General features: G+C 71.1%; 51 protein-coding genes and 5 tRNA genes (2 of these 56 cut by a window edge). 36 read left to right on the forward strand and 20 right to left on the reverse strand.

Features of this window, described 5'->3' with window-relative positions; translation table 11 throughout:
• The 4 genes from ABEA82_RS31310 to ABEA82_RS31325 all read left to right on the forward strand — a co-directional run.
• A protein-coding gene (locus tag ABEA82_RS31310) for an SDR family NAD(P)-dependent oxidoreductase (protein WP_345665098.1) crosses the window boundary here: on the forward strand, positions 1-183 show its end. It extends 675 nt beyond the left edge of the window; 183 of the gene's 858 nt are visible here — the last part of the coding sequence; the start codon falls outside the window, past its left edge; its stop codon occupies positions 181-183.
• Positions 184-344: 161 nt separating this feature from the next.
• Positions 345-2720 (forward strand): polysaccharide lyase 8 family protein, encoded by a 2376-nt coding sequence (locus tag ABEA82_RS31315; protein ID WP_345665099.1) that lies wholly within the window; start codon positions 345-347, stop codon positions 2718-2720.
• Positions 2721-2874: 154 nt separating this feature from the next.
• Positions 2875-4458 carry an acyl-CoA carboxylase subunit beta gene (locus ABEA82_RS31320; protein ID WP_003993181.1) on the forward strand — a complete coding sequence of 528 codons (1584 nt, stop codon included), beginning with the start codon at positions 2875-2877 and terminating at the stop codon, positions 4456-4458.
• Positions 4459-4493: 35 nt separating this feature from the next.
• The gene (locus ABEA82_RS31325; protein WP_003993182.1) at positions 4494-4688 is read left to right on the forward strand and encodes an acyl-CoA carboxylase subunit epsilon; all 195 of its coding nucleotides are present in this window, start codon (positions 4494-4496) and stop codon (positions 4686-4688) included.
• A gap of 154 nt (positions 4689-4842) precedes the next feature.
• On the opposite strand, the gene ABEA82_RS31330 is transcribed toward ABEA82_RS31325, so the two are convergent.
• The 8 genes from ABEA82_RS31330 to ABEA82_RS31365 form a co-directional block, all read right to left on the reverse strand.
• Positions 4843-5424, reverse strand: a complete 582-nt coding sequence (locus ABEA82_RS31330; RefSeq protein ID WP_014675207.1) for a GTP-binding protein — start codon at positions 5422-5424, stop codon at positions 4843-4845.
• Positions 5405-5983 (reverse strand): DUF742 domain-containing protein, encoded by a 579-nt coding sequence (locus ABEA82_RS31335; protein ID WP_003993184.1) that lies wholly within the window; start codon positions 5981-5983, stop codon positions 5405-5407. Before ABEA82_RS31335 ends, ABEA82_RS31330 begins: the two co-directional genes overlap by 20 nt.
• Before the next feature lie 94 nt (positions 5984-6077).
• On the reverse strand, positions 6078-6491 hold the full coding sequence (locus ABEA82_RS31340; protein WP_003993185.1) for a roadblock/LC7 domain-containing protein: 414 nt from the start codon (positions 6489-6491) through the stop codon (positions 6078-6080).
• Positions 6492-6501: 10 nt separating this feature from the next.
• Positions 6502-9801, reverse strand: a complete 3300-nt coding sequence (locus ABEA82_RS31345) for a sensor histidine kinase (protein ID WP_345665100.1) — start codon at positions 9799-9801, stop codon at positions 6502-6504.
• Positions 9802-10179: 378 nt separating this feature from the next.
• Complete coding sequence (locus tag ABEA82_RS31350; protein ID WP_003993187.1) at positions 10180-10755, reverse strand: GTP-binding protein; 576 nt, start codon at positions 10753-10755, stop codon at positions 10180-10182.
• Entirely contained in the window at positions 10736-11131 is a 396-nt protein-coding gene (locus ABEA82_RS31355) for a DUF742 domain-containing protein (RefSeq protein ID WP_345665101.1), read from the reverse strand. The genes ABEA82_RS31350 and ABEA82_RS31355 overlap by 20 nt, the downstream gene beginning before the upstream one ends.
• Positions 11132-11242: 111 nt before the next feature.
• Positions 11243-11656 carry a roadblock/LC7 domain-containing protein gene (locus ABEA82_RS31360; RefSeq protein WP_030611534.1) on the reverse strand — a complete coding sequence of 138 codons (414 nt, stop codon included), beginning with the start codon at positions 11654-11656 and terminating at the stop codon, positions 11243-11245.
• A gap of 9 nt (positions 11657-11665) precedes the next feature.
• Entirely contained in the window at positions 11666-15568 is a 3903-nt protein-coding gene (locus tag ABEA82_RS31365) for a sensor histidine kinase (protein ID WP_345665102.1), read from the reverse strand.
• A gap of 600 nt (positions 15569-16168) precedes the next feature.
• Here ABEA82_RS31365 and ABEA82_RS31370 point away from each other — a divergent pair.
• The 9 genes from ABEA82_RS31370 (at position 16169) to ABEA82_RS31410 (ending at position 20236) form a co-directional block, all read left to right on the forward strand.
• Positions 16169-16360: a hypothetical protein gene (locus ABEA82_RS31370; RefSeq protein ID WP_158681115.1), complete on the forward strand. Its 192-nt coding sequence runs from the start codon at positions 16169-16171 to the stop codon at positions 16358-16360.
• Between the two features lie 173 nt (positions 16361-16533).
• Positions 16534-17310: a fumarylacetoacetate hydrolase family protein gene (locus ABEA82_RS31375; protein WP_345665103.1), complete on the forward strand. Its 777-nt coding sequence runs from the start codon at positions 16534-16536 to the stop codon at positions 17308-17310.
• Positions 17303-18787, forward strand: coding sequence for a glutamate--tRNA ligase (gene gltX / locus ABEA82_RS31380; protein ID WP_345665104.1), 1485 nt, complete (start codon positions 17303-17305; stop codon positions 18785-18787). The genes ABEA82_RS31375 and gltX overlap by 8 nt, the downstream gene beginning before the upstream one ends.
• A 153-nt stretch (positions 18788-18940) precedes the next feature.
• The gene (locus ABEA82_RS31385; RefSeq protein ID WP_345665105.1) at positions 18941-19672 is read left to right on the forward strand and encodes an HAD family hydrolase; all 732 of its coding nucleotides are present in this window, start codon (positions 18941-18943) and stop codon (positions 19670-19672) included.
• A 92-nt stretch (positions 19673-19764) separates the two neighbouring features.
• Positions 19765-19836: transfer RNA gene (locus tag ABEA82_RS31390), tRNA-Gln, on the forward strand.
• Positions 19837-19857: 21 nt separating this feature from the next.
• Positions 19858-19930: transfer RNA gene (locus ABEA82_RS31395), tRNA-Glu, on the forward strand.
• Between the two features lie 40 nt (positions 19931-19970).
• Positions 19971-20043: transfer RNA gene (locus ABEA82_RS31400), tRNA-Glu, on the forward strand.
• Positions 20044-20063: 20 nt separating this feature from the next.
• Positions 20064-20135, forward strand: a tRNA-Gln gene (locus ABEA82_RS31405).
• Positions 20136-20163: 28 nt separating this feature from the next.
• Positions 20164-20236: transfer RNA gene (locus ABEA82_RS31410), tRNA-Glu, on the forward strand.
• Positions 20237-20423: 187 nt separating this feature from the next.
• Here ABEA82_RS31410 and ndgR read toward each other — a convergent pair.
• Positions 20424-21140, reverse strand: a complete 717-nt coding sequence (ndgR, locus tag ABEA82_RS31415) for an IclR family transcriptional regulator NdgR (RefSeq protein WP_003993203.1) — start codon at positions 21138-21140, stop codon at positions 20424-20426.
• 195 nt (positions 21141-21335) lie between these two features.
• Between ndgR and leuC the strand changes: the two genes are divergently transcribed.
• The 4 genes from leuC (at position 21336) to ABEA82_RS31435 (ending at position 24654) form a co-directional block, all read left to right on the forward strand.
• Positions 21336-22766 (forward strand): 3-isopropylmalate dehydratase large subunit, encoded by a 1431-nt coding sequence (leuC, locus tag ABEA82_RS31420; protein WP_345665106.1) that lies wholly within the window; start codon positions 21336-21338, stop codon positions 22764-22766.
• 5 nt (positions 22767-22771) lie between these two features.
• Entirely contained in the window at positions 22772-23365 is a 594-nt protein-coding gene (leuD, locus tag ABEA82_RS31425; protein WP_345665107.1) for a 3-isopropylmalate dehydratase small subunit, read from the forward strand.
• Between the two features lie 277 nt (positions 23366-23642).
• Positions 23643-23873, forward strand: a complete 231-nt coding sequence (locus tag ABEA82_RS31430) for an SCO5555 family protein (RefSeq protein ID WP_003993206.1) — start codon at positions 23643-23645, stop codon at positions 23871-23873.
• A gap of 136 nt (positions 23874-24009) precedes the next feature.
• Entirely contained in the window at positions 24010-24654 is a 645-nt protein-coding gene (locus ABEA82_RS31435; RefSeq protein WP_345665108.1) for an HU family DNA-binding protein, read from the forward strand.
• A 71-nt stretch (positions 24655-24725) separates the two neighbouring features.
• On the opposite strand, the gene ABEA82_RS31440 is transcribed toward ABEA82_RS31435, so the two are convergent.
• A complete protein-coding gene (locus tag ABEA82_RS31440) occupies positions 24726-24929 on the reverse strand; it encodes a hypothetical protein (protein ID WP_345665109.1) in 204 nt (67 codons plus the stop codon).
• Between the two features lie 9 nt (positions 24930-24938).
• The gene (gene cofC, locus ABEA82_RS31445) at positions 24939-25577 is read right to left on the reverse strand and encodes a 2-phospho-L-lactate guanylyltransferase (protein WP_345665110.1); all 639 of its coding nucleotides are present in this window, start codon (positions 25575-25577) and stop codon (positions 24939-24941) included.
• A 159-nt stretch (positions 25578-25736) separates the two neighbouring features.
• Between cofC and ABEA82_RS31450 the strand changes: the two genes are divergently transcribed.
• The 3 genes from ABEA82_RS31450 to ABEA82_RS31460 are packed head-to-tail and all read left to right on the forward strand — an operon-like array spanning position 25737 to position 28746.
• The gene (locus tag ABEA82_RS31450) at positions 25737-26522 is read left to right on the forward strand and encodes a lysophospholipid acyltransferase family protein (RefSeq protein ID WP_345665111.1); all 786 of its coding nucleotides are present in this window, start codon (positions 25737-25739) and stop codon (positions 26520-26522) included.
• Positions 26519-27529 carry an NAD(P)H-dependent glycerol-3-phosphate dehydrogenase gene (locus tag ABEA82_RS31455; RefSeq protein WP_345665112.1) on the forward strand — a complete coding sequence of 337 codons (1011 nt, stop codon included), beginning with the start codon at positions 26519-26521 and terminating at the stop codon, positions 27527-27529. Before ABEA82_RS31450 ends, ABEA82_RS31455 begins: the two co-directional genes overlap by 4 nt.
• A gap of 59 nt (positions 27530-27588) precedes the next feature.
• Positions 27589-28746 (forward strand): D-alanine--D-alanine ligase family protein, encoded by a 1158-nt coding sequence (locus tag ABEA82_RS31460; protein WP_345665113.1) that lies wholly within the window; start codon positions 27589-27591, stop codon positions 28744-28746.
• A gap of 24 nt (positions 28747-28770) precedes the next feature.
• On the opposite strand, the gene ABEA82_RS31465 is transcribed toward ABEA82_RS31460, so the two are convergent.
• A complete protein-coding gene (locus ABEA82_RS31465; RefSeq protein WP_345665248.1) occupies positions 28771-29289 on the reverse strand; it encodes a DUF3515 domain-containing protein in 519 nt (172 codons plus the stop codon).
• Positions 29290-29309: 20 nt separating this feature from the next.
• Positions 29310-29543, reverse strand: a complete 234-nt coding sequence (locus ABEA82_RS31470) for an Lrp/AsnC family transcriptional regulator (protein ID WP_003997603.1) — start codon at positions 29541-29543, stop codon at positions 29310-29312.
• A gap of 206 nt (positions 29544-29749) precedes the next feature.
• Here ABEA82_RS31470 and ABEA82_RS31475 point away from each other — a divergent pair, with 206 nt between their 5' ends.
• Together ABEA82_RS31475 and thiD are read left to right on the forward strand one after the other, a co-directional pair.
• On the forward strand, positions 29750-30715 hold the full coding sequence (locus ABEA82_RS31475; RefSeq protein ID WP_345665114.1) for a thiamine-phosphate kinase: 966 nt from the start codon (positions 29750-29752) through the stop codon (positions 30713-30715).
• Positions 30712-31503, forward strand: a complete 792-nt coding sequence (gene thiD, locus ABEA82_RS31480; RefSeq protein ID WP_345665115.1) for a bifunctional hydroxymethylpyrimidine kinase/phosphomethylpyrimidine kinase — start codon at positions 30712-30714, stop codon at positions 31501-31503. The genes ABEA82_RS31475 and thiD overlap by 4 nt, the downstream gene beginning before the upstream one ends.
• 116 nt (positions 31504-31619) lie before the next feature.
• Here thiD and rpmB read toward each other — a convergent pair whose 3' ends face one another.
• Entirely contained in the window at positions 31620-31805 is a 186-nt protein-coding gene (gene rpmB, locus ABEA82_RS31485) for a 50S ribosomal protein L28 (RefSeq protein WP_003993230.1), read from the reverse strand.
• Positions 31806-32052: 247 nt separating this feature from the next.
• On the opposite strand from rpmB, the gene ABEA82_RS31490 reads away from it, so the two are divergent.
• Complete coding sequence (locus ABEA82_RS31490; protein ID WP_345665116.1) at positions 32053-33921, forward strand: DAK2 domain-containing protein; 1869 nt, start codon at positions 32053-32055, stop codon at positions 33919-33921.
• Between the two features lie 13 nt (positions 33922-33934).
• Here the strand turns inward: ABEA82_RS31490 and ABEA82_RS31495 are convergent, their stop codons facing one another.
• Complete coding sequence (locus ABEA82_RS31495; RefSeq protein WP_345665117.1) at positions 33935-36871, reverse strand: tetratricopeptide repeat protein; 2937 nt, start codon at positions 36869-36871, stop codon at positions 33935-33937.
• Entirely contained in the window at positions 36868-38706 is a 1839-nt protein-coding gene (locus ABEA82_RS31500) for an HSP90 family protein (protein ID WP_345665249.1), read from the reverse strand. The genes ABEA82_RS31495 and ABEA82_RS31500 overlap by 4 nt, the downstream gene beginning before the upstream one ends.
• A gap of 188 nt (positions 38707-38894) precedes the next feature.
• Here ABEA82_RS31500 and recG point away from each other — a divergent pair, with 188 nt between their 5' ends.
• From recG to mutM, 8 genes are all read left to right on the forward strand, one after another.
• Positions 38895-41123, forward strand: coding sequence for an ATP-dependent DNA helicase RecG (recG, locus tag ABEA82_RS31505; protein ID WP_345665118.1), 2229 nt, complete (start codon positions 38895-38897; stop codon positions 41121-41123).
• On the forward strand, positions 41123-41821 hold the full coding sequence (rsmD, locus tag ABEA82_RS31510) for a 16S rRNA (guanine(966)-N(2))-methyltransferase RsmD (RefSeq protein ID WP_345665119.1): 699 nt from the start codon (positions 41123-41125) through the stop codon (positions 41819-41821). Before recG ends, rsmD begins: the two co-directional genes overlap by 1 nt.
• A gap of 26 nt (positions 41822-41847) precedes the next feature.
• On the forward strand, positions 41848-42327 hold the full coding sequence (coaD, locus tag ABEA82_RS31515) for a pantetheine-phosphate adenylyltransferase (RefSeq protein WP_345665250.1): 480 nt from the start codon (positions 41848-41850) through the stop codon (positions 42325-42327).
• A 58-nt stretch (positions 42328-42385) separates the two neighbouring features.
• Positions 42386-43501 (forward strand): F0F1 ATP synthase subunit B, encoded by a 1116-nt coding sequence (locus ABEA82_RS31520; RefSeq protein WP_345665120.1) that lies wholly within the window; start codon positions 42386-42388, stop codon positions 43499-43501.
• Positions 43502-43629: 128 nt separating this feature from the next.
• A complete protein-coding gene (locus ABEA82_RS31525; protein ID WP_345665121.1) occupies positions 43630-44274 on the forward strand; it encodes a YceD family protein in 645 nt (214 codons plus the stop codon).
• Positions 44275-44276: 2 nt separating this feature from the next.
• Positions 44277-44450: a 50S ribosomal protein L32 gene (gene rpmF / locus ABEA82_RS31530; RefSeq protein WP_003951102.1), complete on the forward strand. Its 174-nt coding sequence runs from the start codon at positions 44277-44279 to the stop codon at positions 44448-44450.
• Positions 44451-44469: 19 nt separating this feature from the next.
• A complete protein-coding gene (rnc, locus tag ABEA82_RS31535; protein ID WP_345665251.1) occupies positions 44470-45282 on the forward strand; it encodes a ribonuclease III in 813 nt (270 codons plus the stop codon).
• A 111-nt stretch (positions 45283-45393) separates the two neighbouring features.
• Positions 45394-46254 carry a bifunctional DNA-formamidopyrimidine glycosylase/DNA-(apurinic or apyrimidinic site) lyase gene (mutM, locus tag ABEA82_RS31540; protein WP_345665122.1) on the forward strand — a complete coding sequence of 287 codons (861 nt, stop codon included), beginning with the start codon at positions 45394-45396 and terminating at the stop codon, positions 46252-46254.
• Here the strand turns inward: mutM and ABEA82_RS31545 are convergent.
• Positions 46244-46642, reverse strand: a complete 399-nt coding sequence (locus tag ABEA82_RS31545; protein WP_345665123.1) for a winged helix-turn-helix transcriptional regulator — start codon at positions 46640-46642, stop codon at positions 46244-46246. The genes mutM and ABEA82_RS31545 overlap by 11 nt on opposite strands.
• Positions 46643-46736: 94 nt before the next feature.
• On the reverse strand, positions 46737-47891 hold the full coding sequence (locus tag ABEA82_RS31550) for a CAP domain-containing protein (protein ID WP_345665124.1): 1155 nt from the start codon (positions 47889-47891) through the stop codon (positions 46737-46739).
• Between the two features lie 161 nt (positions 47892-48052).
• Here ABEA82_RS31550 and ABEA82_RS31555 point away from each other — a divergent pair, with 161 nt between their 5' ends.
• The 4 genes from ABEA82_RS31555 to ABEA82_RS31570 all read left to right on the forward strand — a co-directional run bounded on the left by ABEA82_RS31555 (position 48053) and on the right by ABEA82_RS31570 (position 54374).
• Positions 48053-48334: an acylphosphatase gene (locus ABEA82_RS31555; protein WP_345665125.1), complete on the forward strand. Its 282-nt coding sequence runs from the start codon at positions 48053-48055 to the stop codon at positions 48332-48334.
• Positions 48335-48713: 379 nt separating this feature from the next.
• The gene (locus ABEA82_RS31560; protein ID WP_003993245.1) at positions 48714-48917 is read left to right on the forward strand and encodes a hypothetical protein; all 204 of its coding nucleotides are present in this window, start codon (positions 48714-48716) and stop codon (positions 48915-48917) included.
• 210 nt (positions 48918-49127) lie between these two features.
• A complete protein-coding gene (gene smc / locus ABEA82_RS31565) occupies positions 49128-52733 on the forward strand; it encodes a chromosome segregation protein SMC (protein WP_345665126.1) in 3606 nt (1201 codons plus the stop codon).
• 222 nt (positions 52734-52955) lie between these two features.
• Positions 52956-54374, forward strand: coding sequence for a sugar porter family MFS transporter (locus ABEA82_RS31570; protein WP_345665127.1), 1419 nt, complete (start codon positions 52956-52958; stop codon positions 54372-54374).
• A gap of 112 nt (positions 54375-54486) precedes the next feature.
• On the opposite strand, the gene ABEA82_RS31575 is transcribed toward ABEA82_RS31570, so the two are convergent.
• Positions 54487-55458: an LLM class flavin-dependent oxidoreductase gene (locus ABEA82_RS31575; RefSeq protein ID WP_345665128.1), complete on the reverse strand. Its 972-nt coding sequence runs from the start codon at positions 55456-55458 to the stop codon at positions 54487-54489.
• Between the two features lie 150 nt (positions 55459-55608).
• On the opposite strand from ABEA82_RS31575, the gene ftsY reads away from it, so the two are divergent.
• The gene (gene ftsY / locus ABEA82_RS31580; RefSeq protein WP_345665129.1) at positions 55609-56808 is read left to right on the forward strand and encodes a signal recognition particle-docking protein FtsY; all 1200 of its coding nucleotides are present in this window, start codon (positions 55609-55611) and stop codon (positions 56806-56808) included.
• Between the two features lie 105 nt (positions 56809-56913).
• Here the strand turns inward: ftsY and ABEA82_RS31585 are convergent, their stop codons facing one another.
• Positions 56914-57485 carry the 3' portion of a bifunctional DNA primase/polymerase gene (locus ABEA82_RS31585; RefSeq protein WP_345665130.1) on the reverse strand. The gene runs 94 nt beyond the window's last position, so only the last 572 of its 666 coding nucleotides appear in the window; its start codon lies off the right edge, out of view — the gene reads right to left on this strand; the stop codon is at positions 56914-56916.

The raw sequence follows: 57485 nt of genomic DNA on the forward strand, positions 1-57485 counted from the left end.
GGCAGGCCCTGCGACCGCTCCCGGCCCCGGCAGATCTCGCCCGGCTCCGTCGCCGGCGTGGTCTGGGAGGCCGTGCGCCAAGGCCGCGACGACGCCTACGTCCCCGGCTGGCTGACCCTCCCGTCCCGCGTCCGCGCCCTGGCCCCGGGGCTGTACCGGCGCCTGCTCGACCGCTTCGGCTGACCCGGCACCTGGCGCCTGTAGCCCGGCACCCGGCGCCCGGCACCTCTCCCCGGTCACTCCGGTCTTCCCGGTCACCCGGTCTCCCAGGTCACGCCGGTCTTCCTCTCACTCCGTCCGAATCGTCCGTTCAGATGGGCCGCTCCCCGTGGTAGGGCATGGACATGACTCACCAGCGTCGCGTCGTCTCCCGCCTCACGGCCCGGGCCGCCGCCGCCCTGCCCGGGCCCAGCCGCCGTGCCCTGCTGCTGGCGGCCGCGGCCCTGGCGGCGACCGGCGGTGCGACGCCCGCGTTCCCCGCCCCGGGCGCCTGTGACGCGGACCCTTACGACACCCTCCGACGGCGTTGGCTCGACATCGCCCTCGGCACCGGCTACGACCCGGCCGTACCGCCGTACGCCGCCCGCCTCGCCGAGACCGGCCGGCTCGCCCGCGACCTGCGCGCCGGCATGGCCCCGACGGCGAACTCCCTCTGGCCCGGCCACCCCTTCGACCCGCCGGCCGGCATCACCCTCAGCTACGGCCGCCTGTGGACCATGACCCAGGCCTACGTACAGCAGGGCACCGGCTCGACCGGGGACCCCGGGCTGCTCGCCGATGTCCTGCGCGGCCTCGACCACCTCTCCGCCACCGTCTACAACCCCTCCACCACCCGCTACGGCAACTGGTGGGAGTGGCAGATCGGCAGCCCACGCCTGCTCACCGACATCACGGCCGCCCTGTACGACCGGCTGGGCGAGAGCCGCGTCGCCGCGGCCTGCGCCGCCGTCGACCACTTCGTCCCCGACTCCGCCCTCGGCGACTACTCCGGCACGTCCACCGGCGCCAACCGTGTCGACCTGTGCCGCTCCGTCGCCCTGCGCGGCATCCTCGGCCGCGCACCGGCCAAGATCGCCCTCGCCCGCGACGCGCTCTCCCCGGTCTTCCCGTACGTCACCCGGGGCGACGGCCTCTACGCCGACGGCTCCTTCGTCCAGCACACCTGGGTCGCCTACTCGGGCACGTACGGGCAGGTCGTGCTCGACGGCCTGGGCCGGCTGTTCACCCTGCTCGCGGGGTCCGACTGGGAGGTCACCGACCCGCACCGGCAGATCGTCCTCGACAGCGTCGAACAGGCCTACGCACCGCTCATCCACGACGGGCTCGTCATGGACAGCGTCAACGGCCGGGCCATCAGCCGCGGCTACCTCACCACCGACGACCGCCGGGTCATGCGCGGCGACCACTTCCACGGCCACCAGCTCATCGCGGCCATCGCCCTGCTCGCGGCCGGCGCGAGCCCGGCGGAACGCGACCGCTGGCACGCCCGGATCAAGGGCTGGATCGAACGCGACACGGTCACCCCCGTCCTGACGGCACGCCAGTTCGGCGTGGCCGACCTGGCACGGCTGCACGCGATCGCCGCCTCGCCCGTCCCGGCCGCCCCCGAACCCACCGGACACCGCCTCTTCGCCGCCATGGACCGCGCCGTCCACCGCCGCCCCGGCTTCACCGTGAACATCGCCATGGCCAGCGACCGCATCGCCCACTACGAGTGCGGAAACGGCGAGAACCCACGCGGCTGGCACACCGGCGCCGGGATGGTGAGCTGGTGGGCCGGCGCGAGCGACCAGTACACGGACTGGTTCTGGCCGACCGTCGACTGGTACCGCCTGCCCGGCACCACCGTCTCCACCAAGCGCCTCGCCGACCGGGAAGGCGGCGAGTGGGGCGAGGCCCGCCCGGACGCGCGCTGGGTCGGCGGCACCACCGACGGCACGTACGCCGCCCTCGGCCAGCACCTCAAGGGCCTCGGCTCCACCCTCCAGGCCCGCAAGTCCTGGTTCTGCGTGGCGGACGTGGTGATCTGCCTGGGCGCCGGGATCTGCTGCTCCGACGGCGTCCCGGTCGAGACGGTCGTCGACAACCGCAACCTCGGCGAGTCGGGCACCCAGCGCTTCGTACGAGCCGGGAACTGGGCCCACCTGGAGGACCACGGCGGCTGGGTCCTGCTCGACGGCGAGCCGCGGGCGCTGCGCGAGGACCGCACCGGAGCCTGGTCCGACATCAACACCGGCAGCACACCGGAGCGGCGCACCCGCCGCTGGCAGACCCTCTGGCTCGACCACGGCACCGACCCGGCCGACGCCACGTACGCCTACCTGCTGATGCCGGGAGCGTCCCGCCGCGCGGTCGCCCGCCGCGCCGCCGACCGCGGCTGGCTGTCGGTCCTCGCCAACGACGCCGGCCGCCAGGCGGTCACCGTTCCCTCCCTCGGCTGCACGGCCGCGAACTTCTGGCGGGCCGGCACGGCGGGCCCGCTCACCGCCTCCGCCGGCGCGAGCGTGCTGACCGTCAGCCGACGCCGGACCGCTACCCTCTGTGTGAGCGAACCGCCCCGCACGGGCCGGCCACTGGAGATCATCTGGCACCGCCCGGTTCGCGGGGTCGTCCGCGCCGACGCATCGGTCGACGTACTCTCCACGGGCCGTCGGCTGCGGGTGCGCGTCACCCCGGGGGAGGCATGCGCCACGCATCTTTGTGAGGTGACTCTCGGCTGACCGCCTTGTGCGACCCCTACAAGCCGCACACCCTCTGAACAGTCGAAAAGGCTGTACCCCGGCATGGTTCTGTTCAGGGGTACCAGGAAAACACGCCGGAGACTGTGAGGAGTCGACGGCTCGCATTCCGCGGTTGACTTCGTAAGGTCACTACATGACCGTTTTGGATGAGGCGCCGGGTGAGCCGACCGACGCGCGTGGACGCGTGGCCGAACTGCACGAGATCCGTGCGCAGGCGGTGGCCGGCCCGAGCGAGAAGGCGACCGAGGCGCAGCACGCCAAGGGCAAGCTGACCGCGCGGGAGCGCATCGAGCTGCTCCTCGACCCGGAGTCCTTCCGTGAGGTCGAACAGCTGCGCCGGCACCGGGCCCAGGGCTTCGGCCTGGAGACCAAGAAGCCGTACACCGACGGTGTGATCACCGGCTGGGGCACGGTGGAGGGCCGTACGGTCTTCGTCTACGCCCATGACTTCCGCATCTTCGGCGGCGCGCTGGGCGAGGCCCACGCCACCAAGATCCACAAGATCATGGACATGGCCATCGCGGCCGGTGCCCCGCTGGTCTCCCTGAACGACGGCGCGGGTGCCCGCATCCAGGAGGGCGTCTCGGCGCTCGCCGGCTACGGCGGCATCTTCCAGCGCAACACCAAGGCCTCGGGTGTCATCCCGCAGATCTCGGTGATGCTCGGCCCGTGCGCGGGCGGCGCCGCCTACAGCCCGGCGCTCACGGACTTCGTGTTCATGGTCCGCGACACCTCGCAGATGTTCATCACCGGACCGGACGTGGTCAAGGCCGTCACCGGTGAGGAGATCACCCAGAACGGCCTGGGCGGCGCCGACGTCCACGCCGAGACCAGCGGTGTCTGCCACTTCGCCTACGACGACGAGGAGACGTGCATCGCCGAGGTGCGCTACCTCCTGTCCCTGCTCCCGCAGAACAACCGTGAGAACCCGCCCCGCGCGGAGTCGTCCGACGCCGTCGACCGCCGCTCGGACGTCCTGCTGGACCTGGTCCCGGCCGACGGCAACCGGCCCTACGACATGGCCAAGGTCATCGAGGAGATCGTCGACGACGGCGAGTACCTCGAGGTCCACGAGCGCTGGGCGCGGAACATCATCTGCGCGCTGGGCCGCATGGACGGCCAGGTCGTCGGCATCGTCGCCAACCAGCCCCAGTCGCTCGCCGGTGTCCTGGACATCGAGGCCTCCGAGAAGGCGGCCCGCTTCGTCCAGATGTGCGACGCCTTCAACATCCCGATCATCACCCTTCTGGACGTCCCCGGCTTCCTGCCGGGCGTCGACCAGGAGCACGGTGGAATCATCCGCCACGGCGCGAAGCTGCTGTACGCCTACTGCAACGCGACCGTGCCCCGGATCTCGCTGATCCTGCGCAAGGCCTACGGAGGTGCGTACATCGTCATGGACAGCCAGTCCATCGGCGCGGACCTCACCTACGCCTGGCCGACCAACGAGATCGCCGTCATGGGCGCCGAGGGTGCCGCCAACGTCATCTTCCGCCGCCAGATCGCCGACGCCGAGGACCCCGAGGCCATGCGGGCCCGCATGGTCAAGGAGTACAAGTCCGAGCTGATGCACCCGTACTACGCGGCCGAGCGCGGACTCGTCGACGACGTGATCGACCCTTCGGAAACCCGCGAGGTACTGATCAAGTCCCTGGCGATGCTCCAGACCAAGCACGCCGACCTGCCCTCCCGCAAGCACGGCAACCCGCCGCAGTAACCCGGCGGACATCTTCCTCACGGAGACTGACACCCATGGACACCCCTGATATCCGCGTCGAGAAGGGCCACGCCGAGCCCGAGGAAGTCGCCGCCATCACGGCGATCCTCCTGGCCCGCGCCGCCGCCCGCCCCACCGACCCGACCCCGTCGCACCGCGGCCGCGTGAAGGCCGGCTGGCGCCGCCTCGAGCGCGAGCCCGGCTTCCGCGCCCCGCACAGCTGGCGCTGAGTCCCAGAACCTGAAAGAAGGCCCCTCATGGAGGGGCCTTCTTTTTTTGGGGGCGCGGGGAACTGCGCGATCAACCACACACGACCCGCACCCGGCAACGCAACAGCCCCCGGCGGCCCAGAAGGCCGCCAGGGGCTGTCCCACAGCGAGAGAACTACCGAAGCCGCGCCATCAGCGCATGCTCCACCAGCGTGATCAGCGCCGACTTCGCGTCGGCCCGGTGCCGCGCGTCGGTGGTGATGATCGGTGTGTCAGGACCGATCTGGAGAGCTTCCCGGACCTCGTCCGGGGTGTACGGCTGCTGCCCGTCGAAGCCGTTCAGGGCGATGACGAACGGCAGGCCGCTGTTCTCGAAGTAGTCGACGGCCGGGAAGCAGTCGGCCAGGCGGCGCGTGTCCACCAGGACGATCGCGCCGATGGCGCCGCGTACCAGGTCGTCCCACATGAACCAGAAGCGGTCCTGGCCCGGCGTACCGAACAGGTACAGGATCAGGTCCTGGTCCAGGGTGATACGGCCGAAGTCCATCGCGACCGTGGTGGTCGTCTTGTCTCCGGTGTGGGTGAGGTCGTCGATGCCGGCCGAAGCTGACGTCATGACGGCCTCGGTACGCAGCGGGTTGATCTCCGAGACGGCCCCGACGAACGTGGTCTTGCCCACGCCGAAGCCACCCGCCACCACGATCTTCGCCGAGGTGGTGGAGCGGGAAGGACCGCCGCTAGAGCTTGCGAAGTCCACTGAGCACCCTTTCGAGCAGTGTCACGTCTGGCTGGCCGCCGGCGTTCTCGTCGCCGCCGGGCTGATGGATGGCGACCAGTCCCGCCTCCGCCAAGTCGGCGACGAGGATCCTGGCCACGCCGAGAGGGATCGTGAGGAGCGCCGAGATCTCGGCGACCGACTTGATTTCCCGGCAGAGGTTGCAGATCCGCTGATGCTCGGGCAACTGGCCCTGCATCTGGTGCGGCTGCGCAGTGGTGTGCACCAGCGCCTCGATGGCGAGCTGGTAACGCGGGCGGGTCCGGCCACCGGTCATGGCGTACGGACGCACCAACGGGTTGTTCGACGCCCCGGCGGGCGCCGGCTCGGGGCTGCGGCGCTGCGGCTGCACAGGCTGGATACGCGGGGCCGGCGGCTGGTCGTACGGCGACGGGCCGGGGCCCTGCGGCGCGTACGGCTGCCGGTGGCTCGGTGCGGAGGGGAAGTTGTAACGGTTCGGGTTCTGCCCACCGTCGCCCTGGCCCTGGGCAGGGCCGTACGACCAGTTGCCCGAAGACGAACCGCCTGGGGGTGTTGCCACTTTCTCCTCCTCCGACTGTGCCTGGCACCCATCGCTGTGGAGCCGCGTCCCGAAACCTTACGGCCACGGGACGCCAAAAAGCACCGTCCGTCGATTAGTTGAGCAGGCTCCCCTGGAGCTCCGCACGAAGGTCCGGTGTCAGGACCGTACCGGCTCGGTCAACCAGCAGCGCCATCTCGTATCCGATGAGGCCGATGTCCGCCTCCGGATGTGCGAGAACCGCGAGCGAAGAGCCGTCGGATACGGACATGATGAAGAGGAATCCCCGCTCCATCTCCACAACCGTCTGGTTCACGGCGCCGCCCTCGAAGATCCGGGAAGCGCCGGCCGTCAGTGACGTCAGACCGGATGCGACGGCCGCGAGCTGGTCGGCGCGGTCGCGGGGGAAGCCTTCGGACATCGCCAGAAGGAGTCCGTCGGCGGAGACCACCACCGTGTGGGACACCCCCGGGGTGTTGTCCACGAAGTTGGTGATCAACCAGTTCAGGTTCTGTGCCGCCTGGCTCATCGGGCTCACACTAACGCTCCTGGTTGTAGGTGCTGTCAGGACCGAAGCCCTGGCCGTTCGTTTCACTGCCTGCGTTACGTCCGCGCTGTACGCCGCGACGCAGGTTGCTCAGCCTGCCCCGGACGTCCTCCGGGGCGCGGGAGACCTGTGGGCCTCCCTGGGGGGTGCTTTCGGCGGAACCCTCGATCAGATTGGCCTTGGGTACCCGCCTCGGCAGGCCGGAGGAGGTGACCCCGCCCGCCCTGGGCTTCCGGAGCTGCGAGGCCTGCTGCCAGCGCTCGTCGTTCGCCGAGCGCCAGTCGCTGTCGCCGTCGCTCTCCGGGGTGGAGGCCGGAGGCTCCTGGCGCGCCTGCCGGGCGCCGCCCGTGCCGTTCGCACCGCTCGCGGCGGAACCGCGGCGGGGAAGCCCCGAGTCGGTCAGCGAGTGGGCGGCGGAGTGGGCCGGTCCCGGACGGTCGAAGCCTACGCGGTCCTGCTCGTTCGCGTCAGCGGCCTGCGCAGATTCCGTTTCCGGGGCCTGAGAAGGGTACTGGTTCTGGTAGCCGTTCTGGTAGCCGTCCTGCTGCGGCCAGTCGTCCTGGTAACGCCGCTGCTCGAAGGCGGGGAAGCTGTCGGGCACGCCCGCACCCGGCGCCGAGGGCTCTTCCTGGGCCGGCTCCGCATAGGAGGGGTCCGGGTAGCCGCCGTTCGGCGAGAAGGTGTCGTTCTGCGGCAGGCCGCCGTTCGGCGCGTAGTACTGCTCGTCGTACGCAGGCCGCTGCTGCTCCTCGTACGCCGTCTGCCGCTGCTCCTCGTACGGCGCCTGCTGCTCCTCGTAGGGGGCCTGACGGTCGTACTGCTGCTCCGGGTAGCCGGTCCGGCCGGTGTCGTAGCCCTGGCCGGTGTCGTAGCCCTGCTGCCCGTTGTACTCGTCGCGGTACCCGGTCGCCTCGGTGGGCTCCTGGGAGTTCTGCCGGGGCAGGGCGGGCTGCTCGTGCGACTGGGCCTCCAGGGCCGCCCTGCGCTCCTCGCGCATCAGGGAGCGGCCGACCGGGTCCAGCTCGCGTATGTCGTCGGGGACGTCCGCGTAACGGGTGTCGTCGAAGCCGAGCTCCGCCGCCGTGCGCATCGGCTGGCCGAAGTTCTCGCCGCCGAAGTTCTGCTCGGGGATGATCTGCGAGACGGTGAACTCGTCGCGCTCCACGTGCTGCTCGCCGCCACCGCCGTGGGTGATCGCGTCGGGCAGCATGACCAGCGACGTCGTACCGGCCTGCTCGCCCGAGGGGCGCAGCTGGACGCGGATGCCGTGCCGGTCGGACAGCCGGCCGACCACGAACAGGCCCATGCGCTGCGAGATCGCGGCGTCCACGGTCGGCGGGTTGGCCAGCTTGTGGTTGATGTCCGCGAAGTCCTCGGCGGTGAGGCCGATGCCCTTGTCGTGGATCTCGATCATGACCCGACCGTCGGGGAGACGGGTGGCGGTCACGCGCACCTTGGTCTGCGGGGAGGAGAACGTCGTGGCGTTCTCCAGCAACTCGGCGAGCAGGTGCACGAGGTCGGTCACGGCGCGACCGTGGATCTCGGCCTCCGGGACGCCGGAGAGCTCGATGCGCTCGTACTGCTCCACCTCGGAGGAGGCCGCGCGGAGCACGTCGACCAGCGGCACCGGCTGGTCCCAGCGGCGGCCGGGCTCCTCGCCGGCGAGGACGAGGAGGTTCTCGCCGTTGCGGCGCATACGCGTCGCGAGGTGGTCCAGCTTGAAGAGGTTCTCCAGCTGGTCCGGGTCGGCCTCGTTGTTCTCCAGGTCGGTGATGAGGGTCAGCTGGCCCTCGATCAGGGACTGGTTGCGGCGCGACAGGTTGGTGAAGATCGCGTTGATGTTGCCCCGCAGCAGGGCCTGCTCGGCGGCGAGCCGGACGGCCTCGCGGTGGACCTGGTCGAAGGCGCGGGCGACCTCGCCGATCTCGTCCGTGGTGGAGATCGGGATGGCTTGGACGCGGGTGTCGACGCGGCCGGGGTCGGTGCGCGAGAGCTGGTCGACCAGCATCGGCAGACGCTGCTCGGCGATACCGAAGGCGGCGTTGCGCAGCTGGCGCATCGAGCGGCTCATCTGGCGGGCCACCGCGCCGGCCAGGATGAAGGCGAGGAGCAGGGCGACCACGACGGCGGCACCGGTGATGTAGGCGTCCTGCTGGGCGCCGTCGGCGATGTCGGAGGCTTCGCTCACGGCCTTGTCGGCCATGTCCGTCTCGATCTTTTCGTACGCGTTGAACTTGAGCGTGTTGACCGCCCACCAGTTCTCCGCGGTGACGCCCTTCTCGGCGAGCGCGGCACGGGCACTCGGGTCCGTGCTCTGCAGCGTCGCGACGGCCGAGACCATCGTCGTGGGGTTGGACGGCGGCGGAACGTAGTCCGGGTTCTTGGCCTTGGCCTCGCGGGCCATCGCGGCGCCGTCGGCCTTGATCTGGGCCTCGGCCGTCGTGAGCTTGTCCGCGTCCTGCTCGGTGCCGCCACCGATGTACTCGCCGATGGCGATGCGCTCGAGGTAGGCGTACGAGGACAGGGCGATGCGCTGGCTGGCCAGGTTGCCTTCGTCCGGGCCCGGCTTGACCAGGATGTGCATGCCGATGGAGCGCTGCAGCGACAGGGCCGCCTTGGTGAGCTCCATGGCGTACACGGTCCGGCCGTAGCTGGTGATGTTGCCGGTGCCGAGGCCCAGCTCGTTGGCGAACTCCGTCAGCGGGTGGGCTACCTCGACGTAGCCCTCCTCGGTCTGCACGCCCTTGAGCTTGGAGGTGTAGGCGACCGCGCGGAGCGTCTGCAGCTTGGGCTCCGCCTTGCGGAAGAGGTCCAGCCGGCGCTCCAGGCCGGGCTTGGCCGGCATGTTCTGGGCCGCGGCGTCGAAGGCGTCGGCCGCCTGGTCGGTGGCCTTGCGGACCTGGGTGACCGTCGCCTTGTCCTGGGCGGTCTGGGCGCTGCCCTTCAGCAGCGGCGCCGCCGAGGCGTCACGTTCGTTGTAGAGGGCGTTGGCGTAGAGGAGGGAGGCCCGCACCAGGCGTGCGGTGTTCTCCGCGTCCTCGGCCTCCTGCCAGGTGTCGATCGAGCTCTTCACCTGGAAGCCGCCCATGACGAGGCCGACCAGCACGGGTATGAGCAGGATCGCGTTGAGCCTGGTCGCCACGCGCCAGTTGCGCGGGGAGAGACGGCCACCGCTCTGGGCGGGCGCGGCCGTCGGCTCCGAACCGGGCACGGGGGCGGGCGCCGCTGTGCGCGGCGGCGGGGTGAAGTTGCCCCGGGCCGACGGCTCGGGACTGTTCTTGCTTCGCCTCACTCGACCAACAACCTCTCGGCGGTCGGCACCAACGTTGTGCCGCAGTGTCTCAGAGCCCAACACGCCATCGACTGACGAGTACGTCGTTGACTATTGGGCAGTTCAGGCATTCCAGCACGACGACCTGCGCTCTTCCAAACAGTCCGGGGGGCGGATTCCCGGCGATGTAAGCCGCAGATAAAACGGTCATAAAGAGCGAGCCCCGCCAAAAGGCGGGGCGATTGTGAGCGCAGCGAGACCGGATGTGCGCGACGCGTGGCCGTACCACCCGATTCCTCTGCCGAAACGTTATGAACACCTTGGCCGACCGTGTCAAAGGACACAGTCGGCTCCGGTGTATCTACGACAACTGCCGTATGGCGCTTCTGAATTGCTGTGCTACCTGAGCCGTGCCATCAGCGCGTGCTCGACCAGCGTGATCAGCGCACTCTTGGCGTCGGCCCGGTGCCGGGCGTCCGTCGTGATGATCGGGGCGTCCGGCCCGATCTGGAGCGCCTCGCGTACCTCGTCCGGCGTGTACGGCTGCTGGCCGTCGAAGCCGTTCAGGGCGATGACGAACGGCAGGCCGCTGTTCTCGAAGTAGTCGACGGCCGGGAAGCAGTCGGCCAGGCGCCGGGTGTCCACGAGCACCACCGCGCCGATCGCGCCGCGCACCAGGTCGTCCCACATGAACCAGAAGCGGTCCTGGCCCGGCGTACCGAACAGGTACAGGATCAGGTCCTGGTCCAGGGTGATACGGCCGAAGTCCATGGCCACCGTGGTGGTGGTCTTGTCCCCGGTGTGGGTGAGGTCGTCGATGCCCGCGCTGGCGGAGGTCATCACGGCCTCCGTGCGCAGCGGGTTGATCTCCGAGACGGCGCCGACGAACGTGGTCTTGCCCACGCCGAAGCCGCCCGCCACCACGATCTTCGCGGACGTGGTGGAACGACCCGCGTCAGAGCTTGCGAAGTCCACTGAGCACCCTTTCGAGCAGTGTCACGTCCGGCGCGCCGGTGGCTTCGTCGCCGCCCGGCTGGTGGATCGCGACGAGACCGGCCTCGGCGAGGTCCGCGACCAGGATCCGGGCCACCCCCAGCGGCATGTTGAGCAGCGCCGAGACCTCGGCCACCGACTTCACCTCGCGGCACAGGTGGCAGATGCGCTGGTGCTCCGGGAGGAGCGCCATGAGCGCGGCCGGGTCGGCGGTGGTGCTGATCAGTGCCTCGATGGCCAGTTGGTAGCGCGGCCGCGTCCGGCCACCGGTCATGGCATAAGGCCGTACCAGCGGCTGGTCGCCCTCGTCCTCGTACGGCTCCGCGTACGGATCATGAGAGGCGGGGGGCGGGGTCATGGGTCCTCCGGGCGGGACAGCAAGTCGGTCAGTCGAGCCGTCTGACGAGGCCTGTGTGGGGTATGTGGCGGCCGGACGGTGATGTGGTGAGACGGGTGGTACCGGGGCCGATCAATGGAGCAGACTGCCTTGGAGCTCAGCTCGCAGGTCGGGGGTGAGGACCGCGCCCGCGCGGTCGACCAGGAGCGCCATCTCGTAGCCGACGAGGCCGATGTCGCAATCGGGGTGGGCGAGGACGGCCAGTGACGAGCCGTCCGAGACGGACATGAGGAACAAGAAACCCCGTTCCATCTCCACGACCGTCTGCGCGACGCTGCCCCCCTCGAAGATCCGTGAGGCGCCTGCCGTCAGGGACGTCAGGCCGGAGGCGACGGCCGCGAGCTGGTCCGCGCGGTCGCGCGGGAAGCCCTCCGACATCGCCAGGAGGAGACCGTCGGCGGACACGACGACGGTGTGGGACACCCCGGGGGTGTTGTCCACGAAGTTGGTGATCAACCAGTTGAGGTTCTGTGCCGCCTGGCTCATCGGACTCAACTAACGCTCCTGCTGGTGAGAGGGCCGAGGGTAGCTGCCGGTCTGCGTGGACCCGGCCTGACGACCCTGTGCTATACCCCGACGGAGATTGGTCAGCCGACCGCGCACGTCATCGGGGGCGCGCGAGATCTGCGGACCGCTCTGCTGCGGTTGCTGCTGAGCCGTGCCCGGAACGAGGTTCGCCCGGGGCACCCGGCGAGGCAGGCCTGAGGTGGTGACCCCACCTGCGGCGGGCTGACGGACGCGCTCGGCCTGCCGGACGAGGTCGTCGTTCGGCGAGCTGCGCCAGCCGGCGGGGGCCGTGGACCGCTGCGGACCGGTGGGTCCCTGCTGCTGCGGGGCCGCAGCGGAGCCGTTGCTCCGCGGCTGCTGCTCCCGCTGGTCCTGCTGCTCCCGCTGGTCCTGCTGGTTCTGTTGTTCCTGCTGACCGCCGTGGAACCAGTTGGTCTCCAGCGTGTCGTACAGCGGGGTGCGCCCGTCGCCCGGACCGGACGCCGGCGGCAGGGCCTCGGGCTCCTGCCGGGCCGGCCGCGCCGACGGGGCAGGCGGACGCGGGGCGCCGAAGTCGGCATTGCCCCGGGCGCCGTTGACCTGCGGCCGCTCGTACTGGCCACGGCCCGTGGGGTCGGCCGGCGTGGCCGGACCCGGGAGGGTGGGCCGCCCGGAGCCGTTGTCCTGCCGCTGTGCCGGGTACTGGCCGGTGGCGTTGCCGTCCTGCCTCTGTGCCGGGTACTGGCCGGTGGAGCCGTTGTCCTGGCGCGGCGCCGGGAACTGGCCCGTCGACCCGTTGTCGTACGACTGCGGTGCCGGGTACTGGCCCGTCGAGCCGTTGTCGTACGACTGCGGTGCCGGGTACTGGCCCGTGGAGGGCGATGGGTCGGGGCGGCCGGCCGGGGCGCCGAAGACGTCCGGGCGGACGAACTGGCCCGAACCCTGGGGCCCGTTGGCGTCCGGGCCGAACGGGTCCGCGTGCTGGGGACCACCCGTGCCGAAGTCGGCGGGAGAGCCGAAGTCGTCGTCGCGCGGCACGGCCGGGATCTCCGCCGTCGCGCCCGGGCCCTGCCGGTCGTCGATCCGCGGCATCTGAGACGTACGGGAGACGTCCGGCTCCTCGTGACCGCGCGGCGCGTCCAACGAGGCACGCGGCACCGGAGGCTGGGCGTTCTCGTCGCTCCAGCTCGGCACGCGCGGCTGCGCGTCACCGCCGGGCAGCTCGGCCCGCGGGCCGCCACGCGGCGGCAACTGCGGCCGGCGGCCCTGGTCCTGCTCGGCATTGCCGCCCGGGCGCTGCGGCTTCCGGCCACCACCGAAGGCGTCCTGGAGTCCGTTCGTACCCGCCGCCTGAAGGCCCTGCGGGGCACCCGGCGCCTGCTGACCGAACCCGGCACCGCCCGGCGCACCCGGACGGCCCTGCCCAGGAGCGGCGGGCGCACTCTGCTCGAACAGCGAGGGGGACTTCTCGGGGCCCTGCGGTCCACGCGCACCGCCCGGCGCACCCGGACGGCCACCGTCACCGTCCCGCCCGGGCAGCGCGGCCCGCGGGCCCTGACCGGCACTCAGCCGGCCACCGCCGGACGGCGCGCCGCCGCCGAACCCGCCACCGGACGGACCGGCACCGAGGGCGCCGGCGCCCTGGCCGGCACCGGCCGCACGCCGGGCCGCGGCCGCACCGGCCGCTGCCTGCGCTGCGGCCGGACCGCCACCGCCGACCGGCGGCTGGCCGGGCTGCTTGGGCTGGGGCTTCCTGCCGCCCTGGGCGACGTCGACGGGCAGCATGACCAGCGCGGTCGTACCACCGGAGTCGGACGGGCGCAGCTGGATGCGGATGCCGTGGCGCTGCGACAGCCGGCCGACCACGAACAGACCCATGCGGCGGGAGACGGAGACGTCCACCGTCGGGGGAGAGGCGAGCCGCTCGTTGATCGCCGCGAGGTCCTCCGGCGACAGGCCGATACCGGTGTCGTGGATCTCGATCAGCACCCGGCCGTCGGGCAGCGCGTGACCGGTGACCTTGACCTTGGTCTGCGGCGAGGAGAAGGAGGTCGCGTTCTCGAGCAGCTCGGCGAGCAGGTGCACGAGGTCGTTGACCACGCGGCCGGCCACTTCGGTGGTCGGCACCGAGGCCAGCTCGATGCGCTCGTACTGCTCCACCTCGGACGCGGCGGCGCGGAGCACGTCGACCAGCGGGACCGGGCGGGTCCAGCGGCGGCCGGGCTCCTCACCCGCGAGGACGAGGAGGTTCTCACCGTTACGGCGCATACGCGTCGCGAGGTGGTCGAGCTTGAACAGGGAGGACAGCTGGTCCGGGTCGGCCTCGCGGGACTCGAGTTCGGAGATGAGCGACAGCTGGCGCTGGATCAGACCCTGGGAGCGGCGCGAGAGGTTGGTGAACATCGCGTTGACGTTGCCCCGCAGCAGGGCCTGCTCGGCGGCGAGGCGGACCGCCTCGCGGTGCACGTCGTCGAAGGCCGCGGCCACCTTGCCGATCTCGTCCCGGGAGTGCACACCGACCGACTCCACGGACGTGTCGACGTCCTGCGGGTCGGACTCGGACAGCTGCTTGACCAGCTCGGGCAGACGGTCGGAGGCGACCTTCGTGGCGGTCTCCTCCAGGCGGCGCAGCGACCGGATCATGGAGCGGGCCACGACGAACGCGCCGACCAGCGACACGCCGAGCACGATCAGGATCAGCGCACCGGAGATGATCGCGTCGCGCTCGGTGGCGCTGCGCAGCTCGCGGGCCTTCTGTTCCATCTCCTCGAGCAGCGTGTGCTCGATGTTCTTCATCTGCTGGATCTTGGTGGAGCTGTCGTCCAGCCAGTCGCGGTAGGACCGCTTGTCCTGCTGTGCCAGGCCGCTCGCGGAGACCAGGGCGCGGCCCGCGTAGGTGTCGGTGGCCTTGATCGTGGAGTTGCCGCCGTCCTCGATGGGCTTCAGCAGCTCGGCGGCGGAGTCCTCGCCGTAGATGCTCTTGAAGCTGCGGATCTCGGACTTCTGGCTCTCCAGGGCCGACTCGGCGTAGAGCCGGTCGTTCGGCGAGAGCTTGCCGGTCGTGCTGTTGCTGGCGGGCAGCGCCGCCGCGAGGGCCGCACGCTGGATCGAGGAGTACTCCTTGGCGGAGGAGAAGGCCGCCAGCGCACGGGTGCGCTGGATCATGTCCGGGTTGCTGGTCGCCTCCGCCATGTCCTGGGAGAGGTCGATCAGGTTCTCGATCAGACGGTGGTACGCCTCGACGGTCTGCGTGGAGTTGCCCTCGGAGGCGTAGGCGCTCTTGCGGATCTGCTCCAGGTCGCCCAGCTCGCCGGCGAGCTGGACGAGGTACTCGCGGACGCCCTTGAGGTTGCCGTCCTTGCTGGCGCCGTCGATCTGCTCGGAACTGTCGAGGAAGTTCTTCCTCGCACGGTCGGTCTTCTCGCGCAGACCCTTGACCGTGAAGTCGGTCGCCTTGCCGCCGTGCGCGAGCGGGCCGGCCGACTGGTCGCGCTCCTCCTGGAGGGCGGCGGACAGCTCGGTGGCCTGCTTCGTCATGTCCGTCAGCAGCTTCATGTTGTCGAGCTGCTGGATGTCGTCCATGGACGAGTTGATACGCAGCGCGCCCAGCGAGGTGGCCGCGACCACCGGCAGCGCGAGCAGCGAGACCAGGCGGGTGGAGATGCGCCAGTTGCGCAGGGCTATTCGCGGTCCGGGGCCTGCCGGACCCGTCGGTGGCTTCAGGGCCGGAGCCGGGCTCGCGGGCCCCGAGGGGGCCGACGCGCCGGGGCGCCCGGAGCGCTCACCGCTGTCACCGGCCGGGCCCTGGTTCTGGGCGTGCTGGGGCGAGGGGCCGCCATTCATGGGGCCAGTCCCGCCGTGCGGCTCCGGCTCCGCCGAAGCGTTGCCATCCCTCTTGAAACGTCCCTGCACTAGCGTCGCAACCTCTGGACCAGGCACCCCGTCGGATGAACGGCGGGGCACGGTGTCGGCGTTCTGGGGACGCCCTGAGTACGCCCCCGTGGTGGTCGTGGGTAACCGGCGCTGGTCCCCCTTCTCGCCGCCACTCGGCGCGTCTGTGCGCCCCCTGTGCGCCGGCTCGATCCCTGCGGCGGTCCGTGAGATTCCAGCACAGCACAGGATCTCCAACAAGGCCCGTAGGCCAGGCCGTGACATAGGTGACACCACGTGAGCGCCGGATCACCGGACGTAGAAAGTGAGTTCGTCCATTTCGGGCGTATGCCCGCGAGTCGTCGAGCCGTGACAGGTGTCCCAGTCGCCATGATCAGGAGCGGAATGATGGCTTCAGTGAGTCAATGTCCGTTTCGGTGGGGTGGAAGGCCGGTCCGGAATGACCGATTCGCACCCTGATTCGTGAGAAAACTCACATGCCGATCATGCTCTCCTCGCGATTGCGCCGGGAATCCCATGTTTAGCCTGACGCTTTACAGCGTTGGCAAAACCGACAACCCGCGCCCGTCCGGGTCCTCCGTACCCTCCCGGCGCCCGTCACAGAACAGGGTCAAGTAAACAGTGAAGACGACGACGATGTTCCACAAGATCGCCAACCCGCGACGCACGACGCTGGCGCACCTGGACGACGCCGGCGAACTGCAGACGCCGGACCAGCCGGAGCACCGCGTCGAACTCCCCACCCAGACCGCCAACCCCAAGCGCACCGTCCTCGATGACGTCCCCGTCGCGGCCGCCGCTGCCGCGGAGTGACAGCAGCTAATACGCGCACCGGCCGCCGGATGCTCAGGGCGGCGGGCACGAAGATCGAGGGGCGCCCCCGGAAGACGGGGACGCCCCTTCTTTATGCGCGCGATGGGGACACCTCCCCGCGTTAGCCTGGAGCGTCAGACTCCAGCCGCTTCAGTCAAGGGGCCAAGCATCCCGTGCGCATCGCCAGGTTCTCCATCGACGGGAACGTCGCCTTCGGCGCCATCGAGGGCGAGAAGCAGGACGAACTCGTCCTGGACATCATCAAGGGCATCCCGTTCGCGGACTTCGAGCTGTCCGGCACGAAGGTTCCGCTGAGCAAGGTCAGGCTCCTGCCGCCGGTGCTCCCCAACAAGGTCGTGGCCTTCGGCCGCAACTACGGCGAGCACGCGCGCGAGCTGGGCCACGAGGTGCCCGACACCCCGTTCGCCTTCTTCAAGCCGTCCACCTCGGTGATCGGCCCCGGTGACGAGATCCAGTACCCCTCGTTCTCCGAGGAGGTCCACCACGAGGCCGAGCTGGCCGTCGTCATCGGCCGGATGTGCCGTGAGGTCCCGCGCGAGCGCGTGAAGGACGTGATCTTCGGCTACACCTGCGCCAACGACATCACCGCCCGCGACGTCCAGAAGCGCGAGAAGCAGTGGGCCCGGGCCAAGGGCTTCGACAGCTCCTGCCCGCTCGGCCCCTGGGTGGAGACGGACCTGGACGCGAGCGACCTCACCATCCAGCTCACGGTCAACGGCCAGCAGCGCCAGCTCGGCCGCACCAGCGAGATGATCCACTCCGTCGAGGACCTGATCGTCAACATCTCCGAGGCCATGACGCTGCTCCCCGGCGACGTGATCCTCACGGGCACCCCGGCTGGGGTCGGCCCCCTCAACGTCGGCGACGAGGTCGCCGTCACCATCGAAGGCATCGGCACTCTCACCAACAAGGTTGTCAAGCGTGGCTAGCGCACCCGGCTCCCCCGTACGCGTCCGTTTCTGTCCGTCGCCCACCGGTAACCCCCACGTGGGCCTGGTGCGCACCGCCCTGTTCAACTGGGCGTTCGCCAAGCACCACCAGGGCACGCTGGTCTTCCGCATCGAGGACACCGACGCCGCCCGCGACTCCGAGGAGTCCTACACCCAGCTGCTCGACGCGATGCGCTGGCTGGGCTTCGACTGGGACGAGGGCCCCGAGGTCGGCGGCCCGCACGCGCCGTACCGCCAGTCGCAGCGCATGGACCTCTACAAGGAGGTCGCGCAGAAGCTGCTCGACGCCGGTCACGCCTACCGCTGCTACTGCTCCCAGGACGAGCTTGACACCCGCCGTGAGGCCGCCCGCGCCGCCGGCAAGCCCTCCGGCTACGACGGCCACTGCCGTGAGCTGACCGCCGCCCAGGTCGAGGAGTACCAGGCCCAGGGCCGGGAGCCGATCGTCCGCTTCCGCATGCCCGACGAGACGATCACCTTCACCGACCTGGTCCGCGGCGAGCTGACCTTCACTCCGGAGAACGTCCCGGACTACGGCATCGTCCGCGCCAACGGCGCCCCGCTGTACACGCTGGTCAACCCGGTCGACGACGCCCTCATGGAGATCACCCACGTCCTGCGCGGCGAGGACCTGCTCTCCTCCACCCCCCGCCAGATCGCCCTCTACAAGGCGCTGATCGAGCTGGGCATCGCCCAGCAGATCCCGTCCTTCGGCCACCTGCCGTACGTGATGGGCGAGGGCAACAAGAAGCTCTCCAAGCGCGACCCGCAGGCCTCCCTCAACCTCTACCGGGAGCGCGGCTTCCTCCCCGAGGGCCTGCTCAACTACCTCTCCCTGCTCGGCTGGTCCCTCTCGGCCGACCAGGACGTGTTCACGATCGACGAGATGATCGCGGCGTTCGAGATCTCCGACGTGAACCCCAACCCGGCCCGCTTCGACCTGAAGAAGTGCGAGGCCATCAACGGCGACCACATCCGGCTCCTCGACGTGAAGGACTTCACCGAGCGCTGCCGCCCGTGGCTCCAGGCCCCGTTCGCCCCCTGGGCCCCGGAGGCCTTCGACGAGGCCAAGTGGCAGGCCATCGCCCCGCACGCGCAGACCCGCCTCAAGGTCCTGTCGGAGATCACCGACAACGTCGACTTCCTGTTCCTGCCGGAGCCGGTGGTCGACGAGGCCAGCTGGACCAAGGCCATGAAGGAGGGCTCGGACGCCCTGCTGCGCACGGCACGCGAGAAGCTGGAGGCCGCCGACTGGACCTCCGCCGAGTCGCTCAAGGAAGCCGTCCTGGCCGCCGGCGAGGCGCACGGCCTCAAGCTCGGCAAGGCGCAGGCCCCCGTCCGGGTCGCCGTCACCGGCCGCACCGTCGGCCTGCCGCTGTTCGAGTCCCTGGAGGTCCTGGGCAAGGAGACGACCCTGGCCCGGATCGACGCGGCCCTGGCGAAGCTGGCCGCGTAGCGAGACAGAGCACACACCACGAGGGCGGCGTCCGGTCCGGGCGCCGCCCTCGCCGTGTCCGCCCAGCCGTCACCCGGAGTTCACCACGGACCTCGCGCTCACCGGCACGATGACCCTGGGCTGAGCGCGGGCCGCGGTGGGTACGGTCGGACCATGAGCATCCAAGCCGTGGTCTGGGACGTCGACGACACCCTCTTCGACTACACCACCGCCGACCGCCTCGGAATGCGCGCCCACCTGACGACCGAGGGCCTGCTCGACGACTACGCCACCGTCGAGCAGGCCCTCGCCCGCTGGCGGGAGATCACCGACCTGCAGTGGGCGCGCTTCGCGGCCGGGGAGGCCACTTTCGAGGCCCAGCGGCGCGACCGCGTACGGGTGTTCCTGGGCCAGGAGCTGACCGACGACGAGGCCGACGCGTGGTTCCGGCGCTACCGCGCGCACTACGAGGAGGTCTGGACCCTCTTCCCGGACGTCCTGCCCGTGCTCGACGCCCTCGCCGCCAGCCACCGGCACGCCGTGCTGTCCAACTCCAGCATCCACGTCCAGGACCACAAGCTGCGCGTCCTCGGCGTCCATGACCGCTTCGAGGCCATCGTGTGCGCCGCCGAGCTCGGCGTCTCCAAGCCGGAGGCCGGCGCCTTCCACGCCGTCTGCGAGGCCCTCGGCCTCGCTCCGCACCAGGTCGCCTACGTCGGCGACCATCCGGAGATCGACGGACGCGGTGCGGCGGACGCGGGGTTGCTGTCCGTCTGGATCGACCGCGGCGGTGCGTACGCCACGATCGAGCCGCCCGTCGGGCCGCACCGCATCGCCTCCCTCGCCGAACTGCCCTCATTGCTCGGCACGGATAGTCGTTTTGGAGCCCCGTCCACCTTCAGGTAATGTTCTTCCTGCGCCGCGGGGAGCGGGCCGGAAGGCAGAAACCCCCAGGCGCACAACTAGAACAAGAACCCCCTCGGGGGCTTGCGTTCCAGTGGCCTATGGTGTAATTGGCAGCACGACTGATTCTGGTTCAGTTAGTCTTGGTTCGAGTCCAGGTAGGCCAGCTCGCAGAGCTTATCTGCAAGGCCCCCGTTGTGTAGCGGCCTAGCACGCCGCCCTCTCAAGGCGGTAGCGCCGGTTCGAATCCGGTCGGGGGTACTGGTTCCGAAGGATCGACGATCATCTCGGAACTGCTAGGGCCCCCGTTGTGTAGCGGCCTAGCACGCCGCCCTCTCAAGGCGGTAGCGCCGGTTCGAATCCGGTCGGGGGTACTGACTGGTCTAAACCACATTGGTCTATGGTGTAATTGGCAGCACGACTGATTCTGGTTCAGTTAGTCTTGGTTCGAGTCCAGGTAGACCAGCTCGGACCTGCGGAAACGCAGTGTCCACGCCCCCGTTGTGTAGCGGCCTAGCACGCCGCCCTCTCAAGGCGGTAGCGCCGGTTCGAATCCGGTCGGGGGTACGCACCACGAAGGCCCCTCACTTCGGTGAGGGGCCTTCTGCGTATGCCCTGAGAGGGGCGCGGGGAACTGTGGAAGCAACCACTGCCCGGCCCGCACTCGACAGTGAAACCGTCTCTGTCATGGCGCTCGGTCGGGGAAAGCCTGCCGCGGCGTTGAGGCGAGCCCTCCCCGAAGTGCCTGGTCGCTTCAGCCGGTGCGCCGCAACGCCTCGGAGAGACGCCCGGCGGCGTCGATCACCGCCTGCGCGTGCATCCGCCCCGGGTGCCGCGTCAACCGCTCGATCGGCCCGGACACCGACACGGCGGCCACCACACGGTTCGACGGCCCCCGCACCGGCGCGGAGACGGACGCGACCCCCGGCTCGCGCTCGCCGATCGACTGGGCCCAGCCCCGGCGCCGTACGCCCGACAGGGCCGTCGCCGTGAAGCGGGCGCCCTGCAGACCGCGGTGCAGCCGCTCCGGCTCCTCCCAGGCCATGAGGATCTGCGCCGAGGAGCCGGCCTTCATCGTGAGCGTCGAGCCGACCGGGACTGTGTCCCTCAGGCCGGACAGGCGCTCCGCCGCGGCGACGCAGATACGCATGTCGCCTTGGCGGCGGTAGAGCTGCGCGCTCTCGCCCGTGATGTCACGGAGGTGGGTGAGCACCGGGCCGGCGGTGGCGAGGAGGCGGTCCTCACCCGCGGCCGCGGCAAGCTCGGCCAGGCGGGGGCCGAGAATGAAACGGCCCTGCATGTCGCGCGCCACCATGCGGTGGTGTTCCAGCGCCACGGCCAGGCGGTGGGCCGTGGGTCGTGCCAGTCCGGTGGCACCGACCAAGCCCGCGAGGGTGGCCGGACCGGACTCCAGAGCGCTCAGGACGAGGGCCGCCTTGTCCAGAACGCCGACGCCGCTACTGTTGTCCATGAAACGATACTCGCGTCTCACTCTGTGAAACGCAAGTTCAATTTTGCGTGGAACCCGCCACTCTGGAAGACACGAAGTCACAACGGCCCGTGACGTACGGGCCTGGCGGCGGATGCCCGGAATCCGGGGCAGGGGCCCGCCTCCTCAAGATCTCTAGTTGGGCCGGTGGATCGTCGCCGGCCGGAGGGAACAGCGATGGGTAGGACACTCGCGGAGAAAGTCTGGGACGACCATGTCGTCCGGCGCGCGGAGGGCGAGCCCGACCTTCTCTTCATCGATCTGCACCTGCTGCACGAGGTGACCAGCCCGCAGGCCTTCGACGGTCTGCGCAAGAGCGGCCGCAAGGTCCGGCGCCTCGACCTCACCATCGCCACCGAGGACCACAACACCCCCACCCTCGACATCGACAAGCCCATCGCCGACCCGGTCTCCCGGGTCCAGCTGGAGACGCTGCGCAAGAACGCCGCCGACTTCGGCGTGCGCCTGCACCCGCTGGGCGACGTCGAGCAGGGCGTCGTGCACGTGGTCGGCCCGCAGCTGGGTCTGACCCAGCCCGGCACCACCGTCGTCTGCGGCGACTCGCACACCTCCACGCACGGTGCCTTCGGCGCGCTGGCGTTCGGCATCGGAACCTCCCAGGTGGAGCACGTACTGGCCACCCAGACGCTGCCGATGTCCCGCCCGAAGACCATGGCGATCACGGTCGACGGCGAACTGCCCGAGGGCGTCACCGCCAAGGACCTGATCCTCGCGATCATCGCGAGGATCGGCACCGGCGGCGGCCAGGGCTACGTCCTGGAGTACCGCGGCGAGGCCATCGAGAAGCTCTCGATGGAGGCCCGCATGACCATCTGCAACATGTCGATCGAGGCCGGCGCCCGCGCGGGCATGATCGCCCCGGACGAGACCACCTTCGCGTACCTCAAGGGCCGCCCGCACGCCCCCGAGGGCGCGGACTGGGACGCGGCCGTCGAGTACTGGAAGACGCTCAGGACGGACGAGGACGCCGAGTTCGACGCCGAGGTCGTCATCGACGCCGCCGAACTGGCGCCGTTCGTCACCTGGGGCACCAACCCGGGCCAGGGCGCACCCCTTTCGGCGTCCGTCCCCGACCCCGCTTCGTACGAAGACGCATCGGAGCGCTACGCCGCCGAAAAGGCCCTGGAGTACATGGGGTTGGAGGCCGGGCAGCCGCTGCGCTCCATCAAGGTGGACACCGTCTTCGTAGGCTCGTGCACCAACGGCCGTATCGAGGACCTGCGTGCCGCCGCCGAGCTGCTGCAGGGCCGCAAAGTCGCCGACGGGGTACGGATGCTGGTCGTCCCGGGCTCCGCGCGGGTCGGTCTGCAGGCCGTCTCCGAGGGCCTGGACGTCGTCTTCAAGGAGGCCGGCGCCGAATGGCGGCACGCGGGCTGCTCGATGTGTCTGGGCATGAACCCCGACCAGCTGGCACCGGGTGAGCGCTCCGCGTCCACCTCCAACCGCAACTTCGAGGGCCGGCAGGGCAAGGGCGGTCGTACGCACCTGGTGTCCCCGCAGGTCGCGGCCGCTACCGCGGTCCTGGGGCACCTGGCCTCCCCGGCCGACCTGTCCGCCGCCGACACCCGTACGCCCGCTGGAGTCTGAGAATCATGGAAGCCTTCACCACCCACACCGGCCGGGCCGTTCCGCTGCGCCGCAGCAACGTGGACACCGACCAGATCATCCCCGCCCACTGGCTCAAGAAGGTCACGCGGGACGGGTTCGAGGACGGGCTGTTCGAGGCCTGGCGCAAGGACGCTTCGTTCGTGCTCAACCAGCCCGAGCGGGAGGGTGCGACCGTCCTGGTCGCCGGCCCCGACTTCGGCACCGGCTCCTCCCGTGAGCACGCCGTCTGGGCGCTGCAGAACTACGGGTTCAAGGCCGTGATCTCGTCCCGCTTCGCCGACATCTTCCGCGGCAACTCGCTCAAGAACGGCCTGCTCACGGTCGTCCTGGAGCAGCAGACCGTGGACGCGCTGTGGGAGCTCACCGAGAAGGACCCGCAGGCCGAGATCACCGTCGACCTGGAGAGCCGCGAGGTGCGCGCCGAGGGCATCACCGCCTCCTTCGAGCTGGACGAGAACTCCCGCTGGCGGCTGCTGAACGGCCTCGACGACATCTCGATCACCCTCCAGAACGAGGCGGACATCGCCGCGTACGAGGCGAAGCGCCCCGCCTTCAAGCCGCAGACGCTCCAGATCTGATCCGAAGCACGGCCCGCCGCCTCTGAACAAGGCGACTTTCGGCCACCGCAACACCCCCTCTGTACCCCCGATCGGCCCGATCGGGGGTACAGCTTTGTCTGCACCCGAACGGCCCTGCCCGAGCCGAGTACGGCTGTCAACTTCCCGCGTTATGCCGGTGGTTGTCGGGGTACGCGAGATGTACAGCCGTGACTTCCGCGTGTGCCTGGAAGGCCGTTGGAGGCGGCAGTTGTCCCCTGCGCAGGCGACAACTCGCCCCAGATGGCACAATCTGTGCATGGAACACGACGGCCAACTCGAGCTCTATGCGGCAGTCGCGGGCCAACTCAAGGAAGCGCATGCAAGGGTGCGCGCACTGCAAGTCCCGGAGGGCGTACGGATGGCGCTGACCCGGAAGCTGCTGGTCATTACGGCCGCGGCCAAGCACGATCTCGCCGACGCGGCAAGGCGGCTGGAGCGGTTCACCGCGGACCTCGACGAGGGACGTATCCCCGACGAGGAACGCTGAACCGGACGACACCGCCGAGTTCGTTGCGGCACAAGGGTGAGAAGCCCGTTTCGTGTTTGATTTGCGGTATATATCTGCCTAACGTGCGAAAAAGCTTGAACACTTTCGTTCTGGCGATGTCTCCGAAGGGGAAGACGTGAACAAGGCGCAGCTCGTAGAAGCGATTGCCGACAAGATGGGCGGCCGCCAGCAGGCCGCCGATGCTGTCGACCACGTACTGGACGCCATCGTCCGCGCGGTCGTCTCGGGTGAGCGGGTCTCGGTCACCGGCTTCGGTTCGTTCGAGAAGGTCGACCGTCCGGCGCGCTACGCCCGTAACCCCCAGACGGGCGAGCGGGTTCGGGTCAAGAAGACCTCCGTGCCGCGCTTCCGCGCGGGCCAGGGCTTCAAGGACCTGGTCAGCGGCTCGAAGAAGCTGCCGCGTGGTGGCGAGGTCTCCGTCAAGAAGGCGCCGAAGGGCAGCCTGAGCGGCGGCGCCGGCGCCACGGTCAAGAAGGCCGCCGCGAAGAAGGCGACCACCAAGAAGGCCGCCACCGCGAAGAAGACCACCGCCAAGAAGACGACGGCGAAGAAGGCCACCACCAAGACGGCGGCCGCGAAGAAGACCACGGCGAAGAAGGCACCCGCGAAGAAGACCACGGGCGCCGCCAAGACCACCGCCGCGAAGAAGACCACGGCCAAGAAGGCCCCGGCGAAGAAGGCCACCGCGAAGAAGGCGCCCGCCAAGAAGTCGACGGCGCGCAAGACCACCGCGAAGAAGACCACCGCCCGCAAGAAGTAGCGGCACCGGGGTACTCACGCGCCGGGCCGGACTCCGCACGGAGTCCGGCCCGCGGTGTGTTCAGGGAGTGGTCAGAGGGTCTGCAGGGTCACCAGAGTGATCCTGGGGGCGCCCTCGGGGCCCTCCACCTCGATCCGCACCCGCTGCCCCACGCGCAGCAGCCTCAGGCCCCCCGCGTCGAACGCGGCCGCGTCGAAGGGCACCGGGGTGCCGTCGTCCAGGAGCACCTGCCCGCTGCGGCTTTCGGGGTCGTACGTGTACGCGGTCGCCTGCATGGCCGCAGCCTACTGCCCGGGTATCAGCAACCGCGCGGCGGCCGCGGCCGTATGAGGGCCGACCCCCAGGGCCAGCGCGCTGCGCAGGTCGTCGCCGGTGTCCACGTCCTGGCGGACCGAGTCCACGCCGGAGAGGGACAGTTCCACGGCGCCGGACGCCCGGTGCCGGGCCCGGGAATCGGTGCCGAACGCCGGCGACAAAGGCCGCCCCGGGGCAGCCGCCAGCAAGGTCGTACCGATTTCGGCCGCGTCCGGGAGAAATGCGCGCGGGAATTCAGCGGCGGCTTCGAGTACCCGGGACAATTCCGGGGGGCGCAGCGCCGGAAGGTCGGCGTTCAGTGCCGCCACCGGACTTCCGGGACGGGCCGCCCGAACGACCGCCGTCGCGTGTGCGAGGGCGGCGTTGAGGCCGCCGCCCGGTTCGTCCGGGACGATCGCGGCGCCCAGTGCGGTCAGCTCACGCCCCGCCCGGGCGTCGTCCGTGACGACTGCCACATCCCGCACCGCGGGGCAGGCCAGCGCCGCCGACACCGTGTCCTGGGCGAAGGCGAGAGCCAGGTCCGGCCGCAGCCCGTCGTCCGCGGTGTCCGCGAGCCTGCTCTTGGCCTGGGCCAGGGGCTTCAGGGGTACGACCAAGGTCCACTGCACAGATGTTCCGTCCCTCTCTTGTCGCGGTCATTGTCACCCGGGGCATCGGGCGGGCGGCGTGTCGGGGCGTACGGTGTTCTCGACAGACCGGCGGCCCGGGGCGACACTTGTGCGGCCCCCGATGGCCCCCGCTTTCAGGCCCTAGAGGAAGGTGTCCGCGTGCCCCGCCGCAGAATCGGCTTCTGGTACCGCTTGGCCGCGGTGATCTGCAAACCGCCGCTGGTGGTTCTGCTCAGGCGGGACTGGCGCGGAATCGAGCACATTCCGGCCGAGGGTGGATTCATCACCGCGGTGAACCACAATTCGCACATCGATCCCTTCGCTTACGCGCACTTTCAGTACAACACCGGGCGCGTCCCGCGATTCCTCGCGAAGAGCGGGCTTTTCAAGAAGGGATTCGTCGGCGCCGCGATGCGCGGCACGGGGCAGATCCCCGTCTACCGCGAGAGCACGGACGCGCTCAGCGCCTTCCGGGCCGCGATCGACGCCGTCGACCGCGGTGAATGCGTCGCCTTCTACCCGGAGGGCACCCTCACCCGTGACCCGGAGGGCTGGCCCATGACCGGCAAGACCGGTGCCGCGCGCGTCGCCCTGCAGACCAAGTGCCCGGTCATCCCCGTCGCCCAGTGGGGTTGCAACGAGCTGTTGCCGCCGTACGCGAAGAAGCCGAACCTGCTGCCGCGCAAGACGCACCGGGTGCTCGCCGGGCCGCCCGTCGATCTCACACGGTTCTACGACCGGGAGATGACCGCTGACCTCCTGAAGGAGGCCACCGAGGTCATCATGGCCGCCGTCACCCACCAGCTGGAGGAGATCCGCGGCGAGAAGGCGCCCGAGACGCCCTACGACCCGCGCCGGGAGCGGATCGAGCAGCGGCGCCGCACCCAGGCGCAGACACATCAGAAGTCCGGGCAGACCGTGCAGGAAGAGGGGCTGGGCAAGTGAGCAAGCCGGTCAAGGCAGCGGTGCTGAGCGCCGGTTCGTGGGGCACGGCCTTCGGCATGGTGCTCGCCGACGCCGGGTGCGAGGTCACCCTGTGGGCGCGCCGCCCGGAGGTCGCGGAGGCGATCAACTCCACCCGCACCAATCCCGACTACTTCCCGGGCGTCGAGCTCCCGGAGAACGTGCGGGCCACCACGGATCCCGCGCAAGCCGCCGCGGGCGCCGATTTCACCGTCCTCTCGGTGCCCTCGCAGACCCTGCGCGGCAATCTCGCCGAGTGGTCGCCGCTGCTCGCGCCGGACACGGTGCTCGTGTCGCTCATGAAGGGCGTCGAACTCGGCTCCGCGATGCGGATGAGCGAGGTCATCGACGACGTGGCCAAGGTCGGCCCGGACCGGATCGCCGTGGTCACCGGGCCCAACCTGGCCCGCGAGATCGCCGCGCGGATGCCGGCCGCCGCCGTGGTCGCCTGCACCGACGAGGCCGTCGCCCAGCGGCTCCAGACCGCCTGCCACACGCCGTACTTCCGCCCGTACACCAATACGGACGTGGTGGGTTGCGAACTGGGCGGAGCCGTGAAGAACGTCATCGGCCTGGCCGTCGGCATCGCGGACGGCATGGGCCTCGGCGACAACGCCAAGGGCTCCCTCATCACCCGCGGCCTCGCCGAGACCACCCGGCTCGGCATGGCGCTCGGCGCCGACCCGCTGACCTTCTCCGGACTCGCGGGCCTGGGCGACCTGGTGGCCACCTGCTCCTCGCCGCTGTCCCGCAACCACACCTTCGGCACCAACCTCGGCAAGGGCATGACCCTCCAGGAGACCATCGCGGTCACCAAGCAGACCGCCGAGGGCGTCAAGTCCTGCGAGTCGGTGCTGGATCTGGCCCGCCGGCACGGCGTCGACATGCCGATCACGGAGACGGTCGTCGGCATCGTGCACGAGAGCAAGCCTCCGGTGGTCGCTCTCAAGGAGCTGATGTCGCGCAGCGCGAAGCCCGAACGACGCTGAGCGACGCGAGGCGGCGGGCGCTGTCTCCGGGCCCTACCAACGGGTACTCTCAAGCCGATATGAGCACCGAGAACCTCCCCCAGAGCCCCGAGCAGCCGCCTCGCAAGCCGCGTGTGGCCGTCGTGTTCGGCGGGCGCAGCTCCGAACACGGGATCTCCGTGGTCACCGCCGGCGCCGTCCTCAAGGCCATCGACCGGACCAAGTACGACGTCCTGCCGATCGGCATCACCCAGGACGGCCGTTGGGCGCTCACGGCGGACGCACCGGAGCGGATGGCGATCATCGACCGGCGCCAGCCCAGCGTCGACCTGCTCGCCGAGTCCGACGAGGGCGGGGTGGTCCTCCCCGTCGACCCGTCCAACCGCGAAGTCGTCTACAGCGAGCCGGGATCGGTGCCCAAGGCGCTCGGCGAGGTCGACGTGGTCTTCCCGGTGCTGCACGGCCCGTACGGCGAGGACGGCACCCTGCAGGGCCTCCTGGAGCTCTCCGGTGTCCCGTACGTGGGGTCGGGCGTGCTCGCCTCGGCCGTGGGCCAGGACAAGGACTACATGAAGCGGGTGTTCACCTCGTTCGGGCTGAAGGTGGGCCCCTACCTGGTGATCCGGCCGCGCGAGTGGCAGCAGGACGAGCAGGGCGCTCGCAAGCGCATCGTCGACTTCGCCGGCGAGCACGGCTGGCCGCTGTTCGTGAAGCCCGCCCGCGCGGGTTCGTCGATCGGCATCACCAAGGTCGACGACCTCTCCGGCCTCGACGAGGCCATCGCCGAGGCCCAGCGGCACGACCCGAAGATCCTCGTGGAGGCCGCGTTGCGCGGCCGTGAGATCGAGTGCGGCGTCCTGGAGTTCGAGGACGGCCCGCGTGCCTCGGTCCCGGCCGAGATCCCGCCGCCGGACGCGCACGCGTACTACGACTTCGAGGCCAAGTACATCGACTCGACGCCCGGCATCGTCCCCGCCCCGCTGACGCCGGAGGAGACCGCCGAGGTCCAGCGCCTGGCGGTGGACGCCTTCGAGGCGGCGTCCTGCGAGGGCCTGGTCCGCGCGGACTTCTTCCTCACCGAGGACGGCGAGTTCGTGATCAACGAGATCAACACGATGCCCGGCTTCACGCCCATCTCGATGTACCCGCAGATGTGGCAGGCGAGCGGCGTCAGCTACCCCGAGCTGGTGGACCGCCTCATCCAGGCGGCTCTTCACCGATCGACGGGCCTGCGCTGACCGACTCGCCGGCCGCGCGCGGCTTCAGGAGGCGATCCCCTCGGGGATCGCCTTTTTCACAGCCGAGGCCAGATCGATCAGCACACCCGAGCTGTCCACGCCCTTCGGAACCCCGACCTCCACATACACCTCACGATTGGCCGTGGTGAACCGGTACCCCCCGTCGTCCTGCTTCTCCATCAGCCAGTCGACGCCGTTCACACCCCCGGCCACCGCATCCGGATCATGCCCGCCGGCGACCTCGGGATCGACCATCTTGGGCGGCTGAGGCACACCGCAGCGAAGTATGATCGCCGGGCTGCCCCAGCCCGCCGTCAGTGCCGACGCGGGCTCGGGATCCTCGCGACGCTCACCGTCCACCTTCCCGGGCAGTACCTTGTCCAGGTTCCGGCACAGTTCCGTGACCTTCGCGTCCGGGCTGGGAACCGCCGCCGACGCGCTGTCGTCTGCCGATGAGCAGCCCGTCGCAGTGATCAACAGCGCGAGAGCGGGCAGGCGGACAACGCGGAAGACAGAACGGTGCCGGTGACGGAAAGAGTTCACCGGCACAGGGTAGACGGGGGCTACAGATGTACGACCGGGCAGGTCAGGGTGCGGGTGATGCCGTCCACTTGCTGGACCTTGGCGACCACCATGCGGCCGAGGTCGTCGACGGTGTCGGCCTGGGCCCGGACGATCACGTCGTACGGTCCTGTGACGTCCTCGGCCTGGATGACCCCAGGGATCTTGCTGATCGTCTCGGCGACGGTCGACGCCTTGCCGACCTCCGTCTGGATCAGGATGTACGCCTGTACCACGGAACCTCCAGGGCGGCCACGAGGATCATGTGGGGAAAAGGAACGCCACGGTATCGCGTCGCCGCTCACCACGGGGAGACCCGCGGGGACCGGGTCTTGCGCGCCGGGGCGCGGGTGCGGGAGAACGTGACGGTCACATCGACCGTAGCGAGGACCGAGAGGCCTCGCGAGCGGGCATGGACAGGGACAGAAGGGGCGAAAGGGTAATGAAGGGCACTGTTGGTGAGCTCGGTGAGTTCGGGCTCATCAGGGAGCTCACCTCCCGTCTGACCACCACCCCGGCGGTCCGGGTCGGCCCCGGCGACGACGCCGCCGTGGTGGCCGCGCCCGACCGCAGGGTCGTGGCCAGCACGGACATCCTGGTGGAGGGCCGGCACTTCCGCCGGGACTGGTCGACGGCGTACGACGTGGGCCGCAAGGCGGCCGCGCAGAACCTCGCCGACATCGCCGCCATGGGCGCCGTACCGACCGCGCTGCTGCTCGGTCTGGTCGTGCCGGCCGAACTGCCGGTGACGTGGCCGAGCGAGCTGATGGACGGCCTGCGTGACGAGTGCCAGGTGGCCGGTGCCGCCGTGGTCGGCGGGGACGTCGTACGCGGCGACTCGATCATGGTGTCGATCACCGCGCTCGGCGATCTGCGCAACCAGGAGCCGGTGACGCGGGCGGGCGCGCAGCCCGGCGACCTCGTCGCGGTGACCGGCTGGCTGGGCTGGTCGGCGGCCGGGTACGCGGTGCTGTCCCGCGGTTTCCGTTCGCCGCGCGCGTTCGTGGAGGCCCACCGGCGGCCCGAGCCGCCGTATCACGCGGGCCCGGCCGCCGCCGGACTCGGGGCGACCGCGATGTGCGACGTGAGCGACGGGCTGATCGCCGACCTGGGGCACATCGCCGAGGCCAGCAAGGTGCGGATCGACATCCGCTCCGGGGCGGTCGACATCCCGTCCCAGATGAACGACATCGGGCAGGCCGTGGGCGTCGACCCGATGCAGTGGGTGCTGACCGGGGGAGAGGACCACGCGATCGTGGCGACCTTCCCGTCGGACGTGAAGCTGCCCGCCCGCTGGAAGGTCATCGGCGAGGTCCTCAACCCCTCGGCGCTGCCCCAGGTGACGGTCGACGGGGCACCGTGGACCAGCAAGGGCGGCTGGGACCATTTCGGAGACATAGAGGCATGATTCCCAACGTCCTCACGGTGGCGGGTTCCGACTCGGGCGGCGGCGCGGGCATCCAGGCCGATCTGAAGACGATGCTCGCCCTCGGTGTGCACGGCATGAGCGTCATCACGGCGGTGACCGCCCAGAACTCCCTCGGTGTGCAGGGGGCCTGGGAACTGCCGGTGGAGGCCGTACGGGCCCAGTACCGCAGTGTCGTCGACGACATCGGCGTCCAGGCGGTCAAGACCGGGATGCTCGCCTCCGCCGAACTCGTGGAGACGGTGGCCGAGTTGATCGCCGGCACGGACGCCCCGGCGGTCGTCGACCCGGTGGGCGTCTCCAAACACGGCGACCCCCTGCTCGCCGCGTCCGCGCTGGACTCCGTCCGTACGAAGCTGCTGCCGGTGGCGACGGTCGCCACCCCGAACCTCGACGAGGTGGCACAGCTCACGGGCGTGCGGGTCGAGTCGGAGGGGGAACTGCGGCGGGCCGCCGAGGCCGTGCTCGCGTACGGGCCGCGGTGGGTGCTGATCAAGGGCGGTCATCTGCCCGGGGACGCCGTGGACCTGCTCACCGACGGCTCCGAGGAGCACTGGCTGCGGGCGCCGCGCCACGACAACCGGCACACGCACGGCACGGGCTGCACCCTGGCCTCCGCGATCGCCGCGCAGCTCGCCAGGGGCCGGGCGGTGCCGGAGGCGGTGGCGGCGGCGAAGGAGTACGTCACCGGGGCCGTGGCGGCCGGGTTCGCGCTCGGTGAGGGGATCGGGCCGGTGGATCACGGCTGGCGGTTCCGCGGGGACGCCTAGCCGCTCGGGCGCGGTGTTTCCGGCCTGGCAAAGAGCCGGGGCATGGCAAAAAGCCGGTCCACCAGAGGTGGACCGGCTCTGCAGCGAACCAGCAGTGGCCGCGCGCTAGCTGAGCGTCAGCGCGAGACCTTGCCGGCCTTGATGCACGAGGTGCAAGCGTTCACGCGCTTCGGCGTCCCGCCGACCACGGTACGCACGCGCTGGATGTTCGGGTTCCAGCGACGGGACGTACGGCGGTGCGAGTGCGAGATGTTGTTGCCGAAGCCCGGCCCCTTGCCGCAGACGTCGCAGTTGGCAGCCACCGGTCACTCCAAAGACTTCAGATGCACTTACGGTTGATCCCGGCAGGCCGGGATCAGGATCAAGGATCCGAGTGGCGTTGCCAGGGGAATGGCCCGATTTGGATCGGGCAACCGGAGCAGCATACAACGACTGCCCCAGGAGGACGAAACTACCATGGTCGGTCCGTGCTCTCACCTGGCCTGCTTCCGATGAGCGCCGCCCCGGGGTCTACGCTGCCTGCCACGTCCAGCAGCTGAGGGAGGCGCGGTGGCGCAGGTGCCGCAGACATTCTTCGATGCTCTCGCGGTGCGCACCTGGTGCGGTCTCGCTCTCGAGACCCTGGGGCGGGCGCGTGAGGAAATCGACGCGATCAATGTCTATCCCGTGGCGGACGGCGACACCGGGACCAATCTGTATCTGACCGTCGAGTCCGCCGTCGGGGCGGTCGAGGCCGTGTTCGCGGGGCACGCGGCGGGGTCCGGCCCCGAAGGGCCGACGCTCGCCGACGCCGCCGGGGCGATGGCGCACGGGGCGCTCATCGGCGCCCGTGGGAACTCCGGGACGATCCTCGCCCAGCTGCTGCGCGGCATGGCCAAGGTGCTGGCGGGCGGTGACACTGCGGGGGCCGACGGCCAGGGGCTGAGACTCGCGCTGCGGCACGCGGCCGACTCGGCCCGCCAGGCCGTGGCACACCCCGTCGAGGGCACCGTCCTCACGGTCGCCTCGGCCGCCGCGGACGCCGCCTGCGGTGCCGAGGGCGACTGCGGGAGGGTGGCCAGGGCGGCCTACGAGGGTGCGCTGTCGGCCCTCGCCGAGACCCCGGGGCAACTGCCCGTCCTGGAACGCGCAGGAGTGGTCGATGCCGGCGGGCGGGGACTGGTGGCGGTGCTCGGGGCCCTGGTGGAGACGTTCACGGGGGAGAGGCCGCGAGGGACGGCCACGGCGGCGAGCACGGCGCGGGTGAGCGCGGGGGCGGCGGGCGTGCCGGGGGCGAGGGCGTCCGCGCCGGTGGCGGCAGGGTCGCAGAGCCCGGTGGCCACAGGGGGGCAGGGCCCGGTGGCGACAGGGGCACAGGGCCCGGTGGCGGCAGGGGCGCAGGGCCCGGGGGAGTCGCACGCGCACCTGGTGCCCGGCCAGGCGGACGGGCCGGAGGCGGGTGCGCACACCGGCCCGGGCGAGTGCGCCGAAGGCCCCGCCGTGCCGGGCCCCGACGGCCCGGCCTTCGAGGTGATCTACCTCCTGGAGGCCGAGGACGCGGCCGTGACGCGGCTGCGGGAACGGCTGGACGCGCTCGGGGACTCACTCGTGGTGGTCGGCGGGGACGGGTTGTGGAACGTCCATGTCCATGTCGACGACGCGGGCGCCGCCGTCGAGGCCGGTATCGAGGCCGGGCGGCCGCACCGGATCCGCATCACGCACTTCGGCGCCGGCGACGTGCACACCACCGGTGCGGAGCGCCCTCCCCGCGAGCGCGCCCAGCGTGCCGTCGTGGCCGTCGTGCCCGGCGAGGGCCTGGCCGGGCTGTACGGGGAGGCCGGCGCGACCACCGTGCTCGCCCGCCCCGGGGAGCCGCCCGCGAGCGGCGAACTCGTGCAGGCCGTACGGCGGGCCCACGCGCGCGAGGTCGTGCTGCTGCCCAACGACGCCGAACTGCGGCACACCGCGGCGGCCGCTGCCGAGCAGGCCCGTACCGAGGGCATCCGCGTGGCTCTCATCCCGACCCGCTCGGCGGTCCAGGGCATCGCCGCGCTGGCCGTGCACGAGCCGGAGCGCCGCTTCGACGAGGACGTCGTGTCGATGACCTCGGCGGCGGGAGCGACCCGCTACGCCGAGGTCACCGTCGCCGAGCACCAGTCCTGGACGATGGCCGGCATCTGCCAGGCCGGAGACGTGCTGGGCCTGATCGACGGCGACGTGGCCGTGATCGGCTCGGACGTCACCGCCACCGCCGAGACCGTCCTGGACCGCATGCTCGCGGCCGGGGGCGAGATGGTCACCCTGGTGCTCGGCGACGAGGCGCCCGACGCCGTCGCCGAGCACCTCGAGGGACGGGTCCGCGAGGGGTACCTCGCCGTCGACACGGTCGTGTACCGGGGCGGACGGCAGGGGTCCCTGCTGCTCATCGGCGTGGAGTGAGCGGGACCGGCGATCAGCCGTCCGCCGCGAGGCGGAGCATGTGCTCCGCCTGCGCACGCCGGGCCCGCACGGCCGAGCGGCCCCCGTCGTCGTCCTCGGCGGCGTCACGGCCGTCGTAGGCCGCCAGTACCGCACGCGCGCGTGTCCCCGCGTCGGCGAGGCGGCCCAGCTCGATCTCCAGCAGGCCCGCGGTGAGTTCGGCATCGGTGCGGCTGTGCAGGGCGCCCTCCCCGAGGAAGGCGAACACCTCTGCGGACCGCAGCAGTTGGGACAGTGCCTCCTCGAACACGGCCCGGACGGAGGCGTCGTCAGCGCTCCCGGAGACGGCTCGGGCGAGCAGGTCACCGAACTGCCGGTGGGTGTCGCCGAGTTCGGCGACGTACTGCTGCCGCACCTCGGCGTCGGCCGCCGTGTCCCGCGCCGCCTCGCACTCCCGGAACGCGTCCGCCATCAGGCGCCGGGCCTCCGCCAGGCCGTCCGGCGCCCGCAGCGCGATCCAGGCGCGGGCGCGCAGGGAGCGCACCAGACCCTGGACGTTGCCGAGTTCGCGCCACAGCTCGCCCGCGCGTGCGTAGGCCCGGTCCGCCTCGGTGGACAGCCCGGCCTGCCCGAGGGACTCCCCGGCCAGGTGGGCGAGGGTCGCGTGGTCGTGCTGCTCGGGCCAGTGCCGGGCGATCTCGGCGGCCCGGAGGCGCCGTTCGGCGGCCGCGCGGTGTCCGCCGAGTTCGCTCAGACAGTCCCCGAGCCACCACAGCGTCTGCACGATCGCCCCGTCGCCGTGCGTCTCGGCGGTCAGATCGGGCAACGCCGACTCCAGCACCTCAGCGGCCTCCGCCCACCGGCCCTGCCGCAGCAGGAACCCGCCGAGCTGCTGCCGAGCCCAGGCACCCAGCGTGGCGCCCTCACCCGCCTCGTCGGCCCAGTGCGCGGCCTCCAGGGCGTGCCGGGCGGCCTCCACGGCCTCGTCACGGCCGCCGACGACCTCGGCGAGCTGGAGGTGCAGCTGGGCCCTTCCGGGCGCCTCCAGCTGGGCTCCGCCGTGCTCCAGGGCGGCCCGAAGCGCCCTTTCCGCCCCCGCCATGTCGCCGAGGTGGTGGGCGAGCGAGGCCAGCCGGGCCTCGTACTCCACGGCGAACCAGGGCAGGCCCGCCGCGACGAACGCCGCCGCGCCCCGTGCGAACAGTTCCGCGGCCGTCTCCAGGTCCCCGCCCAGCCCCGCCAGCTCGGCGAGCATCGCCTGCGCCTCGGCGACCCGCGCGGCGAGTCGTACGTCCTCCCCGGTCCGTCCCTCGACGAGCGCCAGGACCTCCCGCACGGCGGCCCGGGCCTCGGCGCGCACCGGCTCCGCCCCGGGACCCTCGGCCTCGTGCGCCCGCCGCATCAGGATCCGGGCCCGCCCCATCAGGACGGACGCCGTCTGGCGTATCCCCGTGTCCCCGGCGGCGTGCAGCGCGAGGATCTCGTCGTACGGGCCGGACACCGCCGCGAACGCCCCGTCCACGTCTCCGGCGAGCGCGCGCACGTACGCCGCACGCGCGCGTGCCGCCAGGGCCTCCCCGGGGTCGCCCGCCGCCGCGTACAGCTCCGCGGCCCGCTCGAAGAGCGCGATGCCCTCGGGGCCGAGGTCCATCGCCCGGTGGTCGGCGATCTCGGCCTGGTCGCGCGGGTCCAGCTCGACGCCCTCCGCGGCCTCGGCGACCGCCGCCCACGCCTCCACGGCGTGCGGCCGCAGGTGGTCCGACAGCCGCCGTGCCTCGGCCAGCAGGGCGGGCAGATCCGCCTGTCCGGAGCCGCGGGGCGGGGCCGACGGGGGAGCGGGCGGAGGGACCGGCCGGGCCGGCGACCGCACCCCCAGCGGCAGCCGCTCCGCCAGCGGTGCCCGCGCCATACGCGCGCGTGCCCGCTCGCTGATGTGCGTCGTGCCGTTGCGCTCGTCGAAGCGCGCCGCCAGGGCGAGGGCCTCCGCACGCGCGTGCGCGGCGAGTTCACGGGCGGTCCACTCCCGGCCGGCCGGACCGGGCACCTGCCGGTCGCCGAGACCGAGACCGGTCAGGCGGTCCATGAGCAGAGCCACCACGCTCATGAAGTCCAGCCGGCTCTGCGGATGCCCGTCGTCCGTGAAGTACGCGGGCCGCTCCGCGAGCAGTTCGAGACCGCGCGCCTCGTTGCCGGTCAGCGCGCAGAACTCCACGTGCTCCGCGTATGCCCCGCGCATGCTCTCCATGGCCCGCACGAGCCGGAAGCCCCGCAGATGGTGGGCGCGTGCCTCGTCCGTGCGGCCCAGCCGCAGCAGCGGCAGCAGGGAGGACGCGAGGGCCGTGTGCGGCTCGTGGGCGCAGGTGTACTCGCCCTCCAGCACCGGCCGCCACAGCCGCAGCGCCTCCTCGTCCCGGCCCCGCTCCGCCTGCCACCAGCCCTGCCCGTGCAGCTCGCACGCGTGGCAGTCGGCCATGCTGTCCCGGTCGGCGGCCAGCCACGCCGCGTACGCCCGCTCGGCCCGGGCCATGTCCCCGACGTGCGCGGCCACACTGTGCTCGGCGCTCCGCACGGCCCGTTCGGAGTGCCCGGCGAGCCGGTAGCGGCGCTCCATCTCGCCGAGCCACTTCTCGATCGACGCGAGCGGAATGTGCGGCTGGTCGAGCATGCCGGCCGACACCCACTTGAAGACCCAGTGCAGTGAGTGGGTCTCGTACTCGTCGAAGTCCTCGGGCCGTTCGTCCCACATGCGCAGCAGGCGCGCGAAGGGGACGAACATCTTCCCCTTCTCGGAGCTGTAGTTGTAGACCTTCAGCTGGTGGCCGAGCGCCTCGATCACGGCGAGCGGGATGTTCAGCTTCTCGGCGGCGGTCAGCAGTTCCTCGGCGCGCGCGTTGCGGGCCGGGCCCTCGGGCAGCTCGGAGTTCTCCGCCATCGCCCGGCGCAGCGCGTCGAAGTCCGTGATGTCGCTCATGCCTGACCGTCCTCGCTCTGCGTGGCCCACTCCAGGAGGCCCATGAACGCGCGGTTGAGCAGCGCCGAGTCGGCGGGCCTGAGCGGCCGCTGCGCCATCAGCAGGGCCTGCCCGTACAGCGACTCCGTCGCCGTGCCGATCAGCTCCGGGTCGGGCAGCGCGCTGATCCGCCGGACCAGCGGATTGAGGTGGTTGAGCACCAGACGCGCGCGTGGCGCGCTGCCGCGCAGGGAGCCGAGGATGCCCGCCCACAGGTCGTCGGCCCGCTCCTCGGCGTCGGCCCGGGCCTGTTCGTGCCGGGCCTCCCGGTCGTCGAGGTGCAGCGCGGGCAGGGAGAGCGGGTGGAAGGCCCGGAGCACCACGTCGCAGCCCAGCGGGTCGAGCCGGGCCCGGGCCGCCGCCAGGAAGCCGGACAGAGCCAGTTCCTCCGCCGGGTCGACCGCGTCCAGATGCGCGGTCACCGTGTCGGCGTCCAACTCGGCGACGACCGTGCCCGGCCGCACCGACGGCAGCGCCTCCACCAGCTCGCTGTCGTACGTGTAACCGCCGTTGATCACGCCGATGCCCTGCGCGGACGCGATCGGCGCGACCTGCCGGTACTCCTCCACGGTCCGCGTGAAGTGCACCACCGGGTGCCGCTGCGCGAACTCCTCCAGGGACAACTGCCCGTCGGTGGTCTCGAACGGCAGCCACGGCAGCATCGTGCGCAGCATCTCCCGGTCGTGCCGGGCCAGGGACTTCACACCCAGGTGGTGCACCGACAGGAACGCGGCCAGCCGCTCCGGATCACCGGCGGCCAGACCGGTCAGCCAGGCCCGGATCCGCTCGCCCAGCGCCTCCCGGACAGCGGCGAGCGTCTCGTCCTCGTACAGCGCCTCCCGGGACGCCGTGGGCCGCAGACTGTCGGTGTCGATGACACAGCGCACGAAGAACGCCCAGTCGGGCAGCAGCTGTTCGGCCCGCTCGGTCAGCAGCATGCCCTTGAGGTGCACCCGGTGCCCCGCGCGCTGGGCCGGGCTGACCGCGGCCGGCAGCACGTAGGCCACCCCGCGGACGCCCGCCAGCGGCACGGCCAGGTCGATCGTGTCGAGCGGGGTGAAGCCGAACAGGTCGTGGCAGTGCCGGGCGAGGGCCACGCGGCGGGCGGCCGGGCTCGGATACGACCGGTCCCAGGGTGCCGGGAGGTCGGTGACCGCCTCGTCGCCCACCCGGACGTCGTACGGCAGCAGCGACCCGAAGTCCCGGGCGAGGGAGCGGACCCGGTCGGGCGTGAGCCACTCGGCGGCCCCCGCCCGGGCCACCAGATGCACCGTCGTGCCCGGTTCGGGACGCTCGGTGTCCGGCAGTGTCCGCACGGTGTACGAACCGTCGTCGCACGCCGTCCACTCCACCGGCGGAGCCTCAGGTGCACGGGCACTGCGGCTGACCACCCGGATCCGCTCGGCGACGACGAAACAGGCCAGCAGCCCGATGCCGAACTGCCCGAGAAAGCCGGACCGCGCCTCCCGCAGACCCTCGGCGCGCTTGGAACTGCGCCCGATCGTGGCGAGCAGGTCGTGCAGGTCCGCCTCGGTGAGCCCCACTCCGGTGTCCTCCACCCGCAGGGCGCCGCCCTCCACGGACAACCGCACCCGGGCCGGAGCGTCGGGCTGCGTCGCGCGTCTGGCGGTGATGGCGTCCACGGCGTTCTGCAGCAGTTCGCGCAGGTACACCCTGGGACTGGAGTAGAGGTGGTGGGAGAGCAGGTCCACCAGACCACGCAGGTCGACCTGGAACGTATGAGGTGACTGGGGAGAATGAGGGGACTGGGATGCCTGTGAGGTCTGGGAGTCCATCATCACGGCGCCGGTGGGGAGACTCGCGACGGCGCGGGGTCGGGCGGTCCGGTTGAGGCGGTGACCGCGAGGAGGGCCGGGAGCGCGTCATCCTAGGGCTCGAACCAACCGCCTGACCAGGGGTTTCCAGGAACTTTACGGCGATACGGGCCCCGGCCTCTACGGCGATGTCAGTGGCGTGGTGTGCAATGGATCTCGTGCCCGCACTGGAAGAACCGCTGCAACAGCCACTGAAGTCGGTGCTCGGCCCCGCCACCGCGAAGGTGATGGCCGAGCACCTCGGCCTGCTCACCGTCGGAGACCTCCTCCACCACTACCCGCGCCGGTACGAGGAGCGCGGTCAGCTCACCCACCTCGCCGACCTCCCCCTGGACGAGCACGTCACGGTGGTCGCCCAGGTCGCCGACGCCCGCCTGCACACCTTCGCCTCCGCCAAGGCACCCCGGGGCAAGGGCCAGCGCCTCGAAGTCACCATCACGGACGGCAGCGGCCGGCTCCAACTGGTCTTCTTCGGCCACGGCGTTCACAAGCCCCACAAGGAGCTCCTGCCGGGCACGCGCGCGATGTTCGCGGGCAAGGTCTCCGTCTTCAACCGGCGCCTCCAACTCGCGCACCCCGCCTACGAGTTGCTGAGCGGTAACCCGGACGACCCCGACGAGGCCGTGGAGACCTGGGCCGGCGCCCTCATCCCGATCTACCCGGCCACCGCCAAACTGGAGTCCTGGAAGATCGGCAAGGCGCTCCAGACGGTCCTGCCCACCGCTCAGGAGGCCGTCGACCCGCTGCCCGACTCCCTGCGCCAGGGCCGTGGCCTGGTCCCCCTCCCCGAAGCCCTCCTGAAGATCCACCGCCCGCACACCAAGGCGGACATCGAGGACGCCCGCGCCCGCCTCAAGTGGGACGAGGCCTTCGTCCTCCAGGTGGCCCTCGCCCGCCGCCGCCACGCGGAGACCCAGCTCCCCGCGGTCCCCCGCAGGCCCAGCCCCGACGGCCTCCTCTCCGCCTTCGACGCCCGCCTCCCGTTCACTCTCACCGACGGCCAGCAGCGGGTCTCCCGCGAGATCTTCGACGACCTGGCGACCGACCACCCGATGCACCGGCTGCTCCAGGGAGAGGTCGGTTCGGGCAAGACGATGGTGGCGCTGCGCGCCATGCTCGCCGTGGTCGACGCGGGCGGCCAGGCCGCCATGCTCGCGCCCACCGAAGTGCTCGCGCAGCAACACCACCGGTCGATCGTCGAGATGATGGGCGAGCTGGCCGAGGGCGGCATGCTGGGCGGGGCCGAGCAGGCCACCAAGGTGGTGCTGCTCACCGGCTCCATGGGTGCGGCCGCCCGACGTCACGCCCTGCTCGACCTCACCACCGGCGAGGCCGGCATCGTCATCGGCACGCATGCCCTGATCGAGGACAAGGTGCAGTTCCACGACCTGGGCCTGGTCGTCGTCGACGAACAGCACCGGTTCGGCGTGGAGCAGCGCGACGCCCTGCGCGGCAAGGGCAAACAGCCCCCGCATCTGCTCGTCATGACGGCCACGCCCATTCCGCGCACGGTCGCCATGACGGTCTTCGGTGACCTGGAGACCTCCGTCCTCGACCAGCTCCCCGCCGGCCGTTCGCCGATCGCCAGCCATGTGGTCCCGGCCGCCGACAAGCCCCACTTCCTGGCCCGCGCCTGGGAACGGGTCCGCGAGGAAGTCGGCAACGGCCACCAGGCGTACGTGGTCTGCCCCCGCATCGGGGACGAGGAGGACGACCCGAAGAAGGCGGGCAAGACGAAGTCCCCGGAGGACGAGGCGGAGAAGCGCCCGCCGCTCGCCGTCCTCGATGTCGCGGACCAGCTCTCCAAGGGCCCGCTGAGCGGCCTCACGGTGGAGGTCCTGCACGGCAGGATGCACCCCGACGACAAGGACGCCGTCATGCGCCGCTTCGCCGCCGGCGAGACCGGCGTCCTGGTCGCCACCACGGTCATCGAGGTCGGCGTCAACGTGCCCAACGCCACCGCCATGGTGATCATGGACGCGGACCGCTTCGGTGTCTCCCAGCTGCACCAGCTCCGCGGTCGTGTCGGCCGTGGCTCGGCCCCCGGCCTCTGCCTCCTGGTCACCGAGATGCCCGAGGCGAGCGCCGCCCGCCAGCGCCTGAACGCCGTCGCCTCCACCCTCGACGGCTTCGAGCTCTCCCGCATCGACCTGGAACAACGCCGCGAGGGCGATGTCCTGGGCCAGGCCCAGTCGGGCGCCCGCACCAGCCTGCGGATGCTCGCGGTCATCGAGGACGAGGAGATCATCGCGCAGGCCAGGGAAGAGGCGGCGGCGGTGGTCGCCGCCGACCCGGAGCTGACGAACCTCCCGGCACTACGGACGGCACTGGATGCCCTCTTGGACGAGGAAAGGGAGCAGTACCTGGAAAAGGGCTGATGGGTTGCCGCCCTCAAGGGGCGCGGGGCTGTAGCTCGTATGCGGCTACCGCCGCGCGGGCGCGACCAGCCACACTGATACCTGAAGCCGCCCACCACCAAGGACCGAAGATGACCCGCGTGATCGCCGGCGCAGCCGGCGGACGACGCCTGGCCGTACCCCCAGGCACCGGCACCCGCCCCACCTCCGACCGCGCACGCGAAGGTCTCTTCTCCACCTGGCAGTCCCTGCTCGGCGGCCCTCTGGAAGGCGAACGCGTCCTCGACCTCTACGCGGGTTCAGGAGCCGTGGGCCTGGAAGCCCTCTCCCGCGGCGCGAGCCACACCCTCCTCGTCGAGGCCGACGCGCGAGCGACCCGCACGGTCCGCGACAACGTGAAGTCCCTCGGACTCCCCGGCGCCGAGGTCAGATCGGGCAAAGCGGAACAGATCATCCGCACGCCGCCCCCCGGCGACCCGTACGACCTCGTCTTTCTCGACCCCCCGTACGCCGTCACGGACGACGATCTTCGCGAGATCCTGATCACACTCCGCTCGGAAGGCTGGCTCGCCGAAGAAGCTCTCGTCACCGTGGAGCGCAGCACCAGAGGCGGTGAATTCCGGTGGCCCGAGGGTTTCGAAGCCCTCCGGGACCGTCGCTATGGCGAGGGAACGTTTTGGTACGGTCGCGCCGCCTCTACGTGCGAAGACGCACGATGACCGGACCGGAGAGCGAGGGATCACAAGTGCGCCGTGCCGTCTGTCCCGGGTCGTTCGACCCGATCACCAACGGACACCTCGACATCATCTCCCGCGCCTCCAGGCTGTACGACGAGGTCTACGTCGCGGTGATGATCAACCAGGCCAAGAAGGGCCTGTTCGAGATCGAGGAGCGGATCGACCTGATCCGCCGGGTCACCGCCGAGTACGGCAACGTCCGCGTCGAGGCCTTCCACGGCCTGCTCGTGGACTTCTGCAAGCAGCGCGACATCCCCGCCATCGTCAAGGGCCTGCGCGCCGTCAGCGACTTCGACTACGAGCTCCAGATGGCCCAGATGAACAACGGCCTCTCGGGCGTCGAGACCCTCTTCATCCCCACCAACCCCACCTACAGCTTCCTGTCGTCCTCCCTGGTCAAGGAGGTCGCGACCTGGGGCGGCGACGTCTCCCACCTGGTGCCGGCGGAGGTTCTCCAGGCCCTCGACGAGCGTCTGCGCAAGGACTGATGGGACTACAGTCGTCCCGTCCGTCTCCAACGCATCTGTAGAGAGTGGCGAGCACACGGTGGACGTGCAGAAGAAGCTCGACGAGATCGTCTCCGCGGTCTCCGGCGCCCGGTCCATGCCCATGTCGGCCTCGTGCGTGGTCAACCGCGCCGAACTGCTCTCCATGCTGGAGGAGCTCCGCGCGGCGCTGCCCGACTCCCTCGCCCAGGCGCAGGAGCTGATCGGTGGCCGCGAGCAGATGGTCGAGCAGGCCCGCCAGGAGGCGGAGCGGATCATCGGCCAGGCGCACGCCGAACGCGGTTCCCTGATCTCCGACACCGAGGTCGCCCGCCGCTCCCAGGCCGAGGCCGACCGGATCCTCGCCGAGGCCCGTCAGGAGGCCGAGGAGGTCCGCGCCGAGGCCGACGACTACGTCGACTCCAAGCTCGCCAACTTCGAGGTCGTCCTCACCAAGACCCTCGGCTCCGTCGGCCGCGGCCGCGAGAAGCTCCTCGGCACCGGTCCCGGCACCGACGAGCAGGGCTACGAGGACGAGGACGCCCCCGAGCGCAGCCACGACCCCGAGACGCAGCGCCGCAGCGCCGACGAGTACGTCGACGTCAAGCTGGGCGCGTTCGAGGCGGTCCTCGCCAAGACCCTGGAGGCCGTCGGCCGCGGCCGGCAGAAGCTGCACGGCCGGATCGCCAGCGACGACCTCGGCGCCCTGGCCGACGACACCGGCACCGTCCAGCACTCCAGCGACGCCGACTACCTGGCCGATCTGGCCGCCCTCGCGGAGCAGCAGTCGGCCGAACAGCCCGCCCGGCAGCAGGACTACGGCCCGCCGCAGCCGGCGTACGCCCCCGCCGCCGGCTACGACCCGGCGGGAGGCGCCAACGTCCAGCAGCAGCCCGACCCCTACGGCGGCTTCCCGCAGCAGGCCTATGCGGCCCAGCAGGACCCGTACGGCTATCAGCAGGCGGACCCTTACGCCTACCAGGGCTACGACGCCCAGCAGGCCGCGTACGACCAGAATCAGGCGCAGCAGGCCCAGCAGGCCCAGCAGGGGCACCAGGGTCACCAGAGCCATCAGGGGCATCAGGGATACGCCCTCGACGAGACCAGTCTCTTCGACACCGGCATGATCAGTGCCGAGCAGCTGAGGGCCTATGAGCAGGGCCGCGGCAACGGCTGAGCACCGGATTGGGCCGACAGCGAATGGTCCAGTATCCTGGCTCTTCGGTCGCGCGTACGTCCGCGATCAACGCTGCCCGGAACACCGAAGGGCAGCGACCCTCTGAGCTCGCAAGATCGAAAGCAGGAATGGCTCTGAACGCCCGCCTCGACCACCGCAACCCCCTCGTGTTCGACACGCACGAGCTGGGCCGGCGGCCCGGTGCGCTGCAGCGCCTGACCCGCACGGTCGACGCTCCCAAGGACTTCGGTATCAAGGGAGTCATCGGAGTGCCGGAAGGCGCCCCGGTGGAGCTCGAACTCCGCCTGGAGTCGGTCATGGAAGGGGTGCTCGTCACAGGCACCGCCCGTGCCGAGGCCGAGGGGGAGTGCGTAAGGTGTCTGGAGCCGCTTCAGCTCGACGTCGAAGCGGAATTCCAGGAGATGTTCTCGTACCCTGACGCCGACGACCGGGGCCGCGTGATCGCGGAACCGGGCGACGACGCCGAGGACGACGAGGACAGGCTCTTCCTCGAGGACGGCCTGTTCGACCTCGAGCCCGTGCTGCGTGATGCGGTGGTGCTCGCACTGCCGATGCAGCCGGTGTGCCAGGACGACTGCCCTGGTCTGTGCGCCGAGTGCGGCGCGCGGCTGGCGGACGACCCGGACCACCACCACGACGCCGTCGACATCCGTTGGGCGGCATTGCAGGGACTCGCCGACACCATGAAGGACGGCGAGAAGGACGAGATGAGCGGCGCCGAACCGGGCGTCGACGAGAAGCAGGAGAAGTAGCCGTGGCTGTTCCGAAGCGGAAGATGTCGCGCAGCAACACGCGCCACCGCCGGTCGCAGTGGAAGGCTGCGGTCCCCACCCTGGTTGCGTGCGAGCGCTGCCACGAGCCCAAGCAGCAGCACATCGCGTGCCCGTCGTGCGGCACCTACAACAAGCGCCAGGTCCTCGAGGTCTGAGCGGCTGGTGAGAGGCACTGTGTCCACGCCGAAGAAGAACTCAGCGGACAACCAGGCCTCGTCCCACACGCTTCTGGAAGGGCGGCTCGGCTACAAGCTCGAGTCCGCCCTTCTGGTGCGAGCGCTGACCCACCGTTCGTACGCGTACGAGAACGGCGGTCTGCCGACGAACGAGCGCCTGGAGTTCCTCGGGGACTCCGTGCTCGGCCTCGTCGTCACGGACACGCTGTACCGAACCCACCCCGATCTGCCCGAGGGCCAGCTGGCCAAGCTTCGGGCCGCGGTGGTGAACTCGCGTGCGCTCGCGGAGGTGGGCCGTGGGCTCGACCTTGGCTCCTTCATCCGGCTCGGCCGTGGTGAAGAGGGCACGGGCGGCCGGGACAAGGCATCCATCCTTGCCGACACCCTCGAAGCGGTGATCGGTGCGGTCTATCTCGACCAGGGCCTGGACTCCGCGGCGGAGCTGGTGCACCGCCTGTTCGACCCCCTGATCGAGAAGTCCTCGAACCTCGGAGCCGGCCTGGACTGGAAGACCAGTCTCCAGGAGCTCACCGCGACCGAGGGGCTCGGCGTGCCCGAGTACCTGGTCACGGAGACCGGCCCCGACCACGAGAAGACCTTCACTGCTGCCGCCCGCGTCGGAGGCGTCTCGTACGGCACCGGCACCGGCCGCAGCAAGAAGGAGGCGGAGCAGCAGGCCGCCGAGTCCGCCTGGCGGTCCATCCGGGCCGCCGCGGACGAGCGCGCCAAGGCGGCCAAGGACGCCGAGGCGACGCAGTCGGCGGCGGCCCAGGCCGCCCACACGACCGTCGACGGCAGCGTCGACGGCTGACAGCCGCCGCCCGGCGTCCCCGCCGGCCGGCACCGCACAGCGCACCCGAGCGCCCGCCCCTGCCCGGGGGCGGGCGCTCGGGTCGTCCACAGGTTCGTGACGGGGGACCCCATGCCCGAGTTGCCCGAGGTCGAGGTCGTACGGCGTGGCCTGGAGCGGTGGGTCGCCCACCGGACCGTCGCCGAGACCGAGGTGCTGCACCCGCGCGCCGTGCGCCGCCACCTCGCGGGCGCCGACGACTTCGCACACCGCCTGAAGGGCCACCGCATCGGCACCCCGAGCCGTCGCGGCAAGTACCTGTGGCTGCCCCTGGAGGACACGGACCAGTCGATCCTGGCCCACCTCGGCATGAGCGGCCAGCTGCTGGTCCAGCCGCACACGGCCCCGGACGAGAAGCACCTGCGCATCCGTGTCCGCTTCACCGACGCCCTGGACACCGAACTCCGCTTCGTCGACCAGCGCACCTTCGGCGGCCTGTCGCTGCACGACAACACCCCCGACGGTCTGCCCGACGTCATCGCGCACATCGCCCGCGACCCGCTCGACGAGCTCTTCGACGACGAGGCCTTCCACCAGGCGCTGCGCCGCAAGCGGTCCACGATCAAGCGCGCCCTGCTCGACCAGTCGCTGATCAGCGGCGTGGGCAACATCTACGCGGACGAGGCCCTGTGGCGCGCCCGCCTCCACTACGAGCGCCCGACCGCGACCTTCACCCGCCCGCGCACCCTGGCGCTCCTGGGCCATGTGCGGGACGTGATGAACGCGGCCCTCGCGGTGGGCGGCACCAGCTTCGACAGCCTCTACGTCAACGTCAACGGCGAGTCCGGTTACTTCGACCGGTCCCTCGACGCGTACGGCCGCGAGGGCCTGCCCTGCCGCCGCTGCGGCACCCCCATGCGCCGACGGCCCTGGATGAACCGGTCCAGCTACTACTGCCCGAACTGCCAGCGCCCGCCGCGGGTCACGCCCTAGCCGAGTCGTACCGCTCGCGCGCGGCCAGCACCTCGTCCATGCTGTCCTCCACGAAGTGGATCAGGCCGTGCAGCCGCTCGGCCACGCCGCGTCCCAGCCGCGTCAGTTCGTAGTCCACGCGGGGCGGGTTGGTCGGCTGGGCCTCACGGTGCACCAGGCCGTCGCGCTCCAGCGCGTGCAGCGTCTGGGACAGCATCTTCTCGCTCACCCCGTCGACACGGCGGCGCAGCTCGTTGAAGCGCAGGGAGCCCTCGAACAGCGCGCACAGGATGAGTCCGCCCCAGCGGCCCGTGACGTGCTCGAGCGTGCCGCGCGACGGGCATGCCTTGGCGAACACGTTGTACGGGAGGTCGTCCAGCCCCTCCGTGAGCTCCTGGGTGGTGGTCATGCACACAGCGTACGCCAGCGCAGCGCTAACCGACAGACTGCGCTAACTGGTGGTTAGTGCCTGAGGGGAGTGCCGCCGGGGGTCCGGCAGGGGTCTAGTACCCGAAGTCCTGGGTCCACCAGGGGCCGCCCGACCCGAGCTCGACACCGACGCCCAGCGTCTTGAAGTCGCAGTTCAGGATGTTGGCGCGGTGGCCGGGGCTGTTCATCCAGGCGTCCATCACGGCAGCGGCGTCGGCCTGCCCGCGGGCTATGTTCTCCCCGCCGAGGTTGGATATCCCGGCCTTCTCGGCCCGGTCCCACGGCGTCGCGCCGTCCGGGTCGGTGTGGTCGAAGAAGCCCCGCTTGGCCATGTCCTCGCTGAAGCTCTGCGCCAGATCGCTCAGCGCGCTGTTCGCGGCGACCGGGCTGCAGCCCACCTTGGCCCGCTCCTCGTTCACGAGCTTCAGCACCTGGGCCGCCGCGGCGGACTCCTCGGAGAGGGCCGCGGGGGCGCTGGACTGCTCCGGCGCCTTGGTGGCGGTCCGGGAGGGCGTGTTCTCCGGCTCCTTGCTGGGAGTGGCCGCCGGCGCCTTCTTCTCCGGGGTCTTCTCCGGAGTCTTCTCCTGGGTCTTCTCCGGCTTCTCCGGGGTCTTCGTCGGCGCGGCCGACGACTTCGAGGCGGACGGCGACGGCGACAGGGAGCGCTCGGCGTCCCGGCTCGTGGGCGTGTCGCTCCGGTCGTCCGCGCCGCCCGAGGTGCCGCCCAGCTCGCTCGGGGAGTTCGTCGGCGTGTCCGCGGCCTGCACCTTGTCGCCGCCGTTGTCGCCGCCGAGCTTGTAGTTGTCGAGGCCGGGCACCGCGCCCGTGGCCACCGCTACCGTGCCGAGGGCGACCGCGGCGGACACGCCGAGCAGACCGGTCCGCATCGGCTTCGCGGCCTTCTTGCGGCGGCGGTGCGAGCCGCCGCGCCGGACGCCGCCGTCGGGCTCGAAGCCGTCACTGGCGAAGACGGCCGTGTCGCCGGTCCTGGGGTGGGGCACGAAGGCGTACGCGTCGTCACCCGCCGCGGCGCCCTCCCCGAACAGGTAGGCCTCGCTCTTCGCGTAGGTGCCGGCGTAGGCCTCCGGGTTCAGGTAGGGCGCGATGCCCAGCGTCGCCCCGTCGTCCTCAGCGGTGGAGAACAGCGGGTCGTGGCCCTCCGCGTTGCCGTCGGCCTGCGTGATGCCCGTGGCGGCGCGGCCGGCGGCGGAGCGTCGGTGGCGTCCCATGTCCTGGCCTTCCTCGTCCTGGCGGTCGACTCGTCCTCGAGATCAACACCAAACTCACTCGATCGTGTGAGTTTCATATGAGATTCGTTGGGTGGGGACGGTACCGCATGGCGCAAGTGGAGGAAGTGCCCAGACAGGGATTGGGCGGTTAGGTTGCAGTCATGAGCGAGGATGTGCGACTGGTCGCCTGGGTGCGTGGACGCGTCCAAGGTGTGGGTTTCCGCTGGTTCACCCGGGCCAAGGCCCTCGAGATCGGCGGCCTGAGTGGTTTTGCTCTCAATTTGGGCGACGGGCGGGTCCAGATCGTCGCGGAGGGCGCGCGAGAGGGCTGTGAAGGTTTGCTGGAGTGGCTCCAGGGCCACGACACGCCCGGCCGCGTGGACGGCGTCACCGAGATCTGGGACACACCTCGCGGCGGCTACGAGGGCTTCGCCATCCGCTGATCCCGCACCGCCGGGCGGCCCCCGGAGCCGCCCTCCGACCGGCCCCGGGAGGCCGCCCCGGACGGAAACTCGCTGGTGATTGCCAAGAAACGCTTGCCCTGGCAGGCTGCACACGCAAGGATGATCGTCACGCCCCGAGGGCCCCGCAGAAGCCGCAGCGTCGCCGTTCCAGGCCGCTTGCGCCCGGGTTGCCCCCAATACGGGGCGTGATCGTGTTGACCGTCAAACTTTTTGGTGAGACGCTGAAAGCCCCGCGCACCTTAGCTGTTTGGCATGGCTGAACGGCAGTACAACTCCAGGCCTGCCAAGCATCGCGGGTGCGAATCCCTCACGACCCACACCGCATCGGTCGGTCACTCATTGTGGAGGACCATCCATCATGGCAAAGGCGCTTCTCGGTTACGTCGGCGGCTCCGACCCTCGACTCCTCGCCGAGATGCGACGGCTCCAGCAGCGCGTCCAGGACCTGGAATCCGAGCTCGTACGGATCCAGGCTGAGAACGAGGCGCTGACGGCTGCCGCTTCTCACGACAGGATCATGGAGAGCGTTGACGCACACCAGGCGGAGCCTGCGCTCACCTGATCACTGCACGCTCCACAAAAGCACCAGCAGTGGTTGGGCCGCCCGTCACAACCGCTCAGTTGTCAGAAGTGCAAGGGACGCCATCGGCGTCCCTTCTTTCTTGCCCCCGCATCCTTTCACCCTCTTTAACGTTTGGTGTGCCCTGCGCGTTCAGCGGCGAAACCGTGGGTTCATGGAGTGAGACCAACCCGGGCGGTAGAGTCCGGCGGCGTGCACCTCAAGGCCCTGACTCTCCGCGGGTTCAAGTCGTTCGCCTCGGCGACCACACTCCGGTTCGAACCGGGGATCACGTGCGTCGTCGGACCGAACGGCTCGGGCAAGTCCAACGTCGTCGACGCACTCAGCTGGGTCATGGGCGAGCAGGGCGCCAAGTCGCTGCGCGGCGGCAAGATGGAGGACGTCATCTTCGCCGGCACCACCGGCCGCCCGCCGCTGGGCCGCGCCGAGGTGTCCCTGACCATCGACAACTCCGACGGTGCCCTGCCCATCGAGTACGCCGAGGTCACCATCACGCGGATCATGTTCCGCAACGGCGGCAGCGAGTACCAGATCAACGGCGACACCTGCCGCCTCCTCGACATCCAGGAGCTCCTCTCCGACTCCGGCATCGGCCGCGAGATGCACGTCATCGTCGGGCAGGGCCAGCTCGACTCCGTACTGCACGCCGATCCCATGGGCCGCCGCGCCTTCATCGAGGAGGCGGCCGGCGTCCTCAAGCACCGCAAGCGCAAGGAGAAGGCGCTGCGCAAGCTGGACGCGATGCAGGCCAATCTCGCGCGCGTGCAGGACCTGACCGACGAACTCCGACGGCAGCTCAAGCCCCTCGGCCGCCAGGCCGCCGTCGCCCGCCGGGCCGCCGTCATCCAGGCCGACCTGCGCGACGCCCGCCTGCGCCTCCTCGCCGACGACCTCGTGCGACTGCGCGACGCGCTCAAGGCCGAGGTCGCCGACGAGGCCGCACTGAAGGAGCGCAAGGAGAACGCCGAGCGGGAGCTGCGCAAGGCGCTCCAGCGCGAGGCCCTCCTGGAGGACGAGGTGCGGCAGCTCACCCCGCGCCTCCAGCGAGCCCAGCAGACCTGGTACGAGCTCTCCCAGCTCGCCGAGCGGGTGCGCGGGACGATCTCGCTGGCCGACGCCCGGGTGAAGAGCGCCACCTCGGCGCCTCCCGAGGAGCGGCGTGGTCGCGACCCCGAGGACCTGGAGCGCGAGGCCGCCCGCATCCGCGAGCAGGAGGCCGAGCTGGAGGCGTCCCTTGAGGCGGCCGAACGGGCCCTGGAGGACACCGTCGCGCACCGCGCCGAGCTGGAACGCGCGCTGGCCGAGGAGGAGCGGCGCCTGAAGGACGTCGCCCGCGCCATCGCCGACCGGCGTGAGGGCCTCGCCCGGCTGAACGGCCAGGTCAACGCGGCCCGCTCGCGGGCCGCGTCCGCCCAGGCCGAGATCGAACGCCTGGCCGCCGCCCGCGACGAGGCCCAGGAGCGGGCCGTCGCCGCGCAGGAGGAGTACGAAGCCCTCAAGGCCGAGGTCGACGGCCTCGACGCCGGCGACGCCGAACTCGCCGAACAGCACGAGACCGCGAAACAGCAGCTCGCCGAGGCCGAGGCCGCCCTCACGGCCGCCCGCGAGGCGACCACCGCGGCGGAACGCAAGCGCGCCGCGACCCAGGCCCGCCACGAGGCACTGGCCCTCGGCCTGCGCCGCAAGGACGGCACCGGCATACTGCTCGCGGCGAAGGATCGCCTCTCCGGCCTGCTCGGCCCGGCGGCGGAACTCCTGACGGTGGCCCCCGGACACGAGGTCGCCCTCGCAGCGGCCTTCGGCGTGGCCGCCGACGCTCTGGCCGTCACCACTCCCTCCGCAGCCGCCGACGCCATCCGCCTGCTGCGCAAGCAGGACGGAGGCCGGGCGACTCTGCTCCTGGCAGGAGCCGACGACCTCAGGGGCGCGGAGCTGTGTTCGACATGCGGCTGCCGCCGCGTGGGCGCGACCGGCCACGAAGCCCCCGCGGACGAACGACGAACCTTCGCCGCCGACCTGGTCCACGGCCCCACCGACCTCATGCCTGCCGTGCGGCGGCTGCTCCACGGCATCGTCGTCGTCAACACCCTCGAAGACGCCGAAGACCTCGTCCACACCCACCCCGACCTCACCGCCGTCACCGCCGAAGGCGACCTGCTCGGGGCGCACATGGCCCACGGCGGCTCCGCCGGAGCCCCCAGCCTCCTCGAAGTGCAGGCCTCCGTCGACGAGGCAGCCGCCGAGCTGGAAGAGCTCGCCGTGCTCTGCGAGGAGCTCGCCGAGGCCCAGCACGCCGCCGTCGAGCGGCGCAAGGAAATCGCCGCACTGGTCGAGGACGTGGGGGAGCGGCGCCGGGCCGCCGACCGGGAGAAGTCCTCCGTCGCCCAGCAGCTCGGCCGGCTCGCCGGGCAGGCGCGGGGCGCGGCGGGGGAGGCCGAGCGGTCCACGGCCGCCGCGGCCCGGGCGCAGGAAGCCCTCGACAAGGCCCTGGCGGAGGCCGAGGAACTGGCCGAGCGGCTCGCCGTCGCTGAGGAGATGCCGATCGAGGAGGAGCCCGACACCGCCGTGCGGGACCGGCTCGCCGCCGACGGCGCCAACGCCCGCCAGACCGAGATGGAGGCCCGTCTCCAGGCCCGTACGCACGAGGAGCGGGTCAAGGGCCTGGCCGGACGGGCCGACTCCCTGGACCGGGCCGCCCGCGCGGAACGCGAGGCACGCGCGCGTGCCGAGCAGCGGCGGGCCCGGCTGCGGCACGAGGCCGCCGTCGCCGAGGCCGTCGGTTCGGGCGCCCGGCAGCTGCTCGCACACGTCGAGGTCTCCCTGGCCCGTGCCGACGAGGAGCGCACCGCGGCCGACGCCGCCAAGGCCCGCCGTGAGCAGGAACTCGCCCGCGCCCGCACCGAGGGACGCGATCTCAAGGCCGAGCTCGACAAGTTGACGGATTCGGTCCACCGTGGCGAGGTACTCGGCGCCGAGAAGCGGCTGCGGATCGAGCAGCTGGAGACCAAGGCGCTGGAGGAGCTGGGTGTCGAACCGGCCGGGCTGGTGGCGGAGTACGGGCCACATCAGCTTGTGCCGCCCTCGCCCCCCGCCGAGGGGGAGGAGCTGCCGGAGGACCCCGAGCATCCGCGCAACAGGCCGAAGCCGTATCTCCGGTCCGAGCAGGAGAAGCGCCTGAAGGCCGCCGAGCGTGCCTACCAGCAGCTCGGCAAGGTCAACCCGCTCGCCCTGGAGGAGTTCGCGGCGCTCGAGGAACGCCACCAGTTCCTCAGCGAGCAGCTCGAGGACCTCAAGAAGACGCGGGCGGACCTCCTCCAGGTGGTGAAGGAGGTCGACGAGCGCGTCGAGCAGGTCTTCACCGAGGCCTACCGGGACACGGCCCGGGAGTTCGAGGGCGTCTTCTCGCGCCTGTTCCCGGGTGGTGACGGGCGGCTGATCCTGACCGATCCCGACAACATGCTCACCACGGGCGTGGACGTCGAGGCCCGTCCGCCGGGCAAGAAGGTCAAGCGGCTGTCGCTGCTCTCCGGTGGGGAGCGGTCACTGACCGCCGTGGCGCTGCTCGTGTCGATCTTCAAGGCACGGCCCAGCCCGTTCTACGTCATGGACGAGGTCGAGGCCGCCCTCGACGACACCAACCTCCAGCGGCTCATCCGGATCATGCAGGAGCTCCAGGAAGCCTCCCAGCTGATCGTGATCACCCACCAGAAGCGCACCATGGAGGTCGCCGACGCGCTGTACGGCGTCTCCATGCAGGGCGACGGTGTGTCGAAGGTCATCAGCCAGCGCCTCCGCTAGAAGCGTGTGGTCTACACCGGTCTCACCTGCGCTGCTCAGCCACTTCAACTCTTGAACACATAGCAGACACACTCCTGCCGCATATTCACAGTGTTCGACCTATTGACTTCGAAACTTGAAGGCATAGTCTCTGCAACGTTCCTTTTACCTTCAGGTACCTTCAGGTGGACCACGAAGGGCTGACCCCCTCCGGCAGCGTTGCCGGTGGCCCGAGGAGTACACGTGACCAGCACAGCGCAGGCACCCAGTTCAGGAGCCAGGACGGCTCACCCCGAGCATCTCGGGCACGTCATCTTCATCGCGGCGGCGGCCGCGATGGGCGGTTTCCTCTTCGGCTACGACAGTTCCGTGATCAACGGCGCCGTCGAAGCCATCCGTGACCGCTACGACGTCGGCTCCGCGGCCCTCGCCCAGGTCATCGCCATCGCCCTCATCGGCTGCGCCGTCGGCGCAGCGACCGCGGGACGCATAGCCGACCGCATAGGCCGCATCCGGTGCATGCAGATCGCCGCGGTCCTCTTCACCGTCAGCGCCGTAGGCTCGGCGATGCCCTTCGCCCTGTGGGACCTCGCCTTCTGGCGGGTCGTCGGCGGCTTCGCCATCGGCATGGCCTCGGTGATCGGCCCGGCCTACATCGCCGAGGTCGCCCCGCCCGCCTACCGAGGCCGGCTCGGCTCCTTCCAGCAGGCCGCGATCGTCATCGGCATCGCCGTGTCGCAGCTGGTCAACTGGGGTCTGCTGAACGCCGCCGACGGTGACCAGCGCGGCAAGCTGATGGGCCTGGAGGCCTGGCAGGTCATGCTCGGCGTCATGGTCGTCCCGGCCGTGCTGTACGGCCTGCTCTCCTTCGCGATCCCCGAGTCCCCGCGCTTCCTCATCTCCGTCGGCAAGCACGAGCGCGCCCGCGAGATCCTCACCGAGGTCGAGGGCAAGCAGGTCGACCTGGACGCCCGGGTCACCGAGATCGAGGGCGCCATGAAGAGCGAGCACAGGTCGAGCTTCAAGGACCTGCTCGGCGGCGGCTTCTTCTTCAAGCCCATCGTCTGGGTCGGCATCGGCCTGTCGGTCTTCCAGCAGTTCGTCGGCATCAACGTCGCGTTCTACTACTCCTCGACGCTGTGGCAGTCCGTCGGCGTCGACCCGACGGACTCGTTCTTCTACTCCTTCACCACGTCGATCATCAACATCGTCGGCACCGTCATCGCGATGATCTTCGTCGACCGCGTCGGCCGCAGGCCCCTCGCGATCATCGGCTCGGTCGGCATGGTCGTCGGCCTGGCCCTGGAGGCCTGGGCCTTCTCCCACCCCCTGGTCGACGGCAGGCTCCCGGCCGCGCAGGGCTGGATCGCCCTGATCGCCGCGCACGTCTTCGTCCTCTTCTTCGCCCTGTCCTGGGGCGTGGTCGTCTGGGTCATGCTCGGCGAGATGTTCCCCAACCGGCTCCGTGCCGCAGCCCTGGGCGTGGCCGCCGCCGCGCAGTGGATCGCCAACTGGGCCATCACCGCGAGCTTCCCGTCGCTGGCCGACTGGAACCTCTCCGTGACCTACGTGATCTACACGGCGTTCGCAGCGCTCTCCATCCCGTTCGTCCTGAAGTTCGTCAAGGAGACGAAGGGCAAGGCCCTGGAGGAGATGGGCTGAGCCCGTCCCGCAGACTCGGGGAGAAGGGCCAAAGTCCCCGCTGCCCCTCTCCCCGTAACCCGCCGCCGCCCCGGTTCGGCCACTGCCCGAGCCGGGGCGGCGGTCTGTCGTCTCACCCGGCCAGCCGGGGGAGCACCCGCTCGCAGAACAGGTGCAGACTGCGCCACCCCTCGTCCAGCGGCATCCCGCCCGACAGCGGATGCAGGACGAGGCTGTCCAGTCCCAGCTCCACGCACTGCTCCGGCGTGAGGATCCGGTACACGCCCTCCGCCCGCAGCTCCTCCACCGTCGTCGCGGCCGACTTCACCGCCGACCGCACCCCGCCCGACTGCCAGGAGGCGTACGTCCGCGCCTCGTGCAGGAAGTGCCGCCCGTACTCCGCCCAGGCGCGGTCCGGATCCTCGGCCACGTGCAGCAGGGGTGTCTCGGCGGCGGGCATCATCACCCAGCCCTCGGTGCCGTACTCGGCGAGCCGCTCCTTGTAGTAGGCCTCCAACTCCGGCAGGTGCGCGCTGGGGAAGAAGGGCAGTCCCAGCCGGGCGGCCCGGCGGGCGGCGGCCTTCGACGAGCCGCCGACCAGGAGCAGCGGATGCGGGTCGCTGTACGGGCGCGGGGTGATGCGGACCGTGCGGCCCCGGAACGAGAAGGGCTCGCCCGTCCACGCCCGTAGCAGGGTCTCCAGCAGCTCGTCCTGGAGCCGCCCGCGCCGGGCGAAGTCCACGCCGAACAGGGCGTACTCCTCGGGCCGGTACCCGATCCCGGCGACCGTCACCAGCCGGCCGCTGCTCAGCAGGTCCAGCACGGCGATCTCCTCGGCGAGCCGCAGCGGGTCGTGCAGCGGGCCGATGACCGCCGAGACGGTGACCGCGACACGCCGGGTCGCGCCGAAGACGGCCCCCGCGAAGGCGAACGGCGACGGCAGCCAGTTGTTGTCGGCCCCGTGGTGCTCCTCCGTCTGCACCGTGCTGACGCCCCGGTCGTCGGCGTACGCGGCCATCTCCAGGGCCGCCCGGTACCGGGCGGCGAGCTCGGCGGGACCGGCCCCGGGAGCGACGAGGTTGAAGCGGGCGACCGTGACGGGCATGGGACGTCTCCCTTCGCCGGGCGGGTGTCCGGGGGACGTTAGCTGACGGGGCGTCAGACATCCAGGGGTGTGGAGATCCGACGGCCCTTGTCCTTGGAGGACGGCACAAGCAGGGTGCCCCGGGGCCTCATGGCTGATACTGGACGCGTTATGGACATCGTCATCCTTGCTGTAGTCATCGCCGTGGTCGTGCTCGGAGTGCTCGGCGGGCTCATCGTCGGCAGCCGGCGCAGGAAGCAGCCGCCGCCGCCCCCGCCCACGACGCCCGACATCACCGCCCCACCGGCCGAGCCGCACGTCGGCGACGAGGCCGAGACGCCGCGGGAGGAACCGCGGCGCACGATAGAGGAGGTGGATCTCCCGGGCGGCTCGGCTCCCGTCACCGTCGAGGAACCGCCCACCGAAGCTCCCGGGATCGAGATCCCGGAGCCCACCGAGGGTCGCCTGGTCCGGCTGCGCGCCCGGCTCTCCCGCTCGCAGAACGCCCTCGGAAAGGGTCTGCTCACGCTGCTGTCGCGCGAGCACCTCGACGAGGACACCTGGGAGGAGATCGAGGACACGCTGCTCACCGCGGACGTCGGCGTGCAGCCCACTCAGGAACTGGTCGAGCGCCTGCGCGAGCGGGTGAAGGTACTCGGCACCCGCACCCCCGAGGAGCTGCGCACCCTGCTGCGCGAGGAGCTCATCACGCTGGTCGGCCGCGACATGGACCGTACGGTCAAGACCGAGCCGGAGGACCGCAAGCCCGGCGTCGTCATGGTCGTCGGCGTCAACGGCACCGGCAAGACCACCACCACCGGCAAGCTCGCCCGTGTCCTGGTGGCCGACGGACAGAGCGTGGTCCTCGGCGCGGCCGACACCTTCCGGGCCGCCGCCGCCGACCAGCTCCAGACCTGGGGCGAGCGCGTCGGCGCCCACACCGTGCGCGGACCGGAGGCCGGCGACCCGGCCTCCGTCGCCTTCGACGCGGTCAAGGAGGGCAAGGAGACGGGCGCGAACGTCGTGCTCATCGACACCGCCGGCCGCCTGCACACCAAGACCGGTCTCATGGACGAGCTCGGCAAGGTCAAGCGGGTCGTGGAGAAGCAGGCCCCGGTGGACGAGGTGCTGCTCGTCCTCGACGCCACCACCGGCCAGAACGGCCTGGTCCAGGCCCGGGTCTTCGCCGAGGTCGTGGACATCACCGGCATCGTGCTGACCAAGCTGGACGGCACGGCCAAGGGCGGCATCGTGGTCGCGGTCCAGCGCGAGCTGGGCGTGCCGGTCAAGCTGGTCGGACTCGGCGAGGGCGCGGACGACCTGGCGCCGTTCGAGCCGGAGGCGTTCGTTGACGCCCTTATCGGGGAGTGAGCTCCGGCGACCGCCGACGCACCACCCCCGGAAAGCCGGACATGACGGTGCCCGCCCCGAGACCTGCTCGGGGCGGGCACTTCGCTGTGTACGAACGCCTCCCGGCTAGGCCCGGGACCGGTGTGCGACGTACGCCAGCGTGCCCAGCACCAGGCGGGCCTCCGGTGGCCTGGACGCCGAGTCCAGGGCGGGGGAGCGCAGCCAGCGCACCGGGCCGAGGCCGCCTCGGTCCGAGGGCGGCGCCGTGATGTGCGTGCCGGGGCCGAGGCCGCGCAGGTCGAGGGCGGCGGGGTCGTCCCAGCCCATGCGGTAGAGCAGGCCGGGCAGGTCGGCGGCGGCGCCGGGGGCGACGAAGAAGTGGGCCCGGCCGTCCGGGGTCGCGGCGACCGGGCCGACCGGCAGGCCCATGCGCTCCAGCCGGGCCAGCGCGCGGCACCCGGCGGGCTCGGCCACCTCGATGACGTCGAACGCCCGCCCGACCGGCAGCATCACCGAGGCGCCGGGGCACTCGCCCCAGGCCTCGGTCACGTCGCCCAGCGTCGCCCCGGCACGGATCACCGGCGCGAAGTCCAGCGGGTGCGCGCCCGGCGCCGGGCAGTCGAGGCGGCCGCAGGAACAGGCGCCTGCCGAGGCCCGGGCGCCCGGCACCACGTCCCAGCCCCACAGGCCGGTGTACT

The organism is Streptomyces venetus (assembly GCF_039540295.1).
Classification (GTDB): domain Bacteria; phylum Actinomycetota; class Actinomycetes; order Streptomycetales; family Streptomycetaceae; genus Streptomyces; species Streptomyces venetus.

Excerpts from the sequence above, each read along its gene's own strand:
- ABEA82_RS31315 (WP_345665099.1), top strand. The coding sequence starts at position 345 with ATGACTCACCAGCGTCGCGTCGTCTCCCGCCTCACGGCCCGGGCCGCC.
- ABEA82_RS31320 (WP_003993181.1), top strand. The coding sequence starts at position 2,875 with ATGACCGTTTTGGATGAGGCGCCGGGTGAGCCGACCGACGCGCGTGGA.
- ABEA82_RS31325 (WP_003993182.1), top strand. The coding sequence starts at position 4,494 with ATGGACACCCCTGATATCCGCGTCGAGAAGGGCCACGCCGAGCCCGAG.
- ABEA82_RS31340 (WP_003993185.1), bottom strand. The coding sequence starts at position 6,491 with ATGAGCCAGGCGGCACAGAACCTGAACTGGTTGATCACCAACTTCGTG.
- ABEA82_RS31355 (WP_345665101.1), bottom strand. The coding sequence starts at position 11,131 with ATGACCCCGCCCCCCGCCTCTCATGATCCGTACGCGGAGCCGTACGAG.
- ABEA82_RS31360 (WP_030611534.1), bottom strand. The coding sequence starts at position 11,656 with ATGAGCCAGGCGGCACAGAACCTCAACTGGTTGATCACCAACTTCGTG.
- ABEA82_RS31385 (WP_345665105.1), top strand. The coding sequence starts at position 18,941 with ATGAGCATCCAAGCCGTGGTCTGGGACGTCGACGACACCCTCTTCGAC.
- ndgR (WP_003993203.1), bottom strand. The coding sequence starts at position 21,140 with ATGGACAACAGTAGCGGCGTCGGCGTTCTGGACAAGGCGGCCCTCGTC.
- leuC (WP_345665106.1), top strand. The coding sequence starts at position 21,336 with ATGGGTAGGACACTCGCGGAGAAAGTCTGGGACGACCATGTCGTCCGG.
- leuD (WP_345665107.1), top strand. The coding sequence starts at position 22,772 with ATGGAAGCCTTCACCACCCACACCGGCCGGGCCGTTCCGCTGCGCCGC.
- ABEA82_RS31430 (WP_003993206.1), top strand. The coding sequence starts at position 23,643 with ATGGAACACGACGGCCAACTCGAGCTCTATGCGGCAGTCGCGGGCCAA.
- ABEA82_RS31440 (WP_345665109.1), bottom strand. The coding sequence starts at position 24,929 with ATGCAGGCGACCGCGTACACGTACGACCCCGAAAGCCGCAGCGGGCAG.
- ABEA82_RS31460 (WP_345665113.1), top strand. The coding sequence starts at position 27,589 with ATGAGCACCGAGAACCTCCCCCAGAGCCCCGAGCAGCCGCCTCGCAAG.
- ABEA82_RS31475 (WP_345665114.1), top strand. The coding sequence starts at position 29,750 with ATGAAGGGCACTGTTGGTGAGCTCGGTGAGTTCGGGCTCATCAGGGAG.
- thiD (WP_345665115.1), top strand. The coding sequence starts at position 30,712 with ATGATTCCCAACGTCCTCACGGTGGCGGGTTCCGACTCGGGCGGCGGC.
- ABEA82_RS31495 (WP_345665117.1), bottom strand. The coding sequence starts at position 36,871 with ATGAGCGACATCACGGACTTCGACGCGCTGCGCCGGGCGATGGCGGAG.
- ABEA82_RS31500 (WP_345665249.1), bottom strand. The coding sequence starts at position 38,706 with ATGGACTCCCAGACCTCACAGGCATCCCAGTCCCCTCATTCTCCCCAG.
- recG (WP_345665118.1), top strand. The coding sequence starts at position 38,895 with ATGGATCTCGTGCCCGCACTGGAAGAACCGCTGCAACAGCCACTGAAG.
- rsmD (WP_345665119.1), top strand. The coding sequence starts at position 41,123 with ATGGGTTGCCGCCCTCAAGGGGCGCGGGGCTGTAGCTCGTATGCGGCT.
- ABEA82_RS31525 (WP_345665121.1), top strand. The coding sequence starts at position 43,630 with ATGGCTCTGAACGCCCGCCTCGACCACCGCAACCCCCTCGTGTTCGAC.
- mutM (WP_345665122.1), top strand. The coding sequence starts at position 45,394 with ATGCCCGAGTTGCCCGAGGTCGAGGTCGTACGGCGTGGCCTGGAGCGG.
- ABEA82_RS31545 (WP_345665123.1), bottom strand. The coding sequence starts at position 46,642 with ATGACCACCACCCAGGAGCTCACGGAGGGGCTGGACGACCTCCCGTAC.
- ABEA82_RS31550 (WP_345665124.1), bottom strand. The coding sequence starts at position 47,891 with ATGGGACGCCACCGACGCTCCGCCGCCGGCCGCGCCGCCACGGGCATC.
- ABEA82_RS31555 (WP_345665125.1), top strand. The coding sequence starts at position 48,053 with ATGAGCGAGGATGTGCGACTGGTCGCCTGGGTGCGTGGACGCGTCCAA.
- ABEA82_RS31560 (WP_003993245.1), top strand. The coding sequence starts at position 48,714 with ATGGCAAAGGCGCTTCTCGGTTACGTCGGCGGCTCCGACCCTCGACTC.
- ABEA82_RS31575 (WP_345665128.1), bottom strand. The coding sequence starts at position 55,458 with ATGCCCGTCACGGTCGCCCGCTTCAACCTCGTCGCTCCCGGGGCCGGT.
- ftsY (WP_345665129.1), top strand. The coding sequence starts at position 55,609 with ATGGACATCGTCATCCTTGCTGTAGTCATCGCCGTGGTCGTGCTCGGA.